General features: G+C 59.7%; 52 protein-coding genes and 2 pseudogenes (1 of these 54 running past the window's edge). 29 read left to right on the top strand and 25 right to left on the bottom strand.

The annotated features are described in order from the left end of the window. The 6 genes from AAE029_RS26370 to AAE029_RS26345 all read left to right on the top strand — a co-directional run. Positions 1–69, top strand: partial view of an ABC transporter permease subunit gene (locus tag AAE029_RS26370; RefSeq protein ID WP_371075858.1) — the final stretch only. 855 nt of this gene lie to the left of the window's left edge; the window shows 69 of its 924 coding nt (coding positions 856–924); the start codon falls outside the window, past its left edge; the stop codon is at positions 67–69. After that, positions 66–983, top strand: a complete 918-nt coding sequence (locus AAE029_RS26365; RefSeq protein WP_371075857.1) for an ABC transporter permease — start codon at positions 66–68, stop codon at positions 981–983. Before AAE029_RS26370 ends, AAE029_RS26365 begins: the two co-directional genes overlap by 4 nt. 1 nt (position 984) lies before the next feature. Next, complete coding sequence (locus tag AAE029_RS26360) at positions 985–1977, top strand: ABC transporter ATP-binding protein (RefSeq protein ID WP_371075856.1); 993 nt, start codon at positions 985–987, stop codon at positions 1975–1977. After that, positions 1970–2956 (top strand): ABC transporter ATP-binding protein, encoded by a 987-nt coding sequence (locus tag AAE029_RS26355; RefSeq protein ID WP_371075855.1) that lies wholly within the window; start codon positions 1970–1972, stop codon positions 2954–2956. Before AAE029_RS26360 ends, AAE029_RS26355 begins: the two co-directional genes overlap by 8 nt. A gap of 179 nt (positions 2957–3135) precedes the next feature. Beyond that, positions 3136–4050, top strand: a complete 915-nt coding sequence (locus AAE029_RS26350) for a sugar kinase (protein ID WP_371075854.1) — start codon at positions 3136–3138, stop codon at positions 4048–4050. Positions 4051–4272: 222 nt separating this feature from the next. Continuing rightward, positions 4273–5433 carry a glycosyltransferase family 4 protein gene (locus tag AAE029_RS26345; RefSeq protein WP_371075949.1) on the top strand — a complete coding sequence of 387 codons (1161 nt, stop codon included), beginning with the start codon at positions 4273–4275 and terminating at the stop codon, positions 5431–5433. Between the two features lie 17 nt (positions 5434–5450). Here AAE029_RS26345 and AAE029_RS26340 read toward each other — a convergent pair whose 3' ends face one another. Beyond that, positions 5451–6464 (bottom strand): alpha/beta hydrolase, encoded by a 1014-nt coding sequence (locus AAE029_RS26340; RefSeq protein WP_371075853.1) that lies wholly within the window; start codon positions 6462–6464, stop codon positions 5451–5453. 162 nt (positions 6465–6626) lie between these two features. Between AAE029_RS26340 and AAE029_RS26335 the strand changes: the two genes are divergently transcribed. After that, positions 6627–7064: a MarR family winged helix-turn-helix transcriptional regulator gene (locus AAE029_RS26335; RefSeq protein ID WP_371075852.1), complete on the top strand. Its 438-nt coding sequence runs from the start codon at positions 6627–6629 to the stop codon at positions 7062–7064. 52 nt (positions 7065–7116) lie between these two features. On the opposite strand, the gene der is transcribed toward AAE029_RS26335, so the two are convergent. From der to AAE029_RS26320, 3 genes are all read right to left on the bottom strand, one after another. Beyond that, positions 7117–8538 (bottom strand): ribosome biogenesis GTPase Der, encoded by a 1422-nt coding sequence (gene der, locus AAE029_RS26330; protein ID WP_371075851.1) that lies wholly within the window; start codon positions 8536–8538, stop codon positions 7117–7119. Positions 8539–8555: 17 nt separating this feature from the next. After that, positions 8556–9239, bottom strand: a complete 684-nt coding sequence (locus tag AAE029_RS26325) for a tetratricopeptide repeat protein (RefSeq protein WP_371075850.1) — start codon at positions 9237–9239, stop codon at positions 8556–8558. A 103-nt stretch (positions 9240–9342) separates the two neighbouring features. Beyond that, positions 9343–9927, bottom strand: a complete 585-nt coding sequence (locus AAE029_RS26320; RefSeq protein ID WP_371075849.1) for an NnrU family protein — start codon at positions 9925–9927, stop codon at positions 9343–9345. A 123-nt stretch (positions 9928–10050) separates the two neighbouring features. Between AAE029_RS26320 and AAE029_RS26315 the strand changes: the two genes are divergently transcribed. Together AAE029_RS26315 and AAE029_RS26310 are read left to right on the top strand one after the other, a co-directional pair. After that, positions 10051–11040 carry a polysaccharide deacetylase gene (locus tag AAE029_RS26315; RefSeq protein ID WP_371075948.1) on the top strand — a complete coding sequence of 330 codons (990 nt, stop codon included), beginning with the start codon at positions 10051–10053 and terminating at the stop codon, positions 11038–11040. A gap of 141 nt (positions 11041–11181) precedes the next feature. Continuing rightward, a pseudogene (locus tag AAE029_RS26310) lies at positions 11182–11709 on the top strand (DUF6886 family protein). A gap of 104 nt (positions 11710–11813) precedes the next feature. On the opposite strand, the gene sbmA reads toward AAE029_RS26310, so the two are convergent. Both sbmA and AAE029_RS26300 read right to left on the bottom strand, forming a co-directional pair. After that, positions 11814–13082: a peptide antibiotic transporter SbmA gene (sbmA, locus tag AAE029_RS26305; RefSeq protein WP_371075848.1), complete on the bottom strand. Its 1269-nt coding sequence runs from the start codon at positions 13080–13082 to the stop codon at positions 11814–11816. Positions 13083–13203: 121 nt separating this feature from the next. Further along, a complete protein-coding gene (locus AAE029_RS26300; RefSeq protein ID WP_371075847.1) occupies positions 13204–14388 on the bottom strand; it encodes an MFS transporter in 1185 nt (394 codons plus the stop codon). A 154-nt stretch (positions 14389–14542) separates the two neighbouring features. Here AAE029_RS26300 and AAE029_RS26295 point away from each other — a divergent pair, with 154 nt between their 5' ends. Continuing rightward, complete coding sequence (locus AAE029_RS26295) at positions 14543–15115, top strand: PadR family transcriptional regulator (RefSeq protein ID WP_371075846.1); 573 nt, start codon at positions 14543–14545, stop codon at positions 15113–15115. Between the two features lie 235 nt (positions 15116–15350). Here AAE029_RS26295 and map read toward each other — a convergent pair whose 3' ends face one another. From map to AAE029_RS26265, 6 genes are all read right to left on the bottom strand, one after another. Then, complete coding sequence (map, locus tag AAE029_RS26290) at positions 15351–16100, bottom strand: type I methionyl aminopeptidase (RefSeq protein ID WP_371075845.1); 750 nt, start codon at positions 16098–16100, stop codon at positions 15351–15353. A 137-nt stretch (positions 16101–16237) separates the two neighbouring features. After that, the gene (locus AAE029_RS26285) at positions 16238–17299 is read right to left on the bottom strand and encodes an LLM class flavin-dependent oxidoreductase (protein WP_371075844.1); all 1062 of its coding nucleotides are present in this window, start codon (positions 17297–17299) and stop codon (positions 16238–16240) included. Positions 17300–17528: 229 nt separating this feature from the next. Further along, a complete protein-coding gene (locus tag AAE029_RS26280) occupies positions 17529–17942 on the bottom strand; it encodes a DoxX family protein (protein WP_371075843.1) in 414 nt (137 codons plus the stop codon). Between the two features lie 30 nt (positions 17943–17972). Next, entirely contained in the window at positions 17973–18449 is a 477-nt protein-coding gene (locus AAE029_RS26275; RefSeq protein WP_371075842.1) for an SRPBCC family protein, read from the bottom strand. A gap of 104 nt (positions 18450–18553) precedes the next feature. Beyond that, positions 18554–19813, bottom strand: a complete 1260-nt coding sequence (locus tag AAE029_RS26270; RefSeq protein ID WP_371075841.1) for an RNA polymerase sigma factor — start codon at positions 19811–19813, stop codon at positions 18554–18556. Then, entirely contained in the window at positions 19810–20184 is a 375-nt protein-coding gene (locus AAE029_RS26265) for a YciI family protein (RefSeq protein WP_371075840.1), read from the bottom strand. Before AAE029_RS26265 ends, AAE029_RS26270 begins: the two co-directional genes overlap by 4 nt. Before the next feature lie 227 nt (positions 20185–20411). Here AAE029_RS26265 and AAE029_RS26260 point away from each other — a divergent pair, with 227 nt between their 5' ends. After that, positions 20412–21374 carry a hypothetical protein gene (locus tag AAE029_RS26260; RefSeq protein WP_371075839.1) on the top strand — a complete coding sequence of 321 codons (963 nt, stop codon included), beginning with the start codon at positions 20412–20414 and terminating at the stop codon, positions 21372–21374. Between the two features lie 198 nt (positions 21375–21572). On the opposite strand, the gene AAE029_RS26255 is transcribed toward AAE029_RS26260, so the two are convergent. Beyond that, positions 21573–21917 carry a hypothetical protein gene (locus AAE029_RS26255; RefSeq protein WP_371075838.1) on the bottom strand — a complete coding sequence of 115 codons (345 nt, stop codon included), beginning with the start codon at positions 21915–21917 and terminating at the stop codon, positions 21573–21575. A 94-nt stretch (positions 21918–22011) separates the two neighbouring features. After that, positions 22012–23505 carry a glycerol kinase GlpK gene (gene glpK / locus AAE029_RS26250; protein WP_371075837.1) on the bottom strand — a complete coding sequence of 498 codons (1494 nt, stop codon included), beginning with the start codon at positions 23503–23505 and terminating at the stop codon, positions 22012–22014. 302 nt (positions 23506–23807) lie between these two features. Here glpK and AAE029_RS26245 point away from each other — a divergent pair, with 302 nt between their 5' ends. From AAE029_RS26245 to xdhC, 5 genes are all read left to right on the top strand, one after another. Beyond that, positions 23808–24584, top strand: a complete 777-nt coding sequence (locus AAE029_RS26245) for a 3-hydroxybutyrate dehydrogenase (protein ID WP_371075836.1) — start codon at positions 23808–23810, stop codon at positions 24582–24584. 260 nt (positions 24585–24844) lie between these two features. Next, a complete protein-coding gene (gene xdhA / locus AAE029_RS26240) occupies positions 24845–26311 on the top strand; it encodes a xanthine dehydrogenase small subunit (protein ID WP_371075835.1) in 1467 nt (488 codons plus the stop codon). Between the two features lie 223 nt (positions 26312–26534). Then, positions 26535–28874, top strand: a complete 2340-nt coding sequence (gene xdhB, locus AAE029_RS26235) for a xanthine dehydrogenase molybdopterin binding subunit (protein WP_371075834.1) — start codon at positions 26535–26537, stop codon at positions 28872–28874. Next, complete coding sequence (locus AAE029_RS26230) at positions 28871–29299, top strand: endonuclease domain-containing protein (RefSeq protein ID WP_371075833.1); 429 nt, start codon at positions 28871–28873, stop codon at positions 29297–29299. The genes xdhB and AAE029_RS26230 overlap by 4 nt, the downstream gene beginning before the upstream one ends. A gap of 211 nt (positions 29300–29510) precedes the next feature. Beyond that, on the top strand, positions 29511–30323 hold the full coding sequence (gene xdhC / locus AAE029_RS26225) for a xanthine dehydrogenase accessory protein XdhC (RefSeq protein WP_371075832.1): 813 nt from the start codon (positions 29511–29513) through the stop codon (positions 30321–30323). On the opposite strand, the gene AAE029_RS26220 is transcribed toward xdhC, so the two are convergent. Beyond that, on the bottom strand, positions 30299–30502 hold the full coding sequence (locus tag AAE029_RS26220; RefSeq protein ID WP_371075831.1) for a hypothetical protein: 204 nt from the start codon (positions 30500–30502) through the stop codon (positions 30299–30301). The genes xdhC and AAE029_RS26220 overlap by 25 nt on opposite strands. A gap of 101 nt (positions 30503–30603) precedes the next feature. Here AAE029_RS26220 and AAE029_RS26215 point away from each other — a divergent pair, with 101 nt between their 5' ends. From AAE029_RS26215 to AAE029_RS26200, 4 genes are all read left to right on the top strand, one after another. Beyond that, positions 30604–31500, top strand: coding sequence for a LysR substrate-binding domain-containing protein (locus tag AAE029_RS26215; RefSeq protein ID WP_371075830.1), 897 nt, complete (start codon positions 30604–30606; stop codon positions 31498–31500). Between the two features lie 116 nt (positions 31501–31616). Next, positions 31617–32870, top strand: a complete 1254-nt coding sequence (locus tag AAE029_RS26210) for a urate hydroxylase PuuD (protein WP_371075829.1) — start codon at positions 31617–31619, stop codon at positions 32868–32870. After that, the gene (gene guaD, locus AAE029_RS26205) at positions 32867–34174 is read left to right on the top strand and encodes a guanine deaminase (RefSeq protein ID WP_371075828.1); all 1308 of its coding nucleotides are present in this window, start codon (positions 32867–32869) and stop codon (positions 34172–34174) included. Before AAE029_RS26210 ends, guaD begins: the two co-directional genes overlap by 4 nt. An 83-nt stretch (positions 34175–34257) precedes the next feature. Next, entirely contained in the window at positions 34258–35454 is a 1197-nt protein-coding gene (locus AAE029_RS26200; protein WP_371075827.1) for an L-lactate dehydrogenase, read from the top strand. Positions 35455–35477: 23 nt separating this feature from the next. Here AAE029_RS26200 and uraH read toward each other — a convergent pair whose 3' ends face one another. The 7 genes from uraH to AAE029_RS26165 form a co-directional block, all read right to left on the bottom strand. Further along, the gene (gene uraH, locus AAE029_RS26195; RefSeq protein WP_371075826.1) at positions 35478–35834 is read right to left on the bottom strand and encodes a hydroxyisourate hydrolase; all 357 of its coding nucleotides are present in this window, start codon (positions 35832–35834) and stop codon (positions 35478–35480) included. After that, positions 35831–36331 carry an ureidoglycolate lyase gene (locus AAE029_RS26190; RefSeq protein WP_371075825.1) on the bottom strand — a complete coding sequence of 167 codons (501 nt, stop codon included), beginning with the start codon at positions 36329–36331 and terminating at the stop codon, positions 35831–35833. Before AAE029_RS26190 ends, uraH begins: the two co-directional genes overlap by 4 nt. 246 nt (positions 36332–36577) lie before the next feature. Next, entirely contained in the window at positions 36578–36940 is a 363-nt protein-coding gene (locus tag AAE029_RS26185; protein ID WP_371075947.1) for a DUF86 domain-containing protein, read from the bottom strand. Between the two features lie 28 nt (positions 36941–36968). Further along, positions 36969–37466: a 2-oxo-4-hydroxy-4-carboxy-5-ureidoimidazoline decarboxylase gene (uraD, locus tag AAE029_RS26180; RefSeq protein WP_371075824.1), complete on the bottom strand. Its 498-nt coding sequence runs from the start codon at positions 37464–37466 to the stop codon at positions 36969–36971. Next, entirely contained in the window at positions 37466–38389 is a 924-nt protein-coding gene (puuE, locus tag AAE029_RS26175) for an allantoinase PuuE (RefSeq protein WP_371075946.1), read from the bottom strand. The genes uraD and puuE overlap by 1 nt, the downstream gene beginning before the upstream one ends. Positions 38390–38479: 90 nt before the next feature. Beyond that, positions 38480–39187 carry a DUF1045 domain-containing protein gene (locus AAE029_RS26170; protein WP_371075823.1) on the bottom strand — a complete coding sequence of 236 codons (708 nt, stop codon included), beginning with the start codon at positions 39185–39187 and terminating at the stop codon, positions 38480–38482. Positions 39188–39293: 106 nt separating this feature from the next. Further along, a complete protein-coding gene (locus AAE029_RS26165) occupies positions 39294–40478 on the bottom strand; it encodes an NAD(P)/FAD-dependent oxidoreductase (RefSeq protein WP_371075822.1) in 1185 nt (394 codons plus the stop codon). On the opposite strand from AAE029_RS26165, the gene mnmD reads away from it, so the two are divergent. Next, the gene (gene mnmD / locus AAE029_RS26160; protein ID WP_371075821.1) at positions 40477–41208 is read left to right on the top strand and encodes a tRNA (5-methylaminomethyl-2-thiouridine)(34)-methyltransferase MnmD; all 732 of its coding nucleotides are present in this window, start codon (positions 40477–40479) and stop codon (positions 41206–41208) included. The genes AAE029_RS26165 and mnmD overlap by 2 nt on opposite strands. Here the strand turns inward: mnmD and AAE029_RS26155 are convergent. Further along, positions 41197–44829 carry a response regulator gene (locus tag AAE029_RS26155; RefSeq protein ID WP_371075945.1) on the bottom strand — a complete coding sequence of 1211 codons (3633 nt, stop codon included), beginning with the start codon at positions 44827–44829 and terminating at the stop codon, positions 41197–41199. The genes mnmD and AAE029_RS26155 overlap by 12 nt on opposite strands. Before the next feature lie 248 nt (positions 44830–45077). On the opposite strand from AAE029_RS26155, the gene AAE029_RS26150 reads away from it, so the two are divergent. Next, positions 45078–46664, top strand: coding sequence for a trimethylamine methyltransferase family protein (locus AAE029_RS26150; protein WP_371075820.1), 1587 nt, complete (start codon positions 45078–45080; stop codon positions 46662–46664). A gap of 282 nt (positions 46665–46946) precedes the next feature. Here the strand turns inward: AAE029_RS26150 and AAE029_RS26145 are convergent, their stop codons facing one another. Next, a complete protein-coding gene (locus AAE029_RS26145) occupies positions 46947–47303 on the bottom strand; it encodes a hypothetical protein (protein WP_371075819.1) in 357 nt (118 codons plus the stop codon). A 615-nt stretch (positions 47304–47918) separates the two neighbouring features. On the opposite strand from AAE029_RS26145, the gene AAE029_RS26140 reads away from it, so the two are divergent. The 4 genes and pseudogenes from AAE029_RS26140 to AAE029_RS26125 all read left to right on the top strand — a co-directional run bounded on the left by AAE029_RS26140 (position 47919) and on the right by AAE029_RS26125 (position 52948). After that, positions 47919–48287 (top strand): hypothetical protein, encoded by a 369-nt coding sequence (locus tag AAE029_RS26140; RefSeq protein ID WP_371075818.1) that lies wholly within the window; start codon positions 47919–47921, stop codon positions 48285–48287. A gap of 142 nt (positions 48288–48429) precedes the next feature. Further along, on the top strand, positions 48430–48729 hold the full coding sequence (locus AAE029_RS26135; protein WP_371075817.1) for a hypothetical protein: 300 nt from the start codon (positions 48430–48432) through the stop codon (positions 48727–48729). Between the two features lie 293 nt (positions 48730–49022). Further along, positions 49023–50752: pseudogene (locus tag AAE029_RS26130) on the top strand (DEAD/DEAH box helicase). Between the two features lie 414 nt (positions 50753–51166). Next, a complete protein-coding gene (locus tag AAE029_RS26125; protein WP_371075816.1) occupies positions 51167–52948 on the top strand; it encodes a radical SAM protein in 1782 nt (593 codons plus the stop codon). A gap of 16 nt (positions 52949–52964) precedes the next feature. Here AAE029_RS26125 and AAE029_RS26120 read toward each other — a convergent pair whose 3' ends face one another. Beyond that, on the bottom strand, positions 52965–53858 hold the full coding sequence (locus AAE029_RS26120) for a DMT family transporter (RefSeq protein ID WP_371075815.1): 894 nt from the start codon (positions 53856–53858) through the stop codon (positions 52965–52967). A gap of 387 nt (positions 53859–54245) precedes the next feature. Here AAE029_RS26120 and AAE029_RS26115 point away from each other — a divergent pair, with 387 nt between their 5' ends. The 3 genes from AAE029_RS26115 (at position 54246) to AAE029_RS26105 (ending at position 57518) form a co-directional block, all read left to right on the top strand. Continuing rightward, positions 54246–55655, top strand: coding sequence for a circularly permuted type 2 ATP-grasp protein (locus tag AAE029_RS26115; protein ID WP_371075814.1), 1410 nt, complete (start codon positions 54246–54248; stop codon positions 55653–55655). Between the two features lie 78 nt (positions 55656–55733). Beyond that, entirely contained in the window at positions 55734–56675 is a 942-nt protein-coding gene (locus AAE029_RS26110) for an alpha-E domain-containing protein (protein WP_371075813.1), read from the top strand. Positions 56676–56687: 12 nt separating this feature from the next. Next, positions 56688–57518, top strand: a complete 831-nt coding sequence (locus tag AAE029_RS26105; protein WP_371075812.1) for a transglutaminase domain-containing protein — start codon at positions 56688–56690, stop codon at positions 57516–57518. The last annotated feature ends 153 nt before the right edge of the window (positions 57519–57671 follow it).

Here is a 57671-nt window from a genome sequence, read left to right as displayed (position 1 = left end):
ATCGTCGTTTTGAACCTTCTCGTCGACATAGCTTATGCGTGGCTCGATCCGAAAGTGAGAAACCGATGATCCTCAATCCTGCAAAAAGGGAGCTGCTTGCAGCCGAGCTGCTGGAGGCCGAAGGTCTGGCGCCGGAGGGTCGTTCGCTGACGAAGGACGCCATTCGCCGCCTCATGCGTAACAAGGCTGCCGTCATTTCCATTGCGGTCCTTGTGTTCCTGATCCTTGCTGCCTTTATTGGCCCAAATTTCATTCCCTTCAACTACGAGGATCCGGATTGGGCGGCCTTCCGCATGCCGCCCTCGCTCGAAAACGGCCATTATTTCGGCACCGACCCGAATGGCCGCGATCTCCTCGCCCGCGTCCTCTACGGCACGCGCGTCTCGCTCGCCGTCGCGCTGACTGCAACCGTCGTCTCAGTCGTCATCGGTGTGCTCTACGGAGCGATCTCCGGTTATATCGGCGGTCGCCTGGATGCGGTGATGATGCGCTTCGTCGATATCATGTATGCGCTTCCCTACATCCTCTTCGTTATCCTGCTGATGGTGATCTTCGGCCGCAACGTTTACCTGCTCTTTGCAGCGATCGGCGCGCTCGAATGGTTGACCATGGCCCGCATCGTTCGCGGCCAGACGCTGTCGATCAAGCAGCGTGAATTCATCGAGGCGGCACGCGCCTCTGGACAGCGGCCGTTCAAGATCATCATAAAACATATCATTCCGAACCTCGTCGGCCCGGTCGTCATCTTTGCGGCGCTCACCGTTCCGGAGATCATCGCGACGGAGAGCTTTCTCTCCTATCTCGGCTTCGGTGTTCAGGAACCTCTGACCTCGCTCGGGACCCTGATTGCCGAGGGCACAGATGCGATGGAAAGCATGCCGTGGCTGCTGGCCTTCCCGGCAACCTTCCTGGTGGCGCTTCTGCTGAGCCTACTTTTCATCGGCGATGGATTGCGCGATGCTTTCGACCCGAAGGATCGCTGACATGACCGACACCCTTCTCGAACTCAAGGACTATTCGATCACCTTCGACATCCCGGACGGTCAGGTGAAGGCCGTTTCGAACATGAACCTGACGATCCGGCGCGGCGAACGCGTCGCGATCGTCGGAGAATCCGGTTCCGGCAAGAGCCAGACCTTCCTTGGTGTCATGGGACTGCTCGCCAAGAACGGCAAGACCAGCGGCCAGGCCCTGCTCGAAGGCAGGGACGTGCTTTCCCTGAAGCCGCGCGAGCTCAACAATGTCCGCGGCAAGGATATGGCGATGGTTTTCCAGGACCCGATGACGGCCTTGAATCCATCTCTGAGGATTTCCCGACAACTCACTGAACAGCTTGAAGTTCATCGCGGCTTCACGGCGCGAGCTGCGTCCGCGGCTGCCCTCGATATGCTGAAGCGCGTCGGCATTCCCGATCCCACGAGGCGCTTTAGTCTTTATCCACATGAGCTCTCGGGCGGCATGCGTCAGCGCATCGTCATAGCGATGGCGCTGCTGACGAAGCCGAAGCTCCTCATCGCCGATGAGCCCACGACAGCACTCGATGTAACGATCCAGGCGCAGATCCTCGACCTGTTCAACGATCTGACGGCGGAGATGAATACGGCACTGGTGATGATCACCCACGACCTCGGGGTCGTCGCCGGTCTCGCCGACCGCGTCGCTGTCATGTATGCCGGCCGTATCGTCGAGGAGGCTCCTGTGGATGACCTCTTCGAAAATCCGGCGCATCCCTATACAGCCGCGCTGCACGCCTCGATCCCGCGCCCGGACCAGGATGTCGACGATCTCGCCGTCATCCCCGGAAGGCCGCCGAACCTGCAGCATCTGCCGAAAGGCTGCAATTTCTCACCACGCTGTTCGCACGCGCAGGATGACTGTCTCGATGCGCCTCCAAAGCTCGAAACGCTGGCGCCGCGCCGTTGTGCGGCCTGCTTCCATCCGCTCCATCGCCGAGAGGAGGCTGTAAGCCATGGCTGAGCGATCGCTTCTGAGGGTCGAGAACCTGACGACCCAGTTCGAACTGCCGTCGAAATCCTTCTTTAAGCCGCCGCCGCTTCTGACCGCCGTCAACAACGTCAGCTTCGAGTTGAAGGAGGGCCGCACGCTTGGCATCGTCGGTGAATCCGGCTGCGGCAAATCCACGCTCGGCCGCTCGATCCTGCGGCTGCTCAAATCGCAGAAGGGCCGCATCCTCTGGCAGGGCCGGAACCTGCTCGATCTGACGGAAGAGGAAATGCGGTCGACCCGTCGGGACATGCAGATCATCTTCCAGGATCCGATCGCTTCGCTCGATCCACGCATGACGGTCGGCGATATCATCGCCGAACCGCTGACCGTCTTCGAGCCGAAGCTTACGAAAGCGCAGCGGCAGGAACGCGTGCGCGGGATCATGGCCGCCGTTGGCCTCGTGCCGGAGATGATCAATCGCTACCCTCATGAATTTTCCGGCGGCCAGGCGCAGCGTATCGGGATTGCTCGGGCCGTGGTGACGCGACCGAAACTGATCGTCTGCGACGAACCTGTCTCTGCGCTCGACGTTTCGATCCAGGGCCAGGTCATTACGCTCCTCAGGCGGCTGCGCAAGGAATTTGGCCTGACTCTGATCTTCATCAGCCACGACCTTTCCGTCGTACGCCTGATCTCGGACGACGTGCTGGTGCTCTATCTCGGCAAGGTGGTGGAAGCTGGCGATTGCGCAAAGGTTTTCGATCATCCGGCACATCCCTATACCCAGGCGCTGTTCTCGGCAGCGCCCGTGCCCGATCCGAAGCTGGCACGCAGGCGCGAACGCATCCGCCTTCAGGGCGACCCGCCCTCACCGCTCAACCCGCCGCCGGGCTGCGTCTTTTCGCCCCGTTGTTGGAAGGCGACGGATATCTGCCGTACGGAAATGCCGCCGACGGAAGAGATGCGTCCTGGGCAAACCGCCGCCTGCTACCATGCGGATAGGCCATAGTGCGGATTGAGTTTCGAGCGGACCATGCGAGTGCTGGTTCCGCCTCACTCCGTCAGAAAGGCTGGTACGCCGGCTCCGGCGTACCGCGTGTTTGAGCATCGACCGTCCGCAGCAAAGTGCACTTGTCACTTCCACCCTCTCCGCGTATCAGCAGGGTATGGGAATTTGAGGAGAAGGCTTTGAGCGGACGTTTTCTGTCGATCGGCGAATGCATGGTGGAACTGTCGCAGGCAGGCAAAGGGCTTCTTCGCAAAGGCTTTGCCGGCGACACGTTCAATACGGCCTGGTACGCCCGCGCCTGCCTGCCCGCAGAATGGTCGGTGGATTATCTGACAGCCCTTGGCGACGATCCGATGTCGGATGAAATGCTTGCCTTCATGGCAAAGGCAGGAATCGGGACCGGCAGCATCTGCCGTATCCGCGGCAAAACGCCCGGACTCTACATGATCAATCTGAAGGATGGCGAACGCTCTTTCAGCTATTGGCGCGATAGTTCCGCTGCCCGGCAGCTCGCCGCCGATGCCGATCATCTGCGCGAAGCGGCCGAAGCGTCGGATGTCCTCTATTTCTCCGGCATCACGCTTGCCATCCTGCCGCGCGAGGACGTCGACACGCTGCTTCTGGAAATGCGCCGCGCAAAGGCGGCAGGCAAGCTCGTCGTTTTCGATCCCAACATCCGACCCCGGCTGTGGCAGGGCTATGACATCATGCATGCCGCCATCAGCGAGGGTGCGCGCTCCTCGACCATTGTCATGCCGAGCTTCGACGACGAAGCTGCCCATTTCGGCGATGATTCGATCGAAGGCACCATCCACCGCTATCGCGCGCTTGGTGCCGCTCACGTGGTCGTCAAGAACGGCGCGGAAGGTGCCACACTAAGCTTCGGTGGCGTCACGAACTTCGTTCCGGCCGAGAAGGTGGAAGAGGTGGTCGACACGACAAGCGCGGGCGACAGCTTCAACGGCGCATTTCTCGCCCACTATCTTCAGACATCGGATCCCATCGCCTCGGCGACATTCGCCGCCCGGATTGCCGCCCGCGTCGTCAGCGAACACGGCGCTCTCGTTGCGCCGGAAAAGCTGCGGATCGGGTGAAATTTTCCTGTAATATTTCCATCATAGACGGTCTTCAGAATAGCGTGAGGTGGGAATCACGTTCTTGATGCACGGCCGCATAACCCGAAAATCCTAATCGATTTTCAGAGGGATCTATGCGATTTTCAGAAGGTTGCGGTGTCTCTCGCGCACTTGCCGGAGCGCGCGGCATGGATGGGTTGTGTCATCGCCTACGGCGGAGGCACGGATGGAAAATCGAACATGCTTCAACGTCCGACGAATACTTACCATGGCCAGAGCTGGGCCAATGCGGCCGCCGGCACCGTACCCGAGCGGCTGGTCATCATCACCGATGCCTGGCACCCGCAGGTCAACGGCGTCGTACGCTCGATCGAGAACACCAATCGCGAACTGGCCCATATGGGCGTCGAAGTGTCGATGGTGACGCCGGAGCGCTTCAGCAGCATCCCCTGCCCGACCTATCCGGAGATCCGTCTTTCGATCGCCAGCTACCGGCGCGTCGCAGCGGAAATCGAAAAGAGCAACCCCTCCTATATTCACATTGCGACCGAGGGTCCCCTTGGCCTGACGGCTAGGCGCTGGTGCCTGAGAAACGAGATGCCCTTCACGACCAGCTATCACACGCGCTTTCCCGAATATGTCGCGGCCCGCCTGCCGGTTCCCAAAAGCCTGCTCTATGCCTTTGTCAGATGGTTTCATAACGGCGGATCCGGCTGCATGGTGGCGACCGAAAGCCTTGCGCGCGAACTGAAGGAAAAGGGTATCCGCAACCTGATGCCCTGGAGCCGAGGTATCGACGCCTCGCAGTTCAAGCCGATGGCGTTGGAGGAAACGCCGTTCGGACTGCAACGCCCGATCTTCATGACGATCGGCCGTGTTGCACTCGAGAAGAACCTGCCGGCCTTTCTGGATCTCGACTTGCCCGGTTCGAAGGTCGTTGTCGGTGATGGTCCTGCACGCGAAGAGTTGGAAAAGCGCCATCCCAATGTGCTCTTTACCGGCGCCAAGTTCGGCGAAGATCTTGCCCACGCCTATGCACAGGCGGATGTCTTCGTCTTCCCCTCGCTGACCGATACATTCGGCAATACCATCCTGGAGGCTCTGGCTTCCGGTGTCCCGGTCGCCGCCTATCCGGTCACAGGCCCCCTCGATATCCTCGGCGGGCATGCGTCGGCGGGCGCCCTCAGCGAGAATTTGCGCGAGGCCTGCCTTGCGGCTCTCTCCTGTTCGCGAGAAGACGCTCGTAACCTGGCGCTCAATTATTCCTGGGAATCGGCGACCCGCCAGTTCATCACCAATATCCGCTCCGCCAATACGCGGGCAAAATCCATCAAAGCACGATTGAAAAACATCGCGTCGAAATGGAAAGGCCCGCGCGGAACACTCCCCACGGGCCATTAACCTGAGATAGCTCTTGCTTACTTTGCGAATGCCTGGCGCAGCGTCGCATTGGCAACCGAGATCGCGCTTCGCACGGCGGGCGTTTCGGCGATCGCATTCAGAAGCACGAAATCGTGGATCGTGCCATTGTAACGGACTGAGGTGACCTTCACACCAGCCTGGCTGAGCTTGCGGGCGTAGGCTTCGCCTTCGTCACGCAGAACGTCGTTTTCATCGACGATGACGAGTGCCGGTGGCAGGCCATTCAGCTGTTCGAGCGAAGCGTTGAGCGGCGTTGCGGTCGGCTCATTGCGCTTGGCTTCGTCCGGCAGATAGGCGTTCCAGAACCACTTCATCGCTTCCTTCGTCAGCCACGGACCATTGGCGAATTGATTATAGGAACCGGTTTCGAAATTGGCGTCGGTCACAGGATAAAACAGCACCTGCTGGTCAATGGCCGGGCCGCCGCGTTCCTTGGCGAGCAGGGTTACGGCAGCTGTCATGTTACCGCCGACGCTGTCGCCGACGACGGCAAGCCTCTCCGCATCGACCCTGAACTCTCTTGCGTGCTCTGCAACATATTTCGTCGCCGCAAAGGCCTGTTCGATGGCGACCGGATACCGGGCTTCGGGCGAACGGTCATAATCGACGAAAACGACCGCAGCATGGGCGCCGTTAGCGATCTCGCGCACCAACCGATCATGAGTGTCGGCATCACCCAGTACCCATCCCCCGCCATGGAAATACATGATCACCGGCAAGGTACCCTCTGCCTTTTCCGGTCTGACGATACGCAGCTTGACCTTGCCCGTGGGGCCGACCGGAATGACCTTGTTCTCGACCGAGGCGGCAAGCTTCTTCACCTTGATCTTCTGGGCGCCGGCCAGAACATCGCGGGCATCGGAGGGTGACAGCGTATAGATCGGCGGGGCACCCGCCAGCGAGTCGATGAACTTCTGCGTCGTCGGTTCGAGAACTGGATCGGCGTGGGCGCCAACAGCGGAAGCGGCCAGGATAGCGGCGGCTGATACTGCGTTCTTGATCTTGGACATGATCGAATTCCTTCTGGATCTGGTTTCGTCGTGAGACAGACCTTATATCGCGCACGACTGTTTATCGCACAATTTAAAATCGCGCATAGCTGCTATGCGCAAAAAGCGTTCACGATTATTTATTGCACGATATATTTTGATGCAATTTTGGAGATGACGATCATGCAGAATCCCTTGAAACTCGACACCTTCATCTGCTTCGCGCTCTACTCGGCGAACCACGCGATGAATCGCGTCTATAAGCCACTGCTCGACAAACTCGGGCTGACCTATCCGCAATTTCTGGTGATGGTGACCCTTTGGGAGGAAGACGGACAAACCGTCGGCGGAATCGGCGACAAGCTGTTTCTGGAATCGAGTACGCTGACGCCGCTTCTGAAACGCCTGGAAGCCGCAGGCTATATCAGGCGGGAGCGCAGCAACGAGGATGAACGCGTCGTCGTGATCCGCCTCAGCGAAGATGGTGTGAAGCTCAAGGAAAAAGCCGCTTCCGTTCCCGATTGCATCGCTGAGGCCACCGAAGCGAGTATCGATGAACTGAACAGGCTGAAGAGCGAGATCGTGGCACTGCGCGCCGCCCTCGACAGGCACACAGCCTGAAGTGCGAAGCGGTTTTCCATTCGGTTCTCCGCTTCCATAAAGCCGAACCGCACTATCGCCTTTTCTTGGCTGGCTCGAACGGATTTTCCGGCGAACGGAAATGGATCCGGATCGGCACCGCCGGCATGGCGAAATCCTCGCGCAGTCCGTTGATGAGATAGCGCACATAGGATTCCGGCAGAGCACCGGCCCTGGTGCTGGAAATCATGAAGGCCGGCGGGCGCGTCTTGACCTGCGTCATATATTTGAGCTTGATGCGGCGCCCTGATACCGCCGGTGGCGGATGCTGCACCTGCTGTATCTCCAGCCAGCGATTGAGCTTGGCGGTCGAAATGCGCTTGTTCCACACCTTGTCGGTGTCAATGACCGCCTGCATCAGCCGATCGAGCCCCTCGCCCGTCTGGCCAGAGATCGGAACGGCGCGGATGCCGCGCGCCTGCGGCAGCAACCGATCCGTCTTCTCGCGCAGATCCGACAGAACGGCCTGCCGGTCTTCGATCATGTCCCATTTGTTGAAGGCGAGCACCGCCGCGCGCCCCTCGCGCAGCACCAGGTCGACGATATGCAGATCCTGCTTTTCGAAGGGAATGGTCGCATCGAAGACGATGACGACCGTCTCGGCGAAACGAATGGCACGAAGCGCATCGGCGACCGAAAGTTTCTCCAGCTTTTCGATCACCTTCGCCTTGCGACGCAGACCGGCGGTATCGAACATCTTGATGGTGCGGCCGCGCCATTGCCAATCGACCGAGATGGAATCGCGGGTGATCCCGGCTTCCGGCCCGGTCAGCAACCGGTCTTCACCAAGGAAGCGATTGATGAGCGTCGACTTGCCGGCATTCGGACGGCCGACGATTGCGACGCGCAGCGGCCTCGTCTCGTCGTAGGCCGGCTCTTCATCATCCTCTTCGCCGGCAGCGGTAACCGGAACGTCGACATCCGTGACGGCGACGTCCTCCTTCGGCGGAAAAGCCCTGTCCCTTCCGATCGCATCGATGATGGCATCGCGGAGATCCAGCATGCCCTCGCCATGTTCGGCTGAAATCGGGCATGGTTCGCCAAGCCCGAGCGTGAAGGCATCGTAGAACCCTCCTTCGGAACCACGGGCCTCCGCCTTGTTGGCGACGAGCACCACCGGCTTGCCTCGCCTTCTGAGCATTTCGGCAAGGGATTGATCGACCGGCGTCAGGCCCATCTTGGCATCGACCACAAAGAGTGTAAGATCAGCCTCGTCGATCGCCGCTTCCGTCTGCGCACGCATCCGTCCCTGCAGCGTCTCTTCTGCGGCCTCTTCGAGACCGGCCGTATCGACGATGCGGAATTTCAGATCGACAAGGCGCGCGTCACCGGGCCGCCGGTCACGCGTGACCCCCGGCGTATCATCGACCAGGGCGAGCTTTTTCCCGACCAGCCGGTTGAAAAGCGTCGATTTGCCGACGTTCGGACGACCGACGATCGCGACCGTGAAGCTCATTCAATTTTCCTTAAACATCAACCCTGGGCTTCCGGAGCTTTGCCGGAGGCGGTGATGAGATCAAGCATCATCTGCGAGCGATTGGCAACATTGCGCGGCGCCTGACCGTCGTCGACGATCTGCTGGAACCATTGCTTTGCGTTGGCCATGTCGCCTTTCTTGTAGGCCGCAAGACCAAGCGCCTCACGGGCTGAATTGCGGAATGCGTTCTCGGGAACGGCCATTGCTTCGACCTGCGCGGATACCTGTTCGTAGGTGCCGCCATCGATCAGCATCCAGCCGGCGCGCAAGCGGGCAGCATCGCGGATCGCGAGCGGGACACTGGTATCCTTGCCGATTGCGTCGAAGGCAGCAACAGCCGCCGCCGTATCGCCCTTCTGCGCGTAAACCGTTGCGGCGCGCATGCGGGCAAGCACCGGATAGGAGCCGTGACCTTCTTTCTCCAGCTTTTCGAGAGCCGCGAGCGCCTCATCCGGCTTGTTCTCGTTGGCAAGCTTCATAGCGGCTATAAACTGGTCGCCCGTGCCGGAAGAGCGATAATCCCGCCAATATTCGTAGCCGCGCCAGCCGGCGGTGCCGAGAACGATCAGAACCGCAAAACCGATGACATAGCGGCCGAAGCGGCGCCACACGCTCCGGACCTGGTCGGAGCGCAGTTCCTCGTTGACTTCACGGATGAAGCTGTCTTCGTTGAATACCATTTCTGTCTCGCGCCCCGTATAAAGTTCAATCCGCGCATTATACGCGTTTGTCGGGCCTTCTACTCCATTTTGTGGCGCTTGTAAGGGGGAAGCGCAGAAATCCTCACATAACCAGCGGTGAAACCCCGATCAGCCATTCGTGCAACCGCCAGATGATCAGGCCCCAAAGCACGATGCCAATGATCACGGCGAAGAGATCGTACCGCCCCGAGACGAACGGGCGAAGGACGGCCTCGCCTGCACGCTCCCGGCGTTTGAGCGAGATGCGCATGATCACCCCCCATGCCAGAAAACCTGCGAAAAGCAGTACCGAGGAGGTTTCGCCATTGGCGAGCAGATGGGCGAAGGCCCAGATCTTGACCGATAGCACCATCGGATGCTTCGTCTTCGTGGCGATGTACCCCGCCGGAAGCAGCGAGGCGACAAGACAGATCATCGCAATCAGCATCAGGGTGATCGCGATATGCGCCGTCCAAACCGGAGGCGAGTAGAGAACACCGGTCACCTGCCGCGCCTGGCCGAAACCATAAATGAGCAGGACGAGCGAGGCGATGCTCGCGACCGAATAAATCCCACGCCAGGCGGATTTCCCGACGCTGTCGATCATCGATTGGCGAAGACCCGGCGCGACGACCCGGATCAGGTGGATGCCGAGAAAGAGAATGAGTCCGATGACGAGCAATGTCATGAATGAAATCCCGTTTCGCTTGTTACTTTGAATTACCGGTAAGCGCGAAAAAATGCCAGCCGTACCCCAGCTTCGCCGTATTTCTGTAACAGGAAAACCGCAAAGCAAATTGTCACGGTGTCCATGTTTCATTTTATTTCCTTTGTTTCCCTTGTCATTTCTGTGCTTGTTTCCACCACGGCGGTCGCCGGCGAAAAGCCGAAACAGCTCGTCCTGATCTCCTTCGACGGTGCTCATGACAATGCGCTCTGGCAAAAGAGTCGCGAGATGGCAGCGCGCAACGGAGCGCACTTCACCTATTTTCTGTCCTGCACTTTCCTGATGAATCAGGCTGCGAAGAAGGCCTATCAGGCCCCTGGCCACAAGCGCGGAACCTCGAATGTCGGCTTTGCCCAAAGCGACGACGAAATCCGTGAGCGCCTCGGCAATATCTGGCACGCGCATCTCGAAGGTCATGACATATCGAGCCACGCCTGTGGTCATTTCGACGGCCGGCAATGGACCGAGGCGGAATGGTCGCAGGAGTTCGCGACCTTTCACCAGACGCTCAGGAATGCCTGGAAAGGTGTCGATCTCCCTGAGCCGGACGGCTGGCAGGATCTCGTCGATCACGGCATCAAGGGCTTTCGCGCCCCCTATCTTTCCACGAGTGCTGGCGTCGATATGATCGTGGCGGAGAAGAAGGCAGGCTTCACCTACGACGCAAGCCTGGTGACGAAGGGACCGGCCATGCCGGAGGAGGAAAACGGCATCATCCGCTTCGGCCTACCCCTCATTCCGGAAGGGCCCAAGGAACGCCCGATCATCGGCATGGACTATAATCTTTTCGTTCGCCATTCAGGCGGTGCCGAGGACAAAACAGATTCCAAGGAATTCGAGGATCGCGCCTATACCGCCTTCAAGGAAGCCTTCGACAAGCAATATGAAGGCGGCCGCATTCCGCTGCAGCTCGGCTTTCATTTCGTCGAGATGAATGGCGGGGCCTACTGGCGTGCGCTCGACCGGCTAGTCAGCGATGTCTGCCATCGCGCCGACGTCGCATGCGTCAGCTATTCGGAGGCGATCCCCATGATCGAGGCCCGCGGGAAAATTCAGGAGACTTCGGGCCTCTAAATGCATGTCGCGCAAACTGTGCAGCGGTTTTGCGGCAACGACATGCATGAAACAACAGTCTAAAGCCTGTCGCGTGAAGCTCTTTTCACGCGACGGGCTTTAGCCCATGCGGCGCCCTCTTCTCGCGGGATATGACGCAGCATGAGGCTCTTCCATTTCAGCGACGATCCCAATATCGCGTCATTTGAACCGCGGCCGGTTCACATCCGGTCCAGGCGTTGGCTCGGGCAGGAATAGCTGAACGGACCCCTGGTCTGGGCAATCGATGAAGAGCATGATTTTCTGTATCTGTTTCCCCGGGATTGTCCGCGCATCCTGATCTGGGCCACAGCCGCTACCTCGCAGGCCGACCGACAACATTGGCTGGGAGGTTGGCGCGCGGCCGCCTTTATCGAGCGGCGCTGGATGGAAGCCCTCAGATCAACGATGATCTATCGCTACGAGATGCCTCCTGATGTATTCGAGAACCTACATGATGCGGGCATGTGGGTCGCCAGCCAGACGATCGTTCCCATCGGCTGCACGGCGATGTCACAACTGCATGAGGAATTCGGGCCGAGAAACATCGATCTGCGGATGATCGACACGCTGCGGCCTCTCAAGGATCTGTGGAACACCAGCCTGCACGCGAGCGGCATCAGGCTACGCAACGCCCAGGACTGGATTTGAGATCTTCGGTGATCGAGGGCGACGACCGCTTCCCACGTCGAATTCAACCCGGAAAATCGCGCGAAACCCTCTCCGCGCGATATCAGGCTTCCATTGCGCCCAATTCAGCCGTCAACGTGAACGATCCCTGCCTCTCGCTCGAGATAACGCTGATCGATGCCAGGCAACGGCTCATCATCGATCGCCGCTTCGAAAGCCTTGAGGCGCTTGTGAATCGAAAGCAGCTCGATGATCGTCGTCCAGGAATTGACGAGATATTGAAACGAATTGCTGACCTGGCCGAAGGCCGTCAGGATCTGCTGGAAAATACCGTATGTGATCGTGCCTGCGACAATAGTCGGAACGAGCATGAAGGTAACGAAAAGGGCGTCGGCCTGAATGTAGAAATAGCGGGCGACGTTGAAATAGAGATAATGGAAATACATGCGGAAATAGTTGCGGCGAACATTCGAGAAGAGCTCGGCCACCGTTATAGGCTGCGCCCGATCCTCGTGGTCCTCCCCGTAGACGAGTTCCTTGCGATAGGCTGCCTCAACACGCTGATTGCGGAAGTTAAGACCCGGCAGCTTGATGCCCGCGACGGCAAGCAGCACGGTACCGAAGATTGACCAGAACAGCGCCAGCCAGAAAAGCGTATGGGGAATCTCTCCGACGAGTGGAAGCTGGGTGACGTAGCTCGACAGGGCGAACAGGATCGGAAGGAAGACGATCAGCGTCATGACCGAATTTATCAGGTTGACGCCCAGTCCTTCGAGGATCGACGAGAAGCGCATCGTATCTTCCTGGACGCGCTGAGCGGCACCTTCGATGTGGCGAAGCTTTGTCCACTTCGACATGTAGAAATTGTTCATCGCCATGCGCCAGCGGAAGACATAGTGGCTCGTGAAGAAATCCGTCAGAATCGAAACGAACATGCTGAGAAATGCGATCTGGGCAAAGATCAGCATGAGATCGTAGAAATTCCAGACCGTCACTTCCGCCTGCTTCGCCAGGGCATTCTGCAGCGTGTCCCCGAACGGACGGCGCCAGTTGTTGATCGCGACAGAAATCTGCACGCCGAAATAGGTCGACAGGATGATGACGGCCGACCCCCAGACCGACCATATCTTCCAAGGATGATCGCCTGCCTTAATGTGCCAGAAACCACAAAAGAGAAGGATGCAGAGCAGAAAATAAGCGTAGAAGAACAGGTTATCCGGCAGGACAAAGAAATCCAGACCGATCGGGGGTTCAGCCCCTTCCGCCAACGGGCCATAGCCAAGCGCGACCCCGGCCGATTCGCCGACCGTATACCAGATCGCGATACATGCCATCATCCAGAGGACAGAAGACGTGAAAAAGAGTTTCGGCTGGGGGAAGAAGGAATGGAACACGGAGAGGTTGCTTTCCTGAACTGGAGTTTCGGAGTGTCGGATACACTGATTTTGCCGGAAACTAAGGCAGTTCCAAGAAGGCGGCAATGGGTTCGCCCCATTGTTACGCATTTGTAACGACTCAGCGGATTTTGTTCATCACCGGAATAACAAGAGCCGCGCAGAGAATAAGGACAACCGCCGCAATGATGGACGGCACCGTGAAACTACCCGTGCTCTCGGCAGTCCAGCCCGCCACGATCGGCCCGACGATCTGCCCGATGCCGAAAGATGCGGTCATCAGAGCCATGGCCCGGCGCGGACTTGCCGGGGAAAGCTTCCGGCCGATCTGCAAGCCATAAGCGGTGATCGCCAGGAAGGTTATTCCGAGAAGTGCACCGCCGACCAGCGGCGCGATCGAATGCGGCAACACGACCGTCGCAAGAACCCCGACCGCCTCGATGAAGAGCGCAGCGAGATAGATACCTCCGATGCCGAACGAACGCACAAGCGGCTTCCAGGCAAAGAGCGAAACTGTCGCTGCAAGCCCCGCTATGAACCAGGAGAGAAATTCCACCGTCTGTCCCGCTGCACTCATGCGGGCAATCGCCACCAGAAAGGTCGCGGTTATCACATAACCGAAGCCGAAAAGGCCATAGGAGAGCGTGAGCAGCACCATCGGCCGATCCCAGACGAGCGGCGGCTCCTTGCCCGTCGGCGCCGACCGTGCCGGCCCCCGAGGCAGAAGCCCCCAGACAGCGAAAAAGCTGAAGCCGGAAAAGATTGCGCCACCGATCCAGTCCGCTCGCCATCCATGCGGCCCGTCGTGAAAGGCAATGCCGATCAGCATTACCATGACGGAAGAGAGTGCAATGCCCGCCCCTGGCCCGCCAAAATGCGCCGCCTGCACATGGTCGTTTCCGGCCTCCGCACCATGGCTGAGCACGATCGACGATGTAAAAATCATGGCAAACGCGCTTGCCATGCCTGCCAGGAAGCGGATCACCGAGAAGACGGCAACCGACTCCGTCATCGCCATCGCCGCCAGGAGCAGTGCGGTCGCTAGCAGTGAAAGAAGAGCAACGAGTCGCTCGCGGCCCGCCGCCCAGCCATAGGCCGAAAGTACCGCGCCGACGAGATAACCGACGAAGTTCGCCGATGCTATGAAGCCCGCATCGGCAGCCGATAGCGGTACTCCAGTCATCATGCCTGGAAGGATAGGCGTGAACGAAAACCGGCCGAATCCCATCGCGGCCGCCATGGCGATCGCTCCGGCGAGACCGGTGTTGAAAAGGCTGACCTCGGATCGTTCGACAAGCGCGGACATGCATCGCTTATCGCAGTGCACAACGACGCGCACAATCAACTATTTCTGATCGTTCGATCAATCTTGCAAAACCACCGCCTCCGCGCCCTTGAAAAACTATCTTACGATATATATTTTACGATATAGTCAACGATACATCTAAAGAGGTGATATTATGCGTGGTTTCAAAGGTGGCATGTTCGGGGGTGGGTTTCGCATGGGGCGAAAATTCGCCGCCGAAGACCTACAGCTCGTCATACTGGCGCTCTTGGCCGAGCAGCCGAGACACGGCTACGAACTGATCAAGATATTGGAGGAACGTTCCGGTGGCTTCTATGTGCCGAGCCCGGGCGTGATCTACCCTGCCCTTACCTATCTCGAAGAAACCGGCCTTGCCGAAGTTGAGAACGAAGGCGCCAAAAAGCTTTACCGGATTACCGAGAGCGGTCGAAAACGGGTCGATGAAAATCGTGCCATGATCGCGCAGACGCTCGGCAGGCTGGAACGCATCGGCGAAAAGATGGCCTATGTCAGGCGCGTCTTCGAATCCGACCGCCATGGCGCGGAGGAAAGCGATGATGACAGCTTCATGCACGGCAACGGCAACGTCCATGCCGCCCGCATGCTGCTTAGATCGGCGCTACGGCTCCGGTATCCCTGGTCCAAGAGCGAGGCCGCACGCATTGCCGGGATCCTGGAACGCGCGGCCGCGGAAATTCTGCAAGAGCCGGGATCCACGCGCGAATAAATTCAGTTGCGCCAGATCACGATGATTTTGGGTCGAATCGACCCAAAATCATCGTGATCGGATTCTCATAAATTAGAGCGGGATGCGCGCGGAAAACCGCGCACACTTTTCCTCATCCCGCACTAGATCAGGATGATTTCAGGCCGAATCGGCCTGAAATTTGAATCCTGATCTACATCAAAGAGTTAGAGCGGGATTTATGCCGAAAACCGCTCACACTTTTCGGCATCCCGCTCTAGTCCGGCAGCGTCAGGATGATGGGGCCGTTGCGCGTGGCGACGACCGTATGTTCATATTGAACGGTCGGCGCCCTTGGATCGCTGTAGAGCGTCCACGCATCGTCGCCGCCCTCCGCCCAGGTGGCCCCGAGGGACAGGAACGGTTCGACTGTAAAGACCAGCCCCTCCGTCATCATTCGCTTTTCGGAAGGGTCGGCCCAGGTAGAAACCTCCGCCGGCTCCTCGTGCAGCGACCGACCGATGCCGTGACTAGCAAGATTGGCAACCAGCGTATAGCGGTTCTTGGCAGCGAAGGCGCCGACCGCCTGCCCGATCTTCGCCAAAGGTTGCCCGCTCTTCACCTGATTGAGGCCGACCCAAAGTGCGCGTTTGCCGTCCCGGCAAAGCCTTTCGATCTTCGGCCTGACAGGCGGTACCGCGAAGGAAGCACCGGTGTCGGAAAAGAAACCGTCCTTTTCGGCCGAGACATCAAGATTGACGAGATCTCCCGGCTGAATGACGCGCGTGCCGGGAATGCCGTGTGCGACCTCTTCGTTGACGCTGATGCAAGTCGCGCCAGGAAATTTGTAGCAGAATTCCGGCGCCGATCGTGCCCCGGCATCCTCCAGCACCTTGCGGCCGATATTGTCCAGCTCGAGCGTCGTAATACCCGGCTCGAGCGCATCCGCCATCGTGTGCAGCGCATTCGCGCATATGCGGCCAATCTCCTTGAGCTTGGCCAGTTCATCGTCGTTTGCAATAACCATCAGTATCCGGCTTTCTTCGGTGCGGCCACAAACCGCTCCCCGGCCGCGCTGGCGCCGCTTTAGCGCGCAATGACGCGGCCGTATTCTTAATATAGGTATTGTCCTAAACCGATTCTGGTTTTCAGGACATTGCGGGATCAGGCGGAGGCTTTCGCCCCTTCCCCGCTTTCAGTCAACGCCCTCCTGACCAGTGGCGCGACCTTTGTACCATAGAGCTCGATACCGCGCATGATCTGGTCGTGCGGCATCAGACCGATCGCCATCTGCAGTAAGAAGCGATCGTTCTTGAAAAGGCGGCCATGTGCAATGATCTTCTCCGCCACCAGCTCCGGGTCGCCGACGAAGAGCGCTCCGCTCGGTCCGCGCGACATGTCGAAATGTTCCCGGCTGGTCGGTCCCCAGCCGCGCTCGCGGCCAATCCGGTTCATCACCTCCGCCTGGGGACCGTAAAATTGGTCGGCCGCAGCATCGGTCGTGTCGGCAATGAAACCGTGGACGTTTATGCTAGTCTTGAGCTTTGCCGTATCCTGACCCGCGCGACGAGCCGCCTCGCGATAGAGATCGAAGAGCGGCGCAAAACGGCGCGGCTCGCCGCCAATGATGGCAAGTGCCACCGGCAGGCCGAGAGCGCCTGCGCGGGCTAGCGACTGCGGCGTACCGCCGACTGCAACCCATAAAGGCAGCGGATCCTGCAACGGCCGGGGATAGACGCCGCGATCGTGGATCGGCGCACGCAATTCGCCCGACCAGTTTACGATTTCACTATCCCTGAGCGCCATCAGCAGATCGAGCTTCTCCTCGAAGAGCTGGTCATAATCTTCGAGGTTGTAACCGAAAAGCGGGAAGGATTCGATGAAGGAACCTCGCCCTGCCATGATCTCGGCACGCCCGTTGGACAGGAGATCGAGCGTTGCGAACTGCTGAAACACGCGCACCGGATCATCCGAACTCAGAACCGTCACGGCGCTGGTCAGCCGGATGTTCTTTGTTTTGACCGCCGCCGCCGCAAGCGCGACCGCTGGCGCGGATGCTGCATAGTCCGGACGGTGATGTTCGCCGAGCCCGAAGACATCGAGCCCTACCTGATCGGCGAGCTCGATTTCCTCCATCAGATTCTTCAGCCGCCGCGCCCCCTCAGGCCCCCTACCGCCCACCGGATACGGATCGACATCCGCGAATGTGTAAATGCCCAATTCCATGACACGGATCCTTGTGAACTTGTGCTGGAGATAAGGATGCTCCGTGTGTATGGCAAATATAAATTCTGGAACGAGATCTTCGAGAATGTTGATAAGACTTGATTGATCTGGTCACTGAGAAAAATGGCGGGGCATTTCAATAGAGCCGGATGATTTCAGATCGAATTGACCTGTCGCGTGAAATCCGCGCACTCACAGGAGCGCCAATTCGAATCTGAAATCAACCACTTCAAAGCCTGAACGGAATCATCTTCCGAACGGCTTCATAGCGAAGATAAAGACCGCCCCAGGCGATCAAGCCGAGATAGAGGCCGAAGAGCAGGTGCGAGAAGATCGGGCTTCCGACACGCAGATGTGTGGCGATTGCCCCGCCGAGCAGGCCGGTCAGAAGAATGGCTCCGAGGACCGAGGTCCTCGGAATGGCATAGAGAAGCGCGCAGGCGAGCGTGATGATGCCGAGTCCGCGGGCAAGCATCGGGTCCGCGGAATAGCCAAGCGCCGCCATAGTCTCGGTGACGGGAGCGATCGGCACCAGCTTGATCGCTCCATCGAATGCGAGAAAGACCACGATCAGCCCGCTCATGACCGTGCCGGTAATGGTCTGCCAGCGCGGCAGCGGCGTTGAATCGATTGCATAGGACATAGGTCTATCCTCCAGTTTTAACTCGACAAATCAGAGCTTTGCCACAAGCGCTGCCAATTGATCGGCGCACTGGCCCCAGCCTTCGTGAAAGCCCATCTTCTCGTGCGCTTCACGGTCCTCCGCCGTCCAGTGCAGCGCCTTTGCCGTGTATCTCGTTCGGCCGCCGCCGATATCTTCGAGGAGAATGACCGCTGTCATGAACGGCTTTTCAGAAGGAATCCAGGCGCTGGTATAGGCATCCGTGACAACGATCTTCTCGTTCTCGACAATTTCCAGATAGACACCGCGGTTCGGAAATTCGTTACCATCAGGGCCGCGCATGACGATCAGGTTGGAGCCGCCGACGCGAACGTCGAGTTCGGCGACAGGCGTCGTATAGGGCAACGGCGCGAACCACTGCTTCAGCAGCTCCGGATCTGTCCACGCCCTGAAGATCTTCTCGCGCGGCGCGTCGATCTCGCGGGTTAGTACCAGCTCATGCCCTGCCTTCTGGGTCTCTGCATTCATTGCCTTGATCCTTCCTCTATGATCCGAACCATGCCTCTCCGGCGTGCTATCTCAATGACGTGTGACCTCGGACGCTTCCGACAATTGCTTGAGAAAATTGCAATTTATTTTGCGGTCGGCACCAACGCGTCCGCTTTCAACCGATCAAGCTGCAGCCGGATATGCGCAGCCTCGGCCGGAGAATGGGCAAGGGCAATGGCACAATCGAAAGCTTCGCGTGCCTGAGGATAGCGTTGAAGTTGCATCAGCAGATTGCCACGCAGTCCGTGGAAATAGAAATAGCCGTTGAGCTGCTCGGCAAGCGATTCCACAAGCGCCAGCGCCTCTTCGGCACCCTTGAGCTTGCTGACGGCGACGGCGCGATTGAGCGTGACGACAGGGGACGGCTGTATTCCCTCGAGCATCCGGTAAAGCAGTTCGATCTCGTGCCAGTCCGTGTCCGCCGCCGTCTTCGCGCGGGCATGCAGCGCCGCGATCGCCGCCTGCACCTGATAGGGCCCCGGCTGGCGATGGCGAATTGCCTTGTCGAGCAGCGCCAGCGCCTCATCGATCATACCCCTGTTCCACAGCGTCCGATCCTGATCTTCGAGCAGGACGATCTGGGCTTCCGCGTCGAAGCGTGCGGCTATGCGCGACTGCTGCAGAAGCATCAGAGCCAGCAGGCCCATGATCTCCGGCTCGCCGGGAAAGATGCGCAGCAGCAGCCGCGCCAGCCGGATCGCCTCGTCCCCGAAGGCGCAGGTTTCGCGCTTCGGATCGATCGAGGAATAGCCCTCGTTGAAGACGAGGTAGATCATGGCGCTGACGATGGTCAGCCGCTCTGTCCGCTCGACCGCGCCGGGCGTCTCGAAGGGAACGCCCGCCTTGGCGACGCGGGCCTTGGCGCGGGTAATGCGCTGCTCCATGGCGCTTTCGCTGACCAGAAAGGCGCGGGCGATCTGCTGGACGGAAAGCCCCGAGACGATGCGCAGCGCCAGCGCGATCTGTTGGGTGGCCGGCAGGTCCGGATGACAGCAGATGAACAACAGCCGCAGGATATCATCGCGGTAGTTCGAGCCGTCGAGCCGCTCGGCCATATCGCTTTCGGCATCTTCCTTGTCGGAGATCAGTTCCTCGTCCGGCAGGGCCTGTGTCTTCGCCTGCTTGCGCACGGCATCGATGCCGCTGTTGCGGCCGACGAAGATCAGCCAGGCGACCGGATCGCGCGGTGGTCCCTTGTCGGGCCAGGTGCGTATGGCACGCAGGCACGCCTCCTGGAAAGCTTCCTCCGCGATATCGAGATCGCGGAAATAACGCAGCAGTGCGCCAAGGGCCTTCGGCCGGGCCGAGGCGAGTGTAACATCGATCCAGGCTATGTCTGTCATGTTGGGTTCTCTCCCGGCCGGAATACGTAGAACGGCCGGATTTCATAGGCGCCGGCTCCGGGATTGGCAGCCGCCAGTTCTTTCGAGAAGGAAACCGCCTCGTCGAGTGAATTGAAATCGACGACATAAAAGCCGAGAAGCTGCTCCTTGGTTTCGGCATAGGGCCCGTCGACGACAAAAGGTTCGCTCTTGCCCTTGCGCAACGTGGCTGCCGCCGTCGTAGGCATCAACCTTCCGACCGGGCCAAGCTTGCCGGCTTCGGCAAGAGGCTTCTGCACCGCCTGAAGCCGCGTCATCACCGCACCCTCTTCCTCCTTGGACCAAGAGAAGACGGTGTCTTCATCGGCATAGCAAAGGATTGCATAAAGCATTCGGTTACTCCTCTTCCTGAATGACGAAGAAGTACCGTGATAGCCGACAGGGCGCATCAAAAAATTATGGAATCGTTGAATACATGGGCAAGGTCTCGCCATTAACCATCCCATGTCGATGGAGGATCGGCGCCACGAAGTTGCCCATTTCGTCGACGACGGCTGGCCCCGCACCGTCCAAAAGCTGGACAACTTTTACCATCATGTGATTGTTGAGAACCGATATAATGAAAACCCTTACACGCTTCACGATTGCTGGGGCAATTATCCTGTCATTGCACGCCGCGGCTGTGGCGGATCCTGCCCCGGAAAGTTTCCTGTTCATGGGCTCCGGAGATCTGGCGGCATCCAGGGAGCTGCTCGCCCGGACTGACATCGGCGGCGTTCAGATCGTCTATAATTGGAAGGATCTCGAACCCGGGAAGGACAAATATGATTTCTCCCGGATCGAAAAGGATCTGGCATTCACGCAGTCGCTGAACAAGAAGCTCTTCATCCAGATCCAGGACCGCTTCTTCCAGCCGAAGGCGAAGAACGTCCCGGACTACCTGATGAGCGATCCGGAATATGACGGCGGCATTACGCCGCAATTCGACAATCCCGGGGAAAACAAGCCGATCGGTTCCGGTTGGGTGGCGCAGCAATGGAACCCGGCGGTGCGCGAACGTTATCAGGCTCTGCTCAAGGCATTGGCGCAAAAATTCGACGGCCGCGTCTTCGGCGTCAACTTGCCGGAAACCGCAATCGATCTCGACCCCAAGCGTCTGCCGAAAGGCTACAGTTGCGATGCCTATTTTGAAGGTGAGATGGAAAACCTCGCCTTCGCCGGCAAGACCTTCGCCAAGTCGCACGTCGTGCAATATGTCAACTTCTGGCCCTGCGAATGGGAAAACGACCACAACTATATGGGCCGCCTCTTCGATTATGCAGCGAAGAACGGCGTCGGCCTCGGTGGGCCGGACATTGTCCCCTATCGCAAAGGGCAGATGAAGAACTCCTACCCGTTCTTCAATCAATACAAGGGTAAGCTTCCTCTCGTCGCCATGGCCGTGCAGGAGCCGACGCTGACCTACAAGAATCCCAAGACCAAGAAACCCTTTACGAAGGAGGAGTTCCAGGGCTTCGCGGAGGATTATCTTGGGGCAAGCATCATCTTCTGGAGCAAATCGGCTCCATGGTTGAAGAAGTAAGGGCGCCAACGCGGAATTGCATCGACAAAGACCCAGTCTCACGACTTGGCGATAGCCGCTTCGGCGGCGCTCTTGCCATCATCGCCGGCGATCGCGGCAACTTTTGCAACGGAGTTGCCGCCATGCTTGAAGAGAAGCCTGACCGCTCCGCGGCCGCCAGAATTGTGCTTCGTAAAGATGAGGAGAAAGCTTCGTTTCTCAGTTCATCCCGCCGCCGCTATCCGCTCCACCCATGCCACGGCCGCCATCCGAACCCATGCCGCCGGAACCACCTGAGCCATGTCCGCCAAATCCTCCATTTCTATTATCGGAGCCGGCAAACGTATCTTTGCGTGGCGCCCTTGTCGGGCAAGCCCATAGGGTTCTGCCGCCAATCTCGACGAGCTTGCAGTTCGGATTAGGTCGTGCCGTCGCCTTGCCTGTAGGAGTCGAGGTTGCGAAGTATATTATGCGTTCGCGCACCTGCGCCTGAAGTTCGGAGCCAGTCGTAACGAGGCAGAAAAAGAGTGCGGCTGCTGTCAGCATGAGGCGCAAGGTGCCCATGGCATCCCCCCTCTAATTCAATCAACAAATTATAGAGTATTATTTAGCAACTTCGACAATAAACACGATTAGTCGACTGCCATGGCCTCGGCCCTTAGCTCTCGGTGAGCGTACGTTTCACTGCGTTGCGCCAGCCCTTAAACTTCGCTGCGCGCGTCTTCTCGTCCATGTCAGGCTCGAAGCGCCGTTCGCACCTCCAGGCGGCCGAAAAGCCGTCGCGATCCGGCCACACACCGGCCTTGCTACCTGCGAGCCATGCTGCACCCAGCGCTGTCGTCTCGAGGATGGCCGGACGGTCGACCGGCGCGTCTAGCAGATCCGCGAGCCGTTGCATCGTCCAGTTGGAAGCAACCATGCCGCCGTCGACCCGCAGCACAGTATCCTCGCCGTCGTTCTTCCAGTCCTTGTGCATGGCGTCCAGCAGATCGCGCGTCTGATAGCAGACGGCTTCAAGCGCAGCACGCGCGAATTCGGCAGGGCCGCTGGCGCGTGTGAGACCGAAGATCGCGCCCCGCGCTTTCGCATCCCAATGCGGCGCGCCGAGACCGGTGAAGGCCGGAACGAGATAGATCTCCTGCGTGGGGTCGGCCTTCTCGGCCAATTCGCCGCTCTGCTCGGCCCTGCTGATGAGACCAAGACCGTCGCGCAGCCATTGCACAGCCGCTCCCGCAATGAAGATCGAGCCTTCCAGCGCATAGGTCGTCTGACCGCCAAGGCGATAGGCGATGGTCGTGAGCAAGCGGTTGCGCGAGCGTACCATGTCGTCGCCGGTATTAAGCAGCGCGAAGCAGCCCGTGCCGTAGGTCGATTTCAGCATGCCCGGCTCGAAGCAGGCCTGGCCTATCGTCGCCGCCTGCTGATCACCGGCGACCCCGAGGATGGGGATCGCAGCACCGAAGATTTCCGCATCGGTGACGCCGAAGTTATCGGCGCAATCCTTGACCTCCGGCAGCATCGCTGCAGGAACACGCAGGATATCGAGCAGATCCTCGTCCCATTCGTTGGTGCCGATATTGTACATCAGCGTGCGCGAAGCGTTGGTGGCATCCGTAACGAAGCTCCGGCCGCCGGTCAGGCGCCAGATCAGGAACGTGTCTATCGTGCCGAAGCAAAGGTCGCCCTTGGCGGCCCTCGCCCGCGCGCCTTTCACATTTGCCAGCATCCAGGAAAGCTTGGTGCCGGAGAAATAGGGATCGAGCAGCAGGCCAGTCTTCTTCGTGAAGACCTTCTCGAGATCCTGTCTCTTCAGATTGTCACAGTAGCTGGCCGTGCGCCGATCCTGCCAGACGATAGCGTTCTGGATCGGCTTTCCGCTCTCGCGCTCCCAGACGACCACCGTCTCGCGCTGATTGGTGATGCCGATCGCTGCAATCTCCGTCGCGTCGATCCCCGCTTTCGTAATCGCGATCTTGATAGTCGATACGACCGTTTCCCAGATATCTTCCGGATCGTGTTCGACCCAGCCGGAGCGCGGATAGATCTGGGTGAATTCCTTCTGGCCCATGCCGGCGATTTTCATTTCACCGTCGAAAACGATCGACCGGGTTGATGTAGTTCCCTGGTCGATGGCCAGAACATATCCGTTCATGCTTCCTCCCCAAAGCAATTCCAGGAAAAGTGCGAAGCGGTTTTCCGTTCGGAATTGCGCAAAACGAAAGATTGGAGCGGGTCTGAGCTCCATTAGAAAACGGAACCGCTCAATGCCTGCTTTTCAGTAAAATCGATATGACAATCAAACGAAAGAGAAAAGAAGATAAAACGCAAATGTAGCTTTCGTTCACGGTTTCTTTGCGGGGGAAGTTTTGCCTTTCTACGCAATTGCCAGAGCCTCGCATTTGCGCATAACCTCCCCTCATTATTGCGCCGCAACCAAGAACCCAGGAGATCATCATGGCCAGAACAGTCGTCGTCACCGGATCCACCAGCGGCATCGGGCTCGCGATCGCAACGGCATTCGCCTCCAAGGGCGAGAACATCGTTTTGAATGGCTTCGGGAAAGAGGAGGAGGTCAGGGAGATAGTTGCGCGTCTTGAAGCCCTTGGCGCGGGTCGCGTCATCCACCATCCGGCCGACATGACCAAGCCCGCCGAGATTGCCGATCTGATCGCAACGGCGGCCGGGACCTTCGGCGCGGTCGATGTCCTCGTCAACAATGCCGGCATTCAGCATGTCGAAAAGATCGAGGATTTCCCGATCGAGAAATGGGATCAGATCATCGCCATCAATCTCTCCAGTTCCTTCCATACCATGCGCTCCGCCATCCCGCTGATGAAGGCGAAGAAATATGGCCGCATCATCAACATTGCCTCGGCGCACGGTCTCGTCGCCTCGCCGTTCAAATCCGCCTATGTCGCCGCAAAGCATGGTATATTGGGCCTGACCAAGACCGCGGCGCTGGAGCTTGCGGAGTTTGGCGTGACGGTGAACGCGATCTGCCCCGGCTATGTGCTGACCCCGCTTGTCGAGAAGCAGATACCCGATACCGCCAAGGCGCGCGGCATGACCGAGGAGCAGGTAAAGAACGAGGTGATCCTGAAGGCGCAGCCGACACACGAATTCGTCAAGGCCGAAGAGATCGGCGCCCTTTCGCTCTATCTCGCCAGCGATGAAGCCAGGCAGGTGACGGGTACGCACATCTCGATCGACGGAGGCTGGACGGCGGAATAGCCAACTCCGAACGAAATTGGCAGCGTAAATCGTCCATCTCACGGATCCGTCGAGCCTCGCGTGGTTTGCTCGGGTGGCCGCTTGCATCTGTAATTATGCTTGGCCGTCCTGCAATCCCGCGGAAACGAAGTGCCGATAACGCTCTACAAGCGCTCCGGATTCGGCGACGAACACGCAGGTGATGCACGTCCGCCCGCGCGGCGAATTGACGAGAACTGGACGACGGCATTACCATTTCGGAAAATGAAAACAGGAACATCATGAACGACAGCATCCGTTTCATCCTCAATGGCGAGGACATTGCTCTGAAGGATGTCCGGCCGACAGAAACACTTCTCGATTTTCTGCGGCTGAAAAGGCGACTGACGGGCACGAAGGAAGGATGTGCGGAAGGCGATTGCGGCGCCTGCACGGTCCTTGTCGGGCGTCTGATCGACGGCAAGCTTTTCTATGAGTCGGTCAATGCCTGCATTCGTTTCATCGGCTCTCTCAACGCCACCCATGTCGTCACTGTCGAGCATCTGGCGGCACGCGACGGGATGCTCCATCCGGTCCAGCAGGCAATGGTCGACTGTCATGGTTCCCAATGCGGCTTCTGCACGCCCGGCATCGTCATGTCGCTCTACGGCCTCTGGCTTTCGACCGAAAAGCCGAGTCGGCCCGAGATCGAGAAAGCGCTGCAGGGCAACCTGTGTCGCTGCACGGGCTACGAGCCGATCGTCAAGGCCGCCGAGCAGATAAGCGCCACGCGCCCGAGCGCCCTGTTTGACCCGCTGGAAAGGACGCGCTCCGAAATTGTCGGTCGCCTCTGGGCGATGCAGGCTGGAGACACGATCACAATCACAAGCGACGAAGGTCGCCTGATCGTTCCGCGTTCGGTCGATGCATTGGCCCGCATCCTGACAGAAGAGCCAGGTGCCACCATTGTCGCCGGCGCGACCGATGTCGGTCTCTGGGTGACGAAGCAGATGCGGGCACTGAATCCCGTGATCTTCATCAATCATCTGAACGAACTACAATCGATTGTCGCAGGCGACGATGGCTTCATCATCGGAGCTGGAGTTACCTACAGTCGCGCCTTCACAACGATCGCGCCAAAAATTCCCCCCCTCGGACGCCTTATCGATCGCATCGGCGGGGAACAGGTCCGCAACATGGGCACCATCGGCGGCAATATCGCCAACGGGTCGCCGATCGGGGACACCCCTCCGCCGCTGATCGCCCTCGGCGCGACGGTAAAACTGCGCTCGGCCTTCGGTGCACGCGTCCTGCCGCTGGAAGACTTCTTTATCGACTATGGCAGGCAGGACAGGAGACCCGGCGAATTCGTCGAAAGCGTCCTCGTACCCTGCCCCGCCGAAGGCAGTCATTTCGCCGTCTACAAAATTTCCAAGCGCCGCGACGAGGATATCTCCGCCCTGCTTGGAGCCTTCTATCTGACCTTGGACCAGGAAGAGAACGTCACCGACATCCGCATTGCGTTCGGCGGCATGGCCGGAACGCCAAAACGTGCCCGGACAGTCGAGGCCGAACTGATCGGCAAGCGCTGGACGGAGACAGCAGTCCGGGACGCCCGCGACGCCTTCGATGCGGATTTCACGCCGCTGACAGATTGGCGCGCGACAGCCGAGTATCGGCAGCTGACCGCCAAGAATCTGCTCACGCGCTTCTACCTGGAGACCGTCGGTGCGCCGCAGGAACTGAAGCGTTTCGAGGGAGTGGCGTGATGGCGGCGGAGAGTTTGACGATTAGGCGCGGCGTATCCCTTCTTCTCCCCAGCGGGGAGAAGTGCCGAGCAAAGCGAGGCGATGAGGGGTGTGAGCGGCCGCGGCCGCGAACGCCCGTAGCGCAAGCTGCGGGCAGCACTCGCCGCAAGGAGAGTCCCCCTCATCCGACCCTTCGGGCCACCTTCTCCCCGCTGGGGAGAAGGCAGAAAGCGGAGGCCTGATAATGGACAAATCCACCTTCGAAGACCGCAAGCTTATCATCGGTTCCATGCACGGGTCGCTACGTCATGATTCCGCACATAAGCATGTGACCGGAACTGCCGATTATATCGACGATATTCCGGAACCGGCCGGCCTGCTCCACGGGGCCCTCGGGCTTTCGGATCGCGCCCATGCGGAGATCGTCGATATGGATCTTTCCGCGGTTGCCGCCTACCCCGGTGTCGTCTGGGTCTTCACTGGCAAGGATGTGCCGGGCAGCAACGATGTCAGCTCCACCGGCAGGCATGACGAGCCGTTGTTGGCCAAAACCCTGGTCGAGTTCCACGGTCAGCCGATCTTTGCCGTGATTGCCGAGACACGTGACGCTGCCCGCCATGCCGCGAGGCTGGCGAAGCTCGAATATCGCGATCTGCCGCACTGGAGCGACATCGATGGCGCACTGGAGAACGGCGGCCCATTGGTCGTCGAGCCCATGACGCTGAAGCGCGGCGATCCTGAAACGGAAATGGCCAACGCCCCGCGCCGGCTCAAAGGGCAGATGCGGATCGGCGGCCAGGAGCATTTTTACCTGGAAGGCCATATCGCCATGGCCATTCCCGGCGAAGACGACGAGGTCGCCGTCTGGTCGTCGACGCAGCATCCGAGCGAGATCCAGCACATTGTCGGCCACGTGCTGAACATTCCCTCCAATGCGGTAACGGTCAACGTGCGCCGCATGGGTGGCGGTTTCGGCGGCAAGGAAACGCAGGGCAACCAGTTTGCGGCGCTCGCCGCGGTCGCCGCAAAGAAGCTCGGCCGCGCGATCAAATTCCGCCCCGACCGCGACGAGGATATGGTCGCCACCGGCAAGCGGCACGACTTCCTCTTCGATTACGAGGTCGGCTTCGACGATGAGGGTCGCATCCATGCGCTCGATGCCACCTATGCCGCGCGCTGCGGCTTCTCCGCCGATCTCTCCGGCCCGGTCACCGATCGCGCCCTCTTCCATGCGGATTCGAGCTATTTCTACCCGCATGTGCGCCTGACCTCCAAGCCGCTGAAGACGCATACGGTTTCGAATACCGCCTTTCGCGGCTTCGGCGGCCCCCAGGGCATGCTCGGAGCTGAACGCGTCATCGAAGAGATCGCCTATGCCGTCGGCAAGGATCCGCTGGAGGTCCGCAAGCTGAACTTCTACGGTCAGCAGGGCTCCGGTCGTACGCTGACGCCCTACCACCAGGAGGTCGAGGACAACATCATCGCCCGGGTGGTCGAGGAGTTGGAAGAAGGCGCGGACTACCAGTCGCGGCGCAACGCCGTCATCGCGTTCAATCGCGACAGCCGCTACATCCGCAGGGGCATTGCGCTGACGCCGGTGAAATTCGGCATCTCCTTCACCATGACCGCCTTCAATCAGGCCGGCGCCCTCGTCCATGTCTATCGCGACGGCTCCATCCACCTGAACCATGGCGGCACCGAAATGGGTCAGGGTCTCTATACCAAGGTGGCGCAGGTCCTAGCCGATGCCTTCCAGGTCGATATCGAGCGGGTGAAGATCACCGCGACGACGACGGGCAAGGTGCCGAACACCTCGGCCACTGCCGCCTCTTCCGGCTCCGATCTCAACGGCATGGCCGCCTTCGATGCCGCCCGCCAGATCAAGGAACGTCTCGTGGCCTTCGCCGCCGAGAAATGGGGTGTGGAACCTTCCGAAGTGGTCTTCCTGCCGAACCGCGTGCGTGTCGGCGACACTGAAATCCCCTTCCCCGACTTCATCAATCAGGCCTATTTCGCCCGCGTGCAGCTTTCCGCCGCCGGCTTCTACAAGACCCCGAAGATCCATTGGGATCGCAAGGCGGGCCGCGGCACCCCCTTCTATTATTTCGCCTATGGCGCAGCCTGCACCGAGGTCTCGATCGATACGCTGACCGGCGAATATCTGATCGACCGCACCGATATTCTCCATGATGTCGGCCGCTCGCTGAACCCGGCGATCGACCTAGGTCAGATCGAAGGCGGGTTTATTCAGGGCATGGGCTGGTTGACGACGGAAGAGCTGTGGTGGGACAACAAGGGCCGGCTGCGCACCCATGCCCCCTCGACATACAAGATCCCGCTCGCCTCCGACCGGCCGAAAATCTTCAACGTCCAGCTTGCCGAATGGTCTGAAAATGCCGCAGCCACCATCGGCCGCTCCAAGGCCGTCGGCGAACCGCCCCTGATGCTGGCGATCTCTGTGGTGGAGGCCCTGTCGATGGCGGTTGCGAGCGTGGCGGATTACAAGGTCTGCCCGCGGTTGGACACGCCCGCAACGCCCGAGCGGATATTGATGGCGGTGGAGAGGCTGAAGACCAGGGAATGACACCCGCCGACATCACGAAAAGACGGCCCGGCAAGACTGACCAAGCCCGTAGATTGCGCCAAAATGAAACGGAGGAGGAATATCGGCTTTGGAGTGACCTGCGCAATCGTCGGCTGAACGGTCACAAGTTTACGCGTCAGGTTCCCCTTGGTCCCTATGTGGTTGATCTCCTGTGTCGGGAAATGCGGCTGATCATTGAGGTCGACGGCTTTCAGCATGCGGACGCTCCATCCGACATGGGTCGGACGCAATGGCTCAATCACGAAGGATATTCTGTTCTCCGCTTCTGGAATTACGAAGTGACGCGGGAAAGACGTTCGGCTCTCGAAACCATCGTGGCCGTCCTTGAAGGTCGGATATTTCAGAGGGATGATGTACCGCGCTTCTATCCTGCGATCGATCCTTCAGGGGTTCACGGCAGATGAATCGTTCGAATAACACCCCCTCATCCGACCCTTCGGGCCACCTTCTCCCCGCTGGGGAGAAGAGGGAGCAAGAGGCTCGCTCAACGCCAATCAAATCCCTCTTGTTTAAAGGCTTGAAGGGAAGCCCTGGGTTGGCCGGTCTCCCCTTCTCCCCAGCGGGGAGAAGGTGGCCCGAAGGGTCGGATGAGGGGGCCTTCGCGGCATACTCCCTATGACCGATTTTCGCACCTTTCTCTCCGCCCACCCGCGCATCATCCTTGTCGAGATTACCCACGCCCAGGGCTCAACGCCCCGTGAAGCCGGCACCTTCATGCTGGTGGCGGAAAATGCGATCTGGGGGACGATCGGCGGCGGGCAGTTCGAGTTCATGGCAATTCACAACGCCCGCGATCTCTTGGCCGGATCGGGCGGCAGCGAGGGTATGGACATTCCCCTCGGTCCGGAAATCGGCCAGTGTTGCGGTGGGCGAACGCAACTGCGGTTCCGCGTCATGACACAGCAACTGATGGAAGAATTCGGCAAGCGGTTGAACATCGAGGCGGAAAGCTGTCCTGAAGTCTACCTTTTCGGCGCCGGCCACGTCGGTCACGCCCTTGCCGCGGCTCTCGCGCCACTTCCCCTTTTCACGACAATCGTCGAAACTCGCAAGGCGGAATTGTCAAATCTGCCGCCGACGACGCAGGCCCGACATGTCGCCATGCCGGAAGCCCTGGTTTCGGAAATTCGTCCCGGCGGCGCCGTCGTCATTCTCACCCATGACCATGCGCTCGATTTTCTCATCGCTCGCGAGGCGCTTGCCCGTGCCGATCTCGCCTATGTCGGCATGATCGGCTCGGCGACGAAGCGCGCCACCTTCTCGAATTGGCTTTTCCGGGAAGGTGGCGACAGAGCGATGCTGGACCGGCTGACCCTTCCAATCGGCGGTTCCGCGGTCCGCGACAAACGCCCGGAAGTCATCGCGGCAATGACCGTTGCCGAAATCCTGACAGCATTGTCGGTCTATCGCCTCAGATCTTCCTCGTAGCGCGGCTCACGCCCGTCACGAAAGCCGAGATCGCGCTTGATGCGATCCGGCATGATCTCCAGATCGAGCCGCGGGCCACGTTCGGCGGTCGGCGTAAAGGCGGCAATCAAGCCTGCGATGATACGTGCAATAAGCCTGGGCTCGGCGCAATTTTCGCGTTCGACAGCGTAGCAATCCATGACAGCACCTATGCGTATTTTATTTTGTGATTGCAGGATGCGCCTTAAAATGCTGCAATTCCAATCGAACTACGATCTGCATGCATAAAGAGAACTTATTCATGAAGCTGTCGAAGCAGTTTCGGCTCAATGCGTTGCGCGTCTTCGAGGCGGTCGCCCGGCTTGGCAGCTTCACAAGGGCGGGCGACGAACTCGGCATGACCCAGACGGCCGTCAGCTACCAGATCAAATTGCTTGAGGAGAATATCGGCGAGCCGCTCTTCCTGCGTCGACCGCGCCAAATCAGCCTGACCGAAGCGGGCGAAAGCCTGGCTCCCAAGGTTGCCGAAGCCTTTGATCTGCTGAACGAGGCCATGGCCGCCGTGCGTGGAGACGGCGAGGCGACGCTCATCATCCACTCGACGGCAACCTTCGCTTCCCATTGGCTTGCCCGGCATCTCGGATCCTTCCAGTTGCGGCATCCAAACATCGCCGTGAGACTTGCCACCTCCGACGCGGTTATCGATTTTTCGCGCGAACAGGCCGACATCGCTATCCGCAGCGGCAAGGGAACATGGCCTGGCCTGCGGACCCACATGCTCATGAAGATGAATTTTACCCCGATGCTAAGCCCGGCGCTCGCTGCGTCGATCGGTGGCATCCGCAAGCCGGAGGATCTTCTGAAGCTTCGGATTATCGATCCGGGCGATCCCTGGTGGGAAGCTTGGTTTCAAAGAGCAGGAGTTTCAGATCCCGATCTCGCCGGAAGACCGCGAACCCGGCTCGGCGCGCAGTCCTTCGAGGCGAGCGCGGCCATTGCCGGCCAGGGCGTCGCGATCCTGACGCCGCAATTCTACGTCGACGAACTCGCTGCGGGCCGGCTCTATCAGCCCTTCGATCTTCTCTGCAGCGACGGTACCGACTATTGGCTCGCCTACCCTGAAAACAGGCGCAATGTTCCGAAGATCCGCACCTTCCGGAGCTGGATATTGGATGAATTGAAAATCGTTGAATCGTGAATTGATAAATTGGTGGGCGGATGGCGATAAGGCATCGGCTGCATCGCACGATATCCCCTTCCCTCCGCGCGGAAGTTTTTGCATGCTGACGAGTCGGAGGAAGACAGGGAAAGCGCATGTATGAATATGCCATTGCATGGGAATGGCTGGCCTTTGCCGCCCGCTGGTTCCACGTCGTCACAGCCATTGCCTGGATCGGCTCGTCCTTTTATTTCATCGCGCTCGATCTCGGGCTGGTGAAGCGTCCGCATCTTCCGCCGGGCGTCCACGGTGAGGAATGGCAGGTGCATGGCGGTGGTTTCTACCACATCCAGAAATATCTGGTCGCACCCGAGGCCATGCCGGAGCACCTAACCTGGTTCAAATATGAGAGCTACTTCACCTGGCTCTCCGGCTTCCTGATGCTCTGCATCGTCTATTACGGCGGCGCCGACCTTTTTCTCATCGATCGGCATGTCCTCGACATCAGTAAACCGGTCGCAATCGGAATATCTCTCGTCTCGCTCGCCATCGGATGGCTCGTCTACGACCTCCTGTGCAAATCGCCGCTCGGCAAGAACACCTGGGGCCTGATGGCGGTCCTCTACGTCGTTCTGGTTTTCATGGGCTGGGGCTATACCCAGGTCTTTACCGGGCGCGCGGCCTTCCTGCATCTCGGCGCCTTTACCGCGACGATCATGTCGGCCAATGTTTTCTTCATCATCATTCCCAACCAGAAGATCGTCGTCGCCGACTTGATCGCCGGCCGATCGCCCGATCCGAAGCTCGGCGCACAGGCCAAACAGCGTTCGCTGCACAACAACTACCTGACGCTGCCCGTCATCTTCTTCATGCTGTCGAACCACTATCCGCTGGCTTTTGCCACGGCTTTCAACTGGATCATTGCGGCGCTCGTCTTCCTGATGGGCGTCACGATCCGCCACTGGTTCAACACAACCCATGCTCGAAAGGGACGGCCGACCTGGACCTGGATCGTGACGGTCATTCTCTTCATCCTGATCATGTGGCTTTCGACCGTGCCGAAGATATTGCCGGGTGAGAAGGATGCCCAGGCGGTTTCGCCAGCCTTTCAGCAATTCGCTGGCGATGCGCATTTCCCCGCAGTAAAAGAGATGATTTCGACACGCTGCACGATGTGCCATGCCGCCGAGCCGGTCTACGAGGGCATAGCCCGGCCGCCACAAGGCGTCGTGCTGGAAAATGACGGCGAGATTGCCATGCATGCCCGTGAAATCTATATCCAGGCCGGACGCAGCCATGCCATGCCGCCGGGCAATGTCACCGACGTGACGCCGGAGGAAAGAAAGCTGCTGGTCGCATGGTATGAAAGCGCCATCAAGCAAGGCCAGACTCAAGGCAAAACCCAATGACAAAGATACTCCTGCGCGGTCGCCTGCTCTCCTTCCTGCGCGCGCCGCAGAGCGCAACCGACTCCAGAAGCTATGTCTATGAAAGCGACGGCGGACTTCTGATCGAGGATGGCGTCATTGCCGCGCGCGGAGCCTATGCCGATATCAAGGCGACAGCGCCGGTCGATGTCGTCGAGATCGATCACAGGCCGCATTTGATCCTGCCCGGCTTCATCGACACGCATCTGCATTTCCCGCAGATGCAGGTGATCGCTTCCTATGCCGCCAACCTGCTGGAATGGCTGAACACCTATACCTTCCCGGAGGAATGCCGCTTCGTCGAAAGCGCCCATGCCGAGCGCATCGCAACCTATTTCTATGACGAACTGATCCGCCACGGTACCACGACGGCGGTCGCCTATTGCTCGGTCCACAAGACATCTGCCGATGCCTATTTCGCAGCAGCGCTGAAACGCAACATGTGCATGATCGGCGGCAAGGTGATGATGGATCGCAATGCGCCGCAAGGCCTGCTCGACACACCGGAGATGGCCTATGACGAGACGCGGCAGGTAATTTCCGACTGGCACGCCAAAGGCCGCAATCATGTCGCCATCACGCCACGCTTTGCCATCACGTCGACACCGAAGCAAATGGAAGCAGCCGCCGCCCTTGCCCGCGAGTTTCCGGACCTGCACATCCAGACGCATCTTTCAGAAAATCGCGACGAGATCGATTATACCTGCGCGCTCTATCCGGATTCGATCGACTATACCGACATCTATGCGCGCTACGGGCTGCTCGGAAATAAGAGTCTCTTCGGCCATTGCATTCATCTTTCCGAGCGTGAAGCGGATGCCATGAGCGAAGCCGGCGCCGTCGCCGTACATTGCCCAACCTCGAACCTGTTCCTCGGCTCAGGGCTGTTTCCGTTGAAAGCACTGGCGCGACGCGAAAAACCGGTGCGGATCGGTGTGGCGACCGATATCGGCGGCGGATCGAGCTATTCCATGCTGAGAACGATGGACGAGGCCTACAAGGTGAGCCAATTGCTGGGCGAACGGCTCAATCCGCTGGAAAGCTACTACTATATGACGCTCGGCAATGCGGAATCCCTCTCGTTGTCCGATCGTATCGGGACGCTGGAGCCCGGCACGGACGCCGACGTCGTGGTGCTCAACGCGGCGGCAACACCCGCCATGGCGCTGAAGATGGAGGTCGTCAAGACGCTGCCGGAAGAACTGTTCCTGCTGCAGACGATGGGGGACGATCGGGCTGTCGTGGAAACCTATGTCGCGGGAAAAGCCGTGAAGTGCGCACTCTGAACGCAGCTTCTCATTTCCCGTAACGCGCCCATGGAATTCATGTTATAGGCTTATGACAGCATCCTGACTTGAAAGTTCCCGTCATGGCCACACCGCTCACCATCGGCGATCTGAAGAAACTTGCACAGCGCCGCGTGCCTAAGATGTTCTTTGATTATGCGGATTCGGGCGCCTGGACAGAATCGACCTACGACGCCAATGAGGCGGACTTTCGCGAAATCAAGCTGCGCCAGCGCGTCATGGTCGATATGACCAACCGCACGCTGGAAACGACGATGATCGGACAGAAGGTCTCGATGCCGGTAGCGCTTGCACCTACGGGTTTGACCGGCATGCAGCACGCAGACGGCGAGATGCTGGCGGCGCGCGCGGCCGAGGAATTCGGTATTCCCTTCACGTTGTCTACGATGAGCATCTGCTCGATCGAAGACGTCGCCTCGGTGACCTCGAAGCCCTTCTGGTTCCAGCTCTACGTCATGCGGGACAAGGACTTTGTTATGAACCTGATCGACCGTGCCAAAGCCGCTAAATGCTCGGCGCTGGTACTGACGGCCGACCTGCAAATCCTCGGCCAGCGTCATAAGGACCTGCGCAACGGCCTGTCGGCGCCGCCGCGATTCTCGCCGAAACATGTCTGGCAGATGGCAACGCGGCCGGTCTGGTGCATGAACATGCTGAAGACGAAGCGCCGCACCTTTGGTAACATCATCGGCCATGCCAAGAATGTCTCCAGCATCTCTTCACTATCCACCTGGACGGCAGAGCAGTTCGACCCGCAGCTTTCCTGGAAAGACGTCGCCTGGATCAAGGAGCGTTGGGGCGGACCGCTGATCATCAAGGGCATTCTCGACGTCGAGGACGCCCGGGAAGCCGCCGAAACCGGTGCCGATGCGATAGTCGTCTCGAACCATGGCGGACGTCAGCTCGACGGCGCCCCCTCCTCGATCAGCATGCTGCCGAGGATTGTCGACGCCGTCGGTGACCGCATCGAAGTTCACGTCGACGGCGGCATCCGCTCCGGCCAGGACGTGCTGAAGGCAGTGGCCCTCGGCGCCAAGGGAACCTATATCGGTCGTCCTTTCCTCTACGGCCTCGGCGCCATGGGCAAGGAAGGCGTGACATTGGCGCTCGGCATCATCCGCAAGGAGATGGATATCACCATGGCTCTTTGCGGCAAACGGGACATCAACGAGGTGAATTCCTCAATCATCCTAGACGCTAGCAAGCAAGCCGATCGTCCTCCTGTCGAGAGGCGGGCCAACTTAAATTCAGTAGCATAGGCGCGCCCGGACGACCGACCGTTTCAACTTCCACGATAGGTCGAATAACCATATGGCGAGATCAGCAGCGGTACATGGTAGTGGGCCGACGTATCCGCTATGCCGAAACGGATGGGCACGAGGTCGAGGAATGCCGGGTGCGGCAGCACAGTACCGGCGGCACGCAGATAGTCGCCGGCATGGAAGAGCAGTTCGTAGCTGCCCGCCTTGAAGCTTTCGCCGCTTAGGATCGGACCGCCGTCGACCCGTCCATCTGCGTTTGTCTCGACCGTCTTGATATGTCTGCGGGTGTCGCCATCAATAGAAAAGAGATCGATCCGCAGTCCGTATGCCGGTTTCCCTAGGGCGGTATCGAGAACATGGGTGGTCAGTCCGGTCATGCAGGCGGCGCTCCGATGATGAAAGGCGTATCGAAAAGGACTTCCTCGAGATTGTTGCCCGGCCCCTCCCGGTCGACAACCAGAAAATCGCTGACTTCGCCAAGCGCCATCAGCGGATGATGCCAGACATTGCGGTGGTAGTTCACGCCCTGGCCGCCGCGCGCCAGAAATGCCTGTGGCCTTCCCGGTTTGCCACCTTCATCCTTGGCGACGACGACGAGGAAGGAGCGGTTGGAAAGCGGAGAAAAACTCTGGCTGCCAAAGGGATGGCGCTCCATCATGCCCACTTCATGCGGGAAGTGACGCGGTTGGCTACGGAAGAGGCTGATGATGACCCGGGCGCCCTCGCCAGCGGCTTCGACATTTGCGAGCGCGTGAAACCGCTCGGTGGTGCCGTTGTTGATGAGGCGTACGGCTGCCGGATCGGCTTCGATGACCTCACCGAAAGGTGCGAAGGCGGCTTTGGTCAGCGGCAGGATGTCCAGAGTCTGGGTCAATTGATCCTCCATCGGGCCAGGAATCTATACAAGAACCGGTTCTCGCCATCAAAATGATGGAAGGAATGCGCTCTCGAGCGGGATGCCGAAAAGTATACGCGGTTTTCGGGCGACATCCCGCTCTAACTCTTTGATCTAGAGGCGGATTCAGATTTCAGGTCGATTCGACCTGAAATCATCCGGCTCTAGTATGGCACAAACCGGAATGCAAAGCTGGCAGTTTGCGGGAAATTTTGACCAAACTACTCACTCGCCCTGGGCTCGCCAGTGATGCACCGCATCGATCTGCAAAAGAAGCTCGGGCAAAACCCGCTGCGTCGCGTCCCAGATGTCCTGCGGATGCAACTGGAAAAAATCATGCGCAATGCGATCACCCATTTCACGCATTGCCGTCCACGGCAGATCCGGGTGTTCAGTGGCAAATTCCGGATGTGTATCGAGCAGTCTCGATGCCAAGGCCGCAATCGCCACATGGCAAAAGGCGACGGCGTGCTGCGTGAGCGGATCTTTCGCGAAAGTATCGCTGTCCATGCCTTCAGTGAAAAGGCGAGCGTTCGACGCCGCCCTCTGTATATCATTCAGGTAATCGACTGCTTGCCGCTCGCGCATATCAAGCCTTTGGCCCATCGCCGCTCATTCAGGTCTCTGGAAGCATAGACTGCAGACGCAGCAGAGCGATCTTTTCGACCTGCTGTGTGGCGGTCGAAAACTCCTCATCGCGGTCATTGTCGACACGTTCTTCGAACGCCGCGAGGATGTCGTTCTTATCGAGTCCTTTCACCGCGATGATAAAGGGAAAGCCGAATTTCTCGGTATAGGCGGCATTGAGCGCGGTGAAACGCGCATGCTCTTCCGGACTGAGCCGATCGAGACCGGCGCCGGCCTGCTCCCTTTTGCTGTCTTCGGTCAGCTTGCCGGCAATGGCAAGTCTCCCGGCCAGATCCGGATGCGCGCGTAGGATGCCAAGCCGCTCTTGCGGAGTGGCCGCGCGAAAGGCGGACGTAAGCGCTGCATGGACGCCGCTGAGACTCAGCGGTTCACCGACGTCACCCGCATCGTAGGCACGTTCGGCGATGAACGGGGAATGCTCGAAAATGCCGCCGAACCGCGCCACGAAGTCGTCACGCGAAATCATCAGATCGATTCCGGCCTGTGGTTCAGGTGCCAATGGCGGGCAATGTCGACGCGCCGTGGGATCCAGACCTTGTCGTGCTTCAGCACATATTCGATGAATCGCCTGAGGGCCGCGGCCCGGCCGGGTCGGCCGACAAGGCGGCAGTGCAAGCCCACCGACATCATCTTCGGGCTGCCGTCGCGGCCCTCCTCATAAAGCGTGTCGAAGCTGTCCTTGAGATAGGTGAAAAACTGGTCCCCGGAATTGAAGCCTTGCGGCGTGGCAAAGCGCATATCATTGGTCTCGAGCGTATAGGGGATGATGAGGAAAGGGACGCCATCCAGGCCCGGCACCCAGTATGGCAGATCATCGGCGTAGGAATCCGACGAATAAAGGAAACCGCCCTCCTCCATGACAAGTCGCAGCGTATGTGCCGAGGGTTTGCCCTGGTACATTCCATAAGGCCGTTCTCCAGTCAGTTCGGTATGCAGGCGTACGGCTTCCGTGATGTGCTTGCGTTCAACATCCTCGGGAAAATCCTTGTATTCGAGCCAGCGATAGCCGTGACTTGCGATTTCCCAACCTGCTTCCTTCATGGCGGCGACCGCTTCCGGATTTCGCGCCATGGCAAGGGTCACGCCGTAGACCGTCACCGGCACCTTCAGGCTGGTGAACATGCGCCAGAGCCGCCAGAATCCCGCTCGCGATCCGTATTCGTAGATCGATTCCATGTTGAGATTGCGCTGGTTCGGCCAGGGCTGCGCGCCCACGATCTCCGACAGCAGGCATTCGGAAGCCGTATCCCCGTCGAGAATGCAGCTCTCCCCGCCCTCCTCGTAGTTCACGACAAACTGCACGGCAACGCGGGCGTCGCCTGGCCACTTGGGGTCGGGAACTGTTCGGCCGTAACCAACCAGATCTCGGGGATAGGCTTCGGACATCATCAAATCACCCTCGTCGAACGATGCGACGACGGTAGCACTCATGACCGGAATGTCGAGACGGAAAGTGGGACGGCTTCGTATGGGATGAAGTCAGGCAATCTTGCGGGCGCTGACTTTTCCCATCGGATGCAGCGAATGCACACGGAAAGGCCCACCAGCCCCCTCCTCCATTATCAAGGCGATGTTGGAAACAGTCACCGGCTCTACCAGGACGGGCTCGAAGAAATCGCGCAGCACGCGCTCGATGCGCGGCATATCGCCATGACTCACCGGCCCCGTCAGCGTCATATGAAAGCGGAACTCGTCCATCACGTAGGGATCGCCCCAGCGGTGCAGGTTGGCAAACTGCGCCGCCGACAGCTCGTCCGGGTCGCTGCGTTCGATCTCGACCTCGCTGAGCGGCGCACGAAAGCGGTCGAATTCCTGCACCAGCGCTGCAGCCAGATAGTTGAGCGGCTCGCAAGGATGGGCCGGCGTCAGGCTGTAGAAGTTTCCGAGCCGGGCGACTTCCAGACGGGGGATCTCGAACGGAATGAAGGAGCCGGAGAAGTGCATGAGGTCGCGCAGCAGCAGTGGCTCCGAAGCCTCCTCGGCCAGCCGGAAGGGAGCCTTCAGCAGGCCGTGAAACCCGTAGCGTCGCGGCAGCGCCGTGTGAAACGCGATCTCGTGGATGCTGAGACCGCGAATGGCCGGAGGCTCGACCATCTCGCCGGAATAGATGTTGCGCCCAAGCCAGTTGGCAGCCACCAGCGAGAGCGGATCGCTCGCAGTTGGTGTAAAGCAAATGGCATAGCGCATGCGACCACCTCCGTCGAATACAACCGCGAATCTATCGTCGATTGCCATTGGCGAAGCAGATAGGTGATTTGCGTGACAGAATAACGAAGAGTGGTGCTGGCGAGATTCACGTTTTGCGTGAAGCGACCGTGATGTGGCTTGACAGCGAGAAGCCGTCAGGCAGCGGAATCGGGCATGGCAACCCCGCGGCTTCCGCTACGACGAAGGCCGCCAGACGATGTGCGAGACCGAAGCTGACTTTGAAGCCGCCCGTGAGCGCAAGGAGCCGCGGATGCTCGGGATGCCGTCCCACCATCGGATCACGATCGATCGCCTTCGGGCGCAATCCCGCCCAGCGCTCTACCACCTCAGCATCCCGCAAGGCGGGTATCATGGCGCCGGCCATGATGATGAGGCCGTCCAACTGCTCGTCCGTCGAAACGGGGTCGTCGAAGCGATTTTCACTGGTGCTGCCCACCGCCACAAGACCCTGCTCATGCGGCACGATATAAAGCCCGTCACGAAAGATCACCGGCAGGCCGGCATCGACATCGGCCCTCAGCAGGGCCGCTTGCCCCTTCACCGGCTGGCCGAGCCCCGCCTGCAAGCCGGATGTCAACTCATCCAGCATCGGAAAGGAACGATGGCCTGCCGACAGGATGCAGCGGCCGAATTGGATGGCGCCATCACGGGTGATCGCCACTCCTTTTCTCGGATCGACATGTTCGACCGGTAGATTCTCGACGACCCGAACATGCGCGGCTCGTCCCAGAAACGCTTTCAACACCGCAACCAGTGCGCGGGGGGCAACACGCGCGGCCAATGTGTCGTGCACGAAGCCACTCTCTCCCGCGGCAGCATCTATCCAGCCCGAAACGGGGGGCGCATCGAGCACATGCCAGTGAAAGCGTCGATCTCCGTGACGCCAGCATTCCTCGGCATCGCGCGAATGGCCGAGCGCTATCCTGCGCAGATGCGGCTTCGGCAGCGGTATCAACCGTCCGCAGCGACGATAATGGGCAGAGAGACCTGTCGCCGCCTCAAGCTCGGCGATGTCGGCTTCCAGCGACACCAGCGCATCGAATTGAAACTGCTTCTTTTCCGACCAGCGGTCCGGCATATGCGGCATCAGCGCGCCGAGAAGGCCTCCGCTTGCGCCCTCGCCCAGTCGCGCCGCGTCGATGAGAAGCGTGTCTATGCCGAGCCGTTCCGCATGAACCGCTGCCCAAAGCCCCATGATGCCGCCCCCGACGATCAGCAGATCTACAGACGATTGACCGGCCAGCCTTACGGGATTATCGGCTTTTTCCATGACAGAGACTATTTCCGGCCAGACCCATGGTACGATGAGCCAGCAGCTTGAGTGGCGCGACGGCGATATGCCCTATTCGAGCGCCTTTGGCGATCATTTTTATTGCCAGACGGATGGCCGGCTGGAATGCGGCCATGTCTTCCTGGCCGGCAACGGTCTGCCCGATCGCTGGAAGGGACGGCAGTCTTTCCTGATCGGTGAGCTCGGCTTCGGTACCGGTCTGAACTTCTGCGAAACCTGGCGGCAATGGAAGGAGCGGCGCGAGCCCGGCGCTGAATTGCGCTTCACATCCTTCGAACTCTATCCGATGCGGGCGACGGAAATCGACCGCGCGCTGTCCCACTGGCCGGAAATCGATGCCGAACGGACCACTTTGGTCTCCGCATGGCCGGACAGGCCGCAAGGCACCGTCACTCTTCAACTGGACGCGCAGACGACGCTAAGAGTTGTCTGCGGCCCTGCCCTGGACGGCGTCCAGGCGGCCACGGACCGGTTTGATGCCTGGTATCTCGACGGCTTCGCGCCCTCGCGCAACGGTGACATGTGGTCGGAAGAGCTGATGCGTCTCGTCTGTGCAAAAACAGTACAGGACGGCAGCTTCGCCACCTATGCGGCTGCCGGTTTCGTGCGGCGGAACCTCATCGCCGCCGGCTTCGACGTCGAGCGTCGCAAGGGGTTCGCCAGTAAACGCGAAATGCTTTGCGGCATCAAACGAAGCTCAGAGGCCTGACCGGCCGGGCTCGGCGACGGCCTCCCCCAGCCAGCGCCGCATCTTGGCTTCCAGAAGCTCGGGACTGATCGGCTTCGACATGTAATCATCCATGCCTGCTTCGAGGCAAAGATCGCGATCGCTGTCGAGCGCATGCGCCGTCACGCCGATGATCGGAACATGACCGCCGGTCGCGGCTTCCTTCGCGCGGATGGCACGCGTCGCTTCGTGCCCGTTCATGACCGGCATCGAAATGTCCATCATGATCAGCTGCGGCCGATATCGATCATAGGCATCGACGGCTTCCCGGCCGTTCTCGACAACGAGGAAACGCCGCCCCGTCGGCTGCAGGATTTGCGTGAAGACGATCTGGTTGACCTCGTTATCCTCGGCAACGAGAACGTCGAGCTGGGATTCAATGCCGGCAATTACGGCATTGTCGGCTGGATGCGGTTCGCGATCGGCAAGCTTCGGTCCCGCCTCCAGCGCCGCGGCGGCGGCTGTCGAACGCCGTGCCCGATCGGTCCGGATCACCTCCACGATCGTATTGCGCAACACGTTCGCACGGGCAGGCTTCATCAGATGCGCCTGTCCATTCAGCGCGGCAAATTCCTTTTCACTTCCTGCCACATCCATCGAAGTGAGGAAAATGATCGGAAGTTCCCTGAACCTGTTGTCGCCACGCAGGATTCGCGCCACATCGGCACCGTTCATCTCCGGCATATGATAGTCCAGAATGACGGCATCGACCGAAAGCTCCATCTCATGCGCCGCTTCCAGGATCGCAATCCCGATCGCGCCGTCCTCCGCAGCAACGCAGTCAAATCCCCACATCTGCAATTGTTCGGTCAGGATCTGCCTGTTGATCTCGTTGTCGTCTATGACCAGGACGTGGGCACCCTTCACATTGACCGGGAGCATTTTCTGTTCGCGCAGGGCCGACGGCGAAAACGGCAGATGAACGGTGAAAGCAGACCCTTTGCCCGGCTCGCTCTCGACCTCGATATAGCCACCGAAGAGATCGACCAGGCCGGCTGTGATCGCAAGGCCTAGCCCGGTTCCCTCATGGCGGCGCGTGGAGGAGCCGTCGACCTGCGAGAACTTCTCGAAAACCTTCTCCAGCATCTCGTCGGGAATGCCGATGCCGGAATCTTCGACGCGCAGGCTGAGCATAATCTCGCCATCAGAATGCCGACGACAGCCTATATCGACCAGGACGTGGCCGCGCTCCGTGAACTTGACGGCATTGCCGACAAGATTGGTCACGATCTGGCGAAAGCGCCCCGCATCGCCGGTCACCATGGGCGGTACGGAGGGTGCCGCACGCACCAAGAGCTCGATATCCTTTTCGGCCGCCGAGGTCGACAGCAGGCTCGCCACGTCCTCGACGGCATCCAGCGGGTCAAAGGCAACCTTGCGCAACTTCAACTGGCCGGCATCGATCTTTGAGAAGTCGAGGATGTCGTTGATGATCGTCAGCAGCGCATTGCCGGACTTGACGATGATATCGATGAAGGTCTTCTGGCGCGCATCGAGATCCGTCCTGGCAAGCAGTTCCGCCATGCCGAGCACGCCGTTCATCGGCGTGCGAATCTCGTGGCTCATATTGGCGAGAAATTCGGATTTGGCGCGGTCGGCCGTTTCCGCCCGGCGCAGAAGCCGTTGCAGCTCCTCCTCGCGCTCCTTCATCTCCGTGACGTCGGTAAAGAGCACCATCCAATGCTGACGCTCGCTGACACCAGCTTCCATCTGCACCCAGCACTCGCCGGCAACGTGGAACATGAACGAGATCGGGCGCTTGGCCGCAATGCTCTCCTGCCAGGCCTCGTAGAGCTTTTCCGACTCCGCTCCGAAATCGCCCCGCGCCGCGCAATAGCCGAAAGTGTCCGCCCAGGTTTTCCCAGCCGCAAGATAATCCGGAGGAATGCGCAGGATTTCGGACAATGCATCATTGGAGAGGATGATCACCCCCTCCTGAACGATGAGCAGCCCTTGCGACATCGCGTGCGTCGCATCCTTCATCATTTCGCCGAGACGTTCGAGCGCGTTACGCGTCTCGTGAATTTCGCGCTCATGCCGGCGAACCGCAGAGATGTCCACGTAGGACAGCAGAAAACGGCCATTGGAGATGCGACGGCTGTCGAAGACGACCGACTTGCCCCCCGCCCAGTTCAATTCGATCGGCGGCTTCGGATCCTCGGAAAGAAAACGATTTTTTCGCGAGGCGAAGATCTCTTCGGGAGTTTCGGCATAGCCATAACGACCGAGCGAATGGTTCAACACGATGACGTCGAGGAACGGACGGCCCCTCAATTCCTCACTGAGCGGAAGATCCCATATCTCATAGAAGGCATCGTTGATGAATTCCATGTTGAGATCGGCATCGAGAATCATGATGCCGTTCGGCAAGGCCCTGAGGACGCTTTCGAGATCTTGGTGCAGCATCTCGGCCCGGTTCTGCGCTTCGATGAGTTGCTTCTCGCGAAGCTTCAGCATGGAAATATCGGTGAATGATCCCACGACATAGGGCTTGTTGTCCGATGTCACCACCCGGTTGACACGCGTCACGATCGGAAGAAGTGTGCCGTCGGCGCTCGGCATTTCGCCTTCAATCTCGGCAAGGGCGCCATCCCGGAAGGCCTGCGCGTTCTCCTCGTAGATGGCATCCGCATTTGTCGAAAACATCTCATGCTCAGTCTTGCCGAGCATTTCAGCGCGTTCCTTGCCGCTGACGCGGACATAGGCCTCATTCGCATAGACGAGCCGGTGGTTGGCATCGCGCACGAAAGCGGCCACGGGCAGATCCTCAAGGATCGTCCGGTAGAGGTCCGTCTCATCGACGTGACGGCGAAGCAGCAGTTCCTGTTCCTTGATGTCCGTAATGTCAATGCGCAGGCCGATCAGCAGGCCGTTTTCGAGGCGCTTGTTGATGCCTCTGAGCCAGCGGCCGTCGCAGAGCCTTTCCGTCGCGTCATGATGCGGCTTGCTGCAATATTCCAGTTGCTCCGCGATCCATCCTTCGCGATCGTCAGCCGCCGAGCCGAGCTGTTCCGGATAGTTCCGGAGCCAATAGTCGAAGACGCGTTCCAGCATCCAGCGTAGCGAGACGCCAAGCTCAACATTGCCAAGCACAGGCCTGTAGAATTCATGCCAGCGCGCATTGGCGTAGATGAGATCGTTGTCAGCATTGTAGATGCAGACGCCGACATCGAGGAACTCGAGGGCCCCTTCCGCAAGGTTAGCTGGCAGTCCCGATGCGCCGTCATCCCGAATCGAATCGACATTCTTTCTCTGAGACTCAGCGGCGCGTGGCTCTGCAGGCGCTTCCTCAAAGAGACCGAGCACATAGGCGCGGTTTTCCGAGGGCATGAAGCTCTCGATATGCACCCGAAAATGACGGTCGCCCGCGAGATTGAAACAGATCGCCGTCTCTTCGCTTCCGAAGACGAGCGCTCTGCGCTCCTTGTCCTCGCGCTCTTCCTCCTCCGGGCGCTCAAGCACGTCCAGGCTGCGGCGGCCTATGAAATCGGAAACGTCGCGAGCAAAGAAGCGCGCATAGGCATCGTTGACGGCTACATAGCGAAGCTCGCTGTTCTTGACATAGGCGGGCCGATCCAGATCGGTGATCCGCCGGCAGGCCATCTCCAGCAATTCTTCCTGACCCGTCAAAAAATGCCCCTCTCCCCAGGCTGATGAAACTTTTGCAACATAATCCTTGTACCACAAAGATTTTTTACAAGTTGTTAACCGTAAAATCCCGCAACTCATGCCTTTGGCTTGGCAAGCACCGGATCGCTATTCCAGAACGGTCAGCCTTTCGTCGCAAATAACAGGGGCATGTCGGGAAGATTTCTGCCAACAATTCCGGGCGACAAATCGAGCGAAAACCAATGACAGATTTTCCGAAACAGGGTTTGCACGAGACTGAAAGTACGATGGCTCCGGTTGAGCGGCGCAGGCGCGGCGGCAGTCGCGGAGGGGAGCGGGTTCGCAAAACCGCCACGCAGAAATATCTTAATCTTGTCAACGATCTCTCAAGAACGGAGATCCTTTCACCCGAGGCACTTGAGGACATTCATAATGCTTCGCTGACGATCCTCGAAGAAATCGGCATGGATATCATCCTGCCGGAAGCGCGCGAACGAATGAAAGCGGCCGGCGCCGACGTTACCCCCGGCACTGAGCGCGTGCGATTCGACCGCGGCATGATCATGGAGTTTCTCGGTTCGGTCCCGTCGGACTTCACGCTTCACGCCCGCAATCCGCTGCGCAATGTTCGGATCGGTGGGAAGAACCTGGTTTTCGCGCAGGTTGCATCCGCACCTTTCGTGGCCGACCGCGAGGGCGGCCGGCGCGCCGGCAATCGGGAGGATTTTCGCAAGCTCGTCAAGCTCGCCCAGTCCTATGACGTCATTCACATGACCGGCGGCTACCCGGTCGAGCCGGTGGATATACACGCGTCCGTGCGCCACCTCGACTGCCTCTCGGATATCGTAAAGCTTACCGACAAGGCCTTCCATTGTTATTCGCTCGGCAGACAGCGCAATCTCGATGCGATCGAGATTGCGCGCATCGGTCGCGGCATCACGACAGAACAGATGGAAGCAGAGCCTTCCCTCTTTACTGTCATCAACTCCTCTTCGCCGCTCCGCCTGGACGGACCGATGCTACAGGGCATCATCGAAATGTCGTCGCGTAATCAGGTCGTCATTATGACACCCTTCACGCTTGCCGGGGCCATGGCGCCGGTAACCGTCGCCGGCGCGCTTGTGCAGCAGAATGCCGAGGCGCTTTGCGGCATTGCCTTCACGCAGATGGTGCGCAAGGGCGCACCCGTCATGTATGGCGGCTTCACTTCCAATGTCGATATGAAGACCGGGGCGCCGGCTTTCGGCACGCCGGAATATATGAAGGCAGTGATTGCGGGCGGCCAGCTTGCCCGGCGATATGGCATTCCCTATCGCACATCCAACACCAATGCTTCCAATACGCTCGATGCGCAGGCCGCCTATGAATCGGCCCTCTCGCTCTGGGCCTTGACCCAGGGCGGCGGCAACTTCGTGCTGCATGCGGCAGGCTGGAGCGAAGGCGGACTGACCGCATCCTTCGAAAAGTTCATTCTCGACGTCGATATGCTGCAGATGGTCGCCGAGTTCCTGAGCCCTCTCGACGTGAGCCAGGACGCTCTTGCGCTCGATGCCGTGCGCGACGTCGGTCCCGGCGGCCATTATTTCGGCACTGCCCATACGCTGGCGCGTTACGAAACCGCCTTCTATTCGCCGATCCTCTCCGATTGGCGCAACTTTGAGACATGGACCGAAGCCGGCCGGCCGACCACCTATGACCACGCCAATCGCATCTTCAAGGATGTGCTGAACGCCTATGAGCGCCCACCGCTCGATGCAGCGATCGAGGAGGAGCTCGACGCTTTCGTGGCGAAGCGCAAGGAGGAAGGCGGTGTTCCGACCGATTTCTAGCGCGTATTCAAAGAGATAGCGCGCCGCGTGTCCTGTTGGATGCGCGCCGCACTATGGTTGGGCGCCAGCGCGGTAAATCGATCTCACCGGCACCGCCCTTCCCCGCGATCAAACGTGAACAATAAGTGACCACGAGCCATTGAATGTGGCGAGGCTGCGCCAGGATTGATGCACATATCCTTCTTACGGCTCGGAACGAGCTCGTATCGAAAGGATGCAATCATGCCCATGGTCAGTAAAATCATGGCAACCGGTTTGATCACGATGATGGTCGCGGTTGCCTCAATCACCGCGACAACACCGGCCTTTGCTCATGGCGGCCACGGCGGAGGTGGCGGGCACGGAGGAGGCGGTGGACACATGGGGGGATTCGGCGGCGGCCATATGGGAGGGTTCGGCGGCGGACACTTTGGTGGTGAACACTTCGGCGGCGGCCACTTTGGTGGACACTTTGGCGGCGGTCACTTCGGTGGACGCTTTGGCGGCGAACATTTCGGTGGCGGCCGCAGTTTCGCATTCGGGCATAACCACTTCGGTCATTTCCATGACGGTCACTTCCATCATGGTCATTTCCATCGCGGTTTTCCGCTTTTCGGTTTCTTCGATGACGACGACTATTGCAGTGTAGGATGGGCCCACGACCGCTTCGGTTATCCAAGGGAAGTGGAGGTCTGCCCTTAATCCCTCAGGACTGCTAAGTTTCCCGACGGCGTTGATGGACGAAATTTAGTCTCGCCGCCGAGTGCCGAAACATCGAGCCGCCTTGATTAGGAATTGCGCATGTCCGCAGTTCATAAAGCCGTGACGGCAGGCTCGATGCGCTGACGATCACCGGCGCGTCGCTTGCCACTGCAACCTCGGCCGAGGCCCGCCCGCCGGTCTATCGCCCATACTACCGCGACCATGGCGCCATGACCGCTGGGGGCTACCCCGATCGCGTCGACGTTTGCCGGTAGTGATCCCCACCGTCATTGAAGCCGGAATGGCCGGCGCCATTCAACTCCCGTCGGCGCCGGCCGCATTCCGCGATCGCCTTTCCAGGTACAGAGTGCCGCGCGTCGGATAGGACGCGCAAAGGGCGCCCCAGCCTTGGGAATGGCGCGGTAAATCGATCTCACCGACACCGCCCTTCGCCGCGATCAAACGTGAACAGAAAGTGACCAAAAGCCATTGAATGTGGCGAGGCCGCGCCAGGATTGATGCACATATCTTGTCTACGGCTCGCAACGAGTTCGTATCGAAAGGAATGCAATCATGTCCATGCTTCGTAACATCTTGGCGACAGGTTTGATCACGATGACGGTCGCAGTCGCATCAATTAGCGCAACAACACCGGCCTTTGCCCATGGCAACGGTGGGGGCGGCGGACACGGCGGAGGCTTCGGAGGCGGCTTTGGAGGCGGCCACTTCTCCGGTGAACACTTTGGCGGCGGCCTCTCCATGAATGATCGCCATTTCGATGGCGGCCGTAGTTTCGCCTTCGCCCATGACCGTCACGATCATTTCCGGCGCGGCCCCTTCTTCGGTTTCTTCGATAACGACGACGACTACCTGGACTATTGCCAGCTGACATGGACGCACGATCGCCTCGGTCACCCCCGGGAGGTGGAGGTTTGCTCGTAATCGCTTGCGGGTCCGAAGGTTTCCGGCGGCGTTGATGAACGAAATTTAATCTCGCCGCCGGAGCTCCAAACATCGAGCCGCCTTGATTCGAACCCAGATTCGAATTGCTCACAGGAGCGATGTTATTGAAAGGAATTGATCCATGTCCGTAGTTCATAACGTCATGACGGCGGGCCTGATTGCGCTGACCATAGCCGGCGCATCGCTTGCCACTGCAACCGCGGCCGACGCCCGCTCGCACGACGCCTTCTGGGGAGGCGTTGCCGCCGGTGCCGTAGGCGGCGTTCTGCTCTCTGAGGCAGTTCGCCCCGCCTATCCCTACGCCGTCTATCCCGCCCCGGCCTATCGCTCATACTACCGCGACTATTACCGCCCGGCCTGCTACTCCGAATGGCGCCACGACCGCTGGGGCTACCCCTATCGCGTCGACATCTGCCGATAATCCCACCTGTAATCCTAGCTGGCGCATCGGTCTGGAAATCGGTTGCGATTTTCGATGTGATACGCCAGCCCCTTGACTTTCCGTCCGAATAAGACCAAATGCGCACCAGCTTTCACCTTTCGGCCGCCGCGTGAGCGTGCCCCTGCGATAGAACAGATGCAGGAAGAAGGACAAAAGCGCATTAGGACAAGAGGTTGGCCGCAAGGGTCAGCCTGACGCGCTGGAAAGCATTTTCCACCACACAAGTTCCCACTTCACGCGGGGTTCTTGACGCCAGAATGACACCGGACCGCATGGTGCGATCCGGCGATCTGTTTTGGCGCCCCCGAAAGGTTTTGAATTGACCGATTTTCATTCGCTTGGTCTCTCCAAGCAGATCGTTGCCACGCTCTCCCAGCAGGGTTTCGAAACGCCAACTCCCATCCAGGCGGAAGCTATCCCGCTCGTTCTCGAAAGCCGCGACCTTATTGGCCTCGCGCAGACCGGCACCGGCAAGACGGCCGCCTTCGGCCTGCCGATCATCGAAATGCTCCTGAAAGAAGGCAAGCGGCCAGAGGCGCGCAGCACGCGCGCCCTCGTCCTTGCGCCGACGCGCGAACTGGTGAACCAGATCGCCACCAACCTCAAGAACTTCATCCGCAAGATGCCGCTCAAGATCAACATCGTCGTCGGCGGTGTCTCTATCAACAAGCAGCAGTTCCAGCTCGAGCGCGGCACAGACATCCTCGTCGCAACACCCGGCCGCCTGCTCGACCTCATCAACCGCCGTGCGCTGACGCTCGGCCAGGTAACACATCTCGTCCTCGACGAGGCCGACCAGATGCTCGACCTCGGCTTCATCCATGATTTGCGCAAGATCGCCAAACTGGTCCCAGCCAAGCGCCAGACGCTGCTCTTCTCGGCGACAATGCCGAAGTCGATCGCCGATCTCGCCGCCGACTACCTGACCGATCCGGTCAAGGTCGAAGTCACACCTCCAGGCAAGGCTGCCGACAAGGTCGAGCAATTCGTGCACTTCGTCGGCGGCAAGAACGACAAGACCGATCTCTTGAAGACTTCGCTGACCGACAATCCGGACGGCCGTGCCATCGTCTTCCTGCGCACCAAGCACGGCGCCGAGAAGCTGATGAAGCATCTCGATCACGTCGGCTTTGCCGTCGCCTCCATCCATGGCAACAAGAGCCAGGGTCAGCGCGAACGGGCCCTGAAGGCATTCCGGGACAATGACGTGCGCGTCCTCGTCGCGACAGACGTCGCCGCCCGCGGCATCGACATTCCGGGCGTCAGCCATGTTTATAACTACGATCTGCCGGAAGTACCCGACGCCTATGTCCACCGCATCGGCCGCACCGCGCGCGCCGGCCGCGACGGCGTCGCCATCGCCTTCTGCGCTCCGGATGAGGCCCGCCTTCTTCGCGATATCGAACGACTGATGGGCATCGAGATCACCATTGCGAGCGGCGAGCCTCCGGCAACTCTCAGCCGAGCACCGGCCGGCAATCGCGGCGGACGCGGTCGCGGCGGTGGTCGTGGGCAGGGTCAGGGTCGCGGCAACGGCCAGGCCCGGGCCGAAGGCGCCGGTGGCCGTTCCGATCGTCAGCCGCGTCGTCCCCGCTCTGAAGGACAGGATGGCGAATTCCGGGCGCGCGGCGAGGAACGTGGCGAGCGTCAGCGGCGTGAAGATCGGCCGCAACGCGAGAGCCGTTGCAACGAGGATTTTCGCGGCCAGCGCCGCGGTGAGCGGGCGCCGCGCGAAGAGGTGGACAACGATCTGATATCGACTTCGGATTTCCGCCCCACCAGAAAGCCGCAGCATCACGGCCCGAACAGCGCCAACGGCGCGCAGCACGAAGGCAATAACGGCCATCACCGCGGCAACCGCCACGCCCACGGCCGTCCTTCCGGCCGGCACAACGAGGAGCGCGGCCAGCATCCCCACGGCGAACAGCGCCGCGACGGCAACGGCGGCAACCGCCGCGGCGGTTCGCGCAACGGCGGCGGCCAGCGTCGCGAGCGGGCGTAAATCAACGGGCTTCTCAGTCCAAATCGGCCGTGCTTCCATCCGCGGCTATTTGGGTTCGCTGAGAATTCTGCCCTCACCCTAACCCTCTCCCCGGGAGAGGGAATTACCCTCATCCGGCGCTCGCCATTTCACTTCCGCGATGGCGCTCGTCCACCTCTCGTTGACGCGGGCAAAGGGGCTTATCCTGGCTCGGCAGCAGTCCCCCCGCCCCGCTTGCGGGGAGAGGGCTAGGGTGAGGGGCCATTCCAAGGGACAATCCCTTCCCAAGGAAAAGGGATGCGCATCGGTAAGTCGCCCCTGGCGAACATTGACAAAGGCAAGTGGACGGCATTCGCTTTTCATCAAAGCACATGACGACGCGCCGCTCTCGATATGCTAGCGTAAGAACCAGCTATCCAACGCGAAAGATAGATTTTGTCAAATTTTGCAAAGACTAATGAGAGACGTTTCCAGTTAATCCTGATCAAGCCGTCCCATTACGATGACGATGGCTACGTTATTCGCTGGTGGCGAGCGATGATTCCATCGAATTCGCTGGCCGCCCTCTACGGCATCGCAGCCGATTGCGCCGAGCGCCAGGTGCTCGGACCTGATGTCGCCATAGACATCACGGTCATCGACGAGACCAACACGCGCGTCAATATCCCCGCGCTGCTCGCGAAATTTCGTCAGCATGACAATTTCGGCATGGTCGCCCTGGTGGGCGTCCAATCCAACCAGTACCCGCGCGCGCTCGACATCGCGCGACCGTTCCGCGAGGCAAAGCTGCCAGTCTCCATGGGCGGCTTCCATATCTCGGGCTGCCTGGCAATGCTCGATGGAAAGGCCATCGAACTCGACGCCTGCCGCGACATGGGTATTTCGATGTTTGCCGGCGAGGCCGAGGGCCGCCTCGAGCGGGTGCTGCGCGACGCTGCCTTCGGCGAGCTGGAACCCGTCTATAACTTCATGAACGATCTGCCCGGCATCGGCGGCACGCCCGTTCCGTTCCTGCCGAAGGAGAATATCGAGCATACGCTCGGTCTCAGCACCAGTTTCGACGCCGGCCGCGGCTGCCCCTACCAGTGCTCCTTCTGCACCATCATCAACGTCCAGGGACGAAAGTCGCGCTTTCGCTCCGCCGACGATGTCGAGAAGCTGGTGCGCATGAACTGGGCGCAGGGTATCCACAAGTTCTTCATCACCGACGACAATTTCGCCCGCAACAAGGACTGGGAAGCGATCTTCGATCGCCTGATCGAACTCAGGGAGAAGGACGGCATCCCGCTCGGCCTGATGATCCAGGTCGATACGCTGTGCCACAAGATTCCAAATTTTATCGAGAAGTCCAAGCGCGCCGGCGTGACCCGCGTCTTCATCGGCCTTGAGAACGTCAATCCGGACAATCTGACAGCGGCCAAGAAGAACCAGAACAAGATCACCGAATATCGCAAGATGCTGCTCGCCTGGAAGGCCCAGGGCATCATGACGCTGGCGGGCTACATCCTCGGCTTTCCCTCGGATACGCCGGAATCGATCCGGCGCGATATCGCGATCATTCAGGAAGAGCTGCCGCTCGACGTCATCGAGTTCTTCGTCCTGACGCCGCTCCCCGGTTCGGAAGATCATCAGACGCTCTGGAAGAAGGGCGTCGAGATGGATCCGGACCTCAACATCTATGATGTCGAGCATGTCTGCACCGCCCATCCGAAGATGAGCAAGCGGGAATGGGAAGACATCTATCAGGAGGCCTGGTCGCTTTATTACTCTCCGAAGCATATGAAGACGCTGCTGCGCCGCGCGGTCGCAACCGGGGTCCCGCTGGCGAGCCTCGTCAAGGTGCTCGTCTCCTTTGCGACGACGGTGCCGCTCGAAAATGTCCATCCGCTGCAGAGCGGCCTGTTGCGGCTGAAGCACCCCTCCGAACGGCGCCCCGGCCTGCGGCAGGAACATCCCCTGCTCTTCTGGCCGCGTTTTGCCTGGGAAACCTTTACCAAGCATATGGCATTGGCGGGCGTCATCGCACGGCTCGCGGTATCTGCCTATTTCATCGCAAAGGACCCGGCGTCGAAGACCTATATGGACCAGGCCCTGACGCCCGTCGCGGACGATGATGACGAAAAGCTCGCTCTTTTCACGAAGACGGCCGGTGGCAGCGCAGCAGTCAGCCACATAAAGAAGGTCGCCGAACTGACGCGCTCCGGCTCGGCCGCCTAGGAGCCACCGACTACGATCAGGCGGTGGCTGCTTCTACGGTCTTGCGGTTGGTCAGATAGACTCCCGTAACGACCACGACCGTTCCCACGATCAAGGGCGACGTCAACGGCTCGCCGAAGGCGATTGCCGCCTCGATGGCGACCGCCGGCGGCATGAGATAGATCAGCGAAGCGGCGCGCGAGACCTGTCCGCGACGAATGAGATAGAGCAGCAGCGCGATCGCCCCCATCGACAGGCCGAAGACCGACCACATCATCGTCAGGATGGCTTCGGTCGAGCCGTCGAAGTGAAGATTCTCGAAGGAGAGCGCCAAGGGCGCCGTCACGATGATCGCCCCCAGATACTGCAGCGTCGCGATGGTGCGCAGATCCCCACTCTGCAGGTGCTTTTTCTGATAGAGCGTCCCGTATGTAACGGAGGCCATGCCGAGAAGATTGACGGCAAGCGGCACTGCCGAATGCACCATGTCGACGGAACCGGGCTGCATGAGTTTCGGCGAGATCGCGATGGCGATCCCGGTGAAGCCGAGCAGCAGACCGAGGCGCTGCGTCGGCTGCAGCCTCTCTCCGACGAGGAAAGGCGCGGCCATTGCCGTCAGCAGCGGCTGCAGCGCCGCGATGATGCCGGAGATGCCGGCCGGCACGCCGTTTGCGATCGCCCACCAGAGACCGGCGAGATAGAAACCGTGCAGGAAGAGCCCGGAGTAAATGGCACGCAGCACGCTTTCCCGATCACGCGGCCACTTCGCGCCCGTCACCAGACAGAGCGCCAGAAAGGCGACCGCCGAAAGGCCGTAGCGCATGGTCAGAAAGGTGAAGGGCTCCGAGTGAAGTGCGGCATATTTCGCCGCAATCCAGCCCGTGGACCAAAGAAAGACGAAGATGGCGGGTGCAAGGCGGTCGAAGGACATTGAGCGGACCTGAGAGGCTAAAGTGGCATGCCGAAAGCGTGCGGTTTCAGGCGACATCCCGCTCTAACTTTTGATTTGGAGCCCGCTGATAGCGGAATGCATTCCGACCGTCAAAAGCGAACAATTGAAGCATGCATCAGGTTTTTTGATGCTGGCTTGCGGTGCCGTTTAAATCGAATGCCGCTCCCGGATTGATCACCTGCCTAGATTTTGCGCAGGCGCATAGAACCAGTCCGGCCAGGACCTGCGCCAGGCTGGCTAAACGCACGGATTTTCGGCGGATTTCTGCATTTTTCGGAAGAGTCGAAATGTTCGCCCTGACTGTGCATGGTTCTTGCATTGCATTCAGCGTTGTATTCAAATGAAGAAAAAAGGGGAGCCACACCTTTGGCATTTGATGAAATGATTACCGGGGACGAAGGTCCGCGTCCGCCCTATGAAAAGTATTTTGAGTGGTACAATAGCCAAGACCGAACCCATCTGATCACCAAGTCCCGCGACGCGGAAAACATCTTCCGGAAAACCGGCATCACCTTTGCGGTCTATGGACATGCGGACTCCTCCGAAAAGCTCATCCCCTTCGATATCATTCCCCGCATCATTTCCGGCCGCGAATGGCGCAAGCTCGCCCAGGGTATCGAGCAGCGTGTCGTCGCTCTCAATGCCTTTCTCGACGACATCTATCACAAGCAGGAGATCATCCGTGCCGGCCGGGTTCCGCGTGAGCTGATCGAGACCAACGTCGCCTTCCTGCCCGAGATGATCGGCTTCCGCCCGCCGGGTGGCGTCTACACGCACATCGTCGGTACCGACATCGTTCGCACTGGCGAAGACCAGTTCTACGTGCTGGAGGACAATGCCCGCACGCCTTCCGGCGTCAGCTACATGCTGGAAAACCGGGAGACGATGATGCAGATGTTCCCGGAATTGTTCCATCTGAACAAGGTGCAGCGCGTCGAGGATTATCCCTTTCTGCTGCGCCAGTCGCTCTCCTCGCTCGCGCCGCGCGGCTGCGGCGGTAAGCCCCGGGTGGCCGTCCTGACGCCAGGCATCTACAACTCCGCCTATTATGAACACTCCTTCCTCGCCGACATGATGGGCGTGGAACTGGTCGAAGGCTCGGATCTGCGCGTCATCGACGGCCGCGTGAAGATGCGCACGACACGTGGTTACGAGGCGATCGACGTGCTCTACCGGCGTGTCGATGATGACTTCCTCGACCCCCTCACCTTCCGCGCCGATTCCGCCTTGGGCATTCCCGGCATCATGGATGTCTACCGTGCCGGCAACATCACCATCGCGAATGCGCCCGGCACCGGCATTTCCGACGACAAGGCTATCTATTCCTACATGCCCGAGATCGTCGAATTCTATACGGGCCGCAAGCCGATTCTGGAGAACGTGCCGACATGGCGCTGCTCGGAGCCCGCGAGCCTGAAATATGTGCTGGAACGTCTGGACGAGCTCGTGGTCAAGGAGGTCCACGGCTCGGGCGGCTACGGCATGCTCGTCGGCCCGACGGCTTCGAAGAAGGAGCGCTCCGAATTCGCCGAGAAGCTGAAGACCAAGCCGAACAATTACATCGCCCAGCCGACGCTCTCGCTCTCCACCGTTCCGATCCTCGTCAATAAGGGCATTGCACCCCGCCATGTCGACCTTCGCCCCTATGTGCTTGTCTCCGACAAGGTGCAGATCATTCCGGGCGGACTGACCCGCGTCGCGCTGAAGCAGGGTTCGCTCGTGGTCAATTCCAGCCAGGGCGGCGGCACCAAGGACACCTGGGTATTGGAGGACTAGGACGAATGCGCCATCTCCCCTGCCGGCGGAGCTCCGCCAACTCCCTCGCATCCCGCCTTACCCTCTATAGGTCCTGACATGCTCGGAAGAACTGCCAACGGACTCTATTGGATGTTCCGTTACATCGAACGTGCCGAAAATATCGCCCGCCTGATCGATGCCGGCCTGCGCATGTCGCTGACGCGCAGCGGCGCCGGCGAGGAAGATTGGGACGGCGTCCTGCAGAGCGCCGGCGTGCGCGAAGCCTATGCCGAAGTCCATGGCAAGCTGACAGGGGCCGACGCGATCGACTACCTGCTGCGCGATCTCGCCAATCCCTCGAGCGTCATGTCCTGCATCGATTTCGGCCGCAACAATGCCCGCATGGTCAGGACCGCGCTCACGCGGGAGACCTGGGAAGCGACGAACGAATGCTGGATCGAACTGAAGGCGCTGCTCTCCAAGCGCTTGAAGGCAGCAGAGCTGCCTGAGGTGATCGATGTCATCAAGCGGCGTGCGGGGCTTATTCGCGGCGCCTTCCATGGCTCGATGCTCAGGAACGAGCTCTACAACTTCGCGCGCATCGGCACCTTCATCGAACGCGCCGACAATACCGCCCGCATTCTTGACGTGAAATATTACGTGCTGCTTCCCTCGGTCTCGGCCGTCGGTTCGTCGCTCGACAATGTGCAATGGGAATCGATCCTGCGATCGGTCTCTGCGCATCGCTCCTATAGCTGGGCCTATGACGCCGAATACCGGCCGGCCAACATCGCCGACTTCCTGATCCTCAACATCCAGATGCCGCGCTCGCTCGCCTATTGTTACGAGAAGATCGTCAGCAACCTCGGCTATCTGGCGCAGGATTATGGCGAACGGCTCGCCGCCCACGATACGGCCGATGCCATCCGCATCACGCTGCAGACGCGGGCAATCCGGGACATCATGGATCAGGGACTGCACGAATTCCTCGAGGATTTCGTCTCCCACAACAACAAACTCGGCATGCAAATTTCCGATGGCTACCGGTTTTACGTTTAAGCGGGCGAGATCATGAGACTGAAGATTAGTCACGTCACCGAATACCGCTACGAGGAACCGGCGCAATTCTCGCTGCAGCGGCTGCGGCTGACGCCGCCGAATTTCGCGGGACAGAAGGTGCTGAACTGGGCGCTTCACGTCGAGGGCGCCAAGCCGGAGGTCGAATATGACGACCAATTCGGCAACCACGTCAATCTCGTCTCGCTGGAAGGCGAGCAGGAGATAACGCGGATCGTCGCCGAAGGCGAAGTTGAGACCAAGGATCTGAACGGCGTCACCGGCGCCCATACCGGTTTCTGCCCGCTCTGGCTCTTCCTGCGGGAAAGCGCGCGCACCAAGGCCGGCAAGCTGACCAAGGAGCTGATCCGCGGGCTCAACGGCGAGAACGATCTCGCGAAGATGCATGCGTTGATGGCGGCGATCCATGAGACGGTCGAATACAAACCGGGAAGCAGCGACACGCAAACAACGGCCGAGCAGGCATTGGAGAAGAAAAGCGGCGTTTGTCAGGATCATGCCCATATCTTCGTCGCTGCCGCGCGCGCCCTTAACGTGCCCGCCCGCTACGTCTCCGGCTATCTGATGATGGAGGAAAAGATCGATCAGGCGGCGACGCATGCCTGGGGCGAGGCCCACGTTCCTGGCCTTGGCTGGGTCGGCTTCGATCCCGCCAACAAGATCTGCCCCGACGACCGCTACGTCCGCCTCGCCTCCGGCCTCTGCTACCGCGACGCGGCTCCTGTCTCCGGCATGCGCATCGGCACACCGGGGGAGAAGTTGTCGGTCACGGTAAGCGTGGAAGACCGGGGGCAAAGCCAGAGTCAGAGTCAAAGCCAGAGCTAGATGTGAGCTCGGGCGGCTGTTTGCGGTCCTTGCCCACCCGCAAACAGATCGAGCAGAGCAATCCGGAATGGGAGGACATCTCTTTCCATCTGATGGGTTTGTGAAGAGGCGAGTCATTCGCGCCGTGGACACGGCGCGGCTGGATCCCTGTGA

The sequence above is a fragment of the Sinorhizobium sp. CB7 genome (assembly GCF_041357635.1).
Classification (GTDB): domain Bacteria; phylum Pseudomonadota; class Alphaproteobacteria; order Rhizobiales; family Rhizobiaceae; genus Rhizobium.
The sequence above is the reverse complement of the archived record's forward strand: the minus strand, read 5'-3'. Positions and strand labels throughout refer to the sequence as shown.

Bases quoted from the DNA above. Each gene is read 5' to 3' on its own strand.
- AAE029_RS26365 (WP_371075857.1), top strand. From the start codon at position 66: ATGATCCTCAATCCTGCAAAAAGGGAGCTGCTTGCAGCCGAGCTGCTG.
- AAE029_RS26360 (WP_371075856.1), top strand. From the start codon at position 985: ATGACCGACACCCTTCTCGAACTCAAGGACTATTCGATCACCTTCGAC.
- AAE029_RS26355 (WP_371075855.1), top strand. From the start codon at position 1,970: ATGGCTGAGCGATCGCTTCTGAGGGTCGAGAACCTGACGACCCAGTTC.
- AAE029_RS26345 (WP_371075949.1), top strand. From the start codon at position 4,273: ATGCTTCAACGTCCGACGAATACTTACCATGGCCAGAGCTGGGCCAAT.
- AAE029_RS26340 (WP_371075853.1), bottom strand. From the start codon at position 6,464: ATGTCCAAGATCAAGAACGCAGTATCAGCCGCCGCTATCCTGGCCGCT.
- AAE029_RS26335 (WP_371075852.1), top strand. From the start codon at position 6,627: ATGCAGAATCCCTTGAAACTCGACACCTTCATCTGCTTCGCGCTCTAC.
- der (WP_371075851.1), bottom strand. From the start codon at position 8,538: ATGAGCTTCACGGTCGCGATCGTCGGTCGTCCGAACGTCGGCAAATCG.
- AAE029_RS26325 (WP_371075850.1), bottom strand. From the start codon at position 9,239: ATGGTATTCAACGAAGACAGCTTCATCCGTGAAGTCAACGAGGAACTG.
- AAE029_RS26320 (WP_371075849.1), bottom strand. From the start codon at position 9,927: ATGACATTGCTCGTCATCGGACTCATTCTCTTTCTCGGCATCCACCTG.
- AAE029_RS26315 (WP_371075948.1), top strand. From the start codon at position 10,051: ATGTTTCATTTTATTTCCTTTGTTTCCCTTGTCATTTCTGTGCTTGTT.
- AAE029_RS26300 (WP_371075847.1), bottom strand. From the start codon at position 14,388: ATGTCCGCGCTTGTCGAACGATCCGAGGTCAGCCTTTTCAACACCGGT.
- AAE029_RS26295 (WP_371075846.1), top strand. From the start codon at position 14,543: ATGCGTGGTTTCAAAGGTGGCATGTTCGGGGGTGGGTTTCGCATGGGG.
- map (WP_371075845.1), bottom strand. From the start codon at position 16,100: ATGGTTATTGCAAACGACGATGAACTGGCCAAGCTCAAGGAGATTGGC.
- AAE029_RS26285 (WP_371075844.1), bottom strand. From the start codon at position 17,299: ATGGAATTGGGCATTTACACATTCGCGGATGTCGATCCGTATCCGGTG.
- AAE029_RS26280 (WP_371075843.1), bottom strand. From the start codon at position 17,942: ATGTCCTATGCAATCGATTCAACGCCGCTGCCGCGCTGGCAGACCATT.
- AAE029_RS26275 (WP_371075842.1), bottom strand. From the start codon at position 18,449: ATGAATGCAGAGACCCAGAAGGCAGGGCATGAGCTGGTACTAACCCGC.
- AAE029_RS26270 (WP_371075841.1), bottom strand. From the start codon at position 19,813: ATGACAGACATAGCCTGGATCGATGTTACACTCGCCTCGGCCCGGCCG.
- AAE029_RS26265 (WP_371075840.1), bottom strand. From the start codon at position 20,184: ATGCTTTATGCAATCCTTTGCTATGCCGATGAAGACACCGTCTTCTCT.
- AAE029_RS26260 (WP_371075839.1), top strand. From the start codon at position 20,412: ATGAAAACCCTTACACGCTTCACGATTGCTGGGGCAATTATCCTGTCA.
- AAE029_RS26255 (WP_371075838.1), bottom strand. From the start codon at position 21,917: ATGGGCACCTTGCGCCTCATGCTGACAGCAGCCGCACTCTTTTTCTGC.
- glpK (WP_371075837.1), bottom strand. From the start codon at position 23,505: ATGAACGGATATGTTCTGGCCATCGACCAGGGAACTACATCAACCCGG.
- AAE029_RS26245 (WP_371075836.1), top strand. From the start codon at position 23,808: ATGGCCAGAACAGTCGTCGTCACCGGATCCACCAGCGGCATCGGGCTC.
- xdhA (WP_371075835.1), top strand. From the start codon at position 24,845: ATGAACGACAGCATCCGTTTCATCCTCAATGGCGAGGACATTGCTCTG.
- xdhB (WP_371075834.1), top strand. From the start codon at position 26,535: ATGGACAAATCCACCTTCGAAGACCGCAAGCTTATCATCGGTTCCATG.
- AAE029_RS26230 (WP_371075833.1), top strand. From the start codon at position 28,871: ATGACACCCGCCGACATCACGAAAAGACGGCCCGGCAAGACTGACCAA.
- xdhC (WP_371075832.1), top strand. From the start codon at position 29,511: ATGACCGATTTTCGCACCTTTCTCTCCGCCCACCCGCGCATCATCCTT.
- AAE029_RS26220 (WP_371075831.1), bottom strand. From the start codon at position 30,502: ATGGATTGCTACGCTGTCGAACGCGAAAATTGCGCCGAGCCCAGGCTT.
- AAE029_RS26215 (WP_371075830.1), top strand. From the start codon at position 30,604: ATGAAGCTGTCGAAGCAGTTTCGGCTCAATGCGTTGCGCGTCTTCGAG.
- AAE029_RS26210 (WP_371075829.1), top strand. From the start codon at position 31,617: ATGTATGAATATGCCATTGCATGGGAATGGCTGGCCTTTGCCGCCCGC.
- guaD (WP_371075828.1), top strand. From the start codon at position 32,867: ATGACAAAGATACTCCTGCGCGGTCGCCTGCTCTCCTTCCTGCGCGCG.
- AAE029_RS26200 (WP_371075827.1), top strand. From the start codon at position 34,258: ATGGCCACACCGCTCACCATCGGCGATCTGAAGAAACTTGCACAGCGC.
- uraH (WP_371075826.1), bottom strand. From the start codon at position 35,834: ATGACCGGACTGACCACCCATGTTCTCGATACCGCCCTAGGGAAACCG.
- AAE029_RS26185 (WP_371075947.1), bottom strand. From the start codon at position 36,940: ATGCGCGAGCGGCAAGCAGTCGATTACCTGAATGATATACAGAGGGCG.
- uraD (WP_371075824.1), bottom strand. From the start codon at position 37,466: ATGATTTCGCGTGACGACTTCGTGGCGCGGTTCGGCGGCATTTTCGAG.
- puuE (WP_371075946.1), bottom strand. From the start codon at position 38,389: ATGATGTCCGAAGCCTATCCCCGAGATCTGGTTGGTTACGGCCGAACA.
- AAE029_RS26170 (WP_371075823.1), bottom strand. From the start codon at position 39,187: ATGCGCTATGCCATTTGCTTTACACCAACTGCGAGCGATCCGCTCTCG.
- mnmD (WP_371075821.1), top strand. From the start codon at position 40,477: ATGACAGAGACTATTTCCGGCCAGACCCATGGTACGATGAGCCAGCAG.
- AAE029_RS26165 (WP_371075822.1), bottom strand. From the start codon at position 40,478: ATGGAAAAAGCCGATAATCCCGTAAGGCTGGCCGGTCAATCGTCTGTA.
- AAE029_RS26155 (WP_371075945.1), bottom strand. From the start codon at position 44,829: ATGGCCTGCCGGCGGATCACCGATCTGGATCGGCCCGCCTATGTCAAG.
- AAE029_RS26150 (WP_371075820.1), top strand. From the start codon at position 45,078: ATGACAGATTTTCCGAAACAGGGTTTGCACGAGACTGAAAGTACGATG.
- AAE029_RS26140 (WP_371075818.1), top strand. From the start codon at position 47,919: ATGTCCATGCTTCGTAACATCTTGGCGACAGGTTTGATCACGATGACG.
- AAE029_RS26135 (WP_371075817.1), top strand. From the start codon at position 48,430: ATGTCCGTAGTTCATAACGTCATGACGGCGGGCCTGATTGCGCTGACC.
- AAE029_RS26120 (WP_371075815.1), bottom strand. From the start codon at position 53,858: ATGTCCTTCGACCGCCTTGCACCCGCCATCTTCGTCTTTCTTTGGTCC.
- AAE029_RS26110 (WP_371075813.1), top strand. From the start codon at position 55,734: ATGCTCGGAAGAACTGCCAACGGACTCTATTGGATGTTCCGTTACATC.
- AAE029_RS26105 (WP_371075812.1), top strand. From the start codon at position 56,688: ATGAGACTGAAGATTAGTCACGTCACCGAATACCGCTACGAGGAACCG.